The 56456-nt window shown below is 70.2% G+C and carries 49 protein-coding genes, 1 tRNA gene and 1 pseudogene (1 of these 51 running past the window's edge); 28 read left to right on the top strand and 23 right to left on the bottom strand.

Going from position 1 to position 56456, the window contains the following annotated elements; genetic code table 11:
• A protein-coding gene (locus AAHM41_RS09390; protein WP_342236267.1) for a hypothetical protein crosses the window boundary here: on the top strand, positions 1 to 97 show its final stretch. 746 nt of this gene lie to the left of the window's left edge; the window shows 97 of its 843 coding nt (coding positions 747–843); the start codon falls outside the window, past its left edge; its stop codon occupies positions 95 to 97.
• A 317-nt stretch (positions 98 to 414) separates the two neighbouring features.
• On the opposite strand, the gene AAHM41_RS09385 is transcribed toward AAHM41_RS09390, so the two are convergent.
• The 8 genes from AAHM41_RS09385 to AAHM41_RS09350 all read right to left on the bottom strand — a co-directional run bounded on the left by AAHM41_RS09385 (position 415) and on the right by AAHM41_RS09350 (position 7806).
• Entirely contained in the window at positions 415 to 1410 is a 996-nt protein-coding gene (locus AAHM41_RS09385) for a Gfo/Idh/MocA family protein (protein ID WP_342236266.1), read from the bottom strand.
• On the bottom strand, positions 1407 to 2291 hold the full coding sequence (locus tag AAHM41_RS09380) for a sugar phosphate isomerase/epimerase family protein (protein WP_342236265.1): 885 nt from the start codon (positions 2289 to 2291) through the stop codon (positions 1407 to 1409). The genes AAHM41_RS09385 and AAHM41_RS09380 overlap by 4 nt, the downstream gene beginning before the upstream one ends.
• A gap of 29 nt (positions 2292 to 2320) precedes the next feature.
• Positions 2321 to 3157, bottom strand: a complete 837-nt coding sequence (locus tag AAHM41_RS09375) for a carbohydrate ABC transporter permease (RefSeq protein ID WP_342236264.1) — start codon at positions 3155 to 3157, stop codon at positions 2321 to 2323.
• On the bottom strand, positions 3157 to 4074 hold the full coding sequence (locus AAHM41_RS09370) for a carbohydrate ABC transporter permease (protein WP_342236263.1): 918 nt from the start codon (positions 4072 to 4074) through the stop codon (positions 3157 to 3159). The genes AAHM41_RS09375 and AAHM41_RS09370 overlap by 1 nt, the downstream gene beginning before the upstream one ends.
• Before the next feature lie 16 nt (positions 4075 to 4090).
• On the bottom strand, positions 4091 to 5305 hold the full coding sequence (locus AAHM41_RS09365) for an ABC transporter substrate-binding protein (RefSeq protein WP_342236262.1): 1215 nt from the start codon (positions 5303 to 5305) through the stop codon (positions 4091 to 4093).
• 17 nt (positions 5306 to 5322) lie between these two features.
• Entirely contained in the window at positions 5323 to 6276 is a 954-nt protein-coding gene (locus AAHM41_RS09360) for an alpha/beta hydrolase fold domain-containing protein (protein WP_342236261.1), read from the bottom strand.
• On the bottom strand, positions 6273 to 6962 hold the full coding sequence (locus AAHM41_RS09355) for a GntR family transcriptional regulator (protein ID WP_342236260.1): 690 nt from the start codon (positions 6960 to 6962) through the stop codon (positions 6273 to 6275). The genes AAHM41_RS09360 and AAHM41_RS09355 overlap by 4 nt, the downstream gene beginning before the upstream one ends.
• 85 nt (positions 6963 to 7047) lie before the next feature.
• Positions 7048 to 7806 (bottom strand): IclR family transcriptional regulator, encoded by a 759-nt coding sequence (locus AAHM41_RS09350; RefSeq protein ID WP_342236259.1) that lies wholly within the window; start codon positions 7804 to 7806, stop codon positions 7048 to 7050.
• 156 nt (positions 7807 to 7962) lie between these two features.
• Between AAHM41_RS09350 and AAHM41_RS09345 the strand changes: the two genes are divergently transcribed.
• The 9 genes from AAHM41_RS09345 to AAHM41_RS09305 all read left to right on the top strand — a co-directional run bounded on the left by AAHM41_RS09345 (position 7963) and on the right by AAHM41_RS09305 (position 19211).
• Positions 7963 to 9027, top strand: coding sequence for a succinylglutamate desuccinylase/aspartoacylase family protein (locus AAHM41_RS09345; protein ID WP_342236258.1), 1065 nt, complete (start codon positions 7963 to 7965; stop codon positions 9025 to 9027).
• Positions 9024 to 9965 carry a threonine ammonia-lyase gene (locus AAHM41_RS09340; protein WP_342236257.1) on the top strand — a complete coding sequence of 314 codons (942 nt, stop codon included), beginning with the start codon at positions 9024 to 9026 and terminating at the stop codon, positions 9963 to 9965. The genes AAHM41_RS09345 and AAHM41_RS09340 overlap by 4 nt, the downstream gene beginning before the upstream one ends.
• A gap of 86 nt (positions 9966 to 10051) precedes the next feature.
• Complete coding sequence (locus tag AAHM41_RS09335) at positions 10052 to 11068, top strand: sugar ABC transporter substrate-binding protein (RefSeq protein WP_342236256.1); 1017 nt, start codon at positions 10052 to 10054, stop codon at positions 11066 to 11068.
• Positions 11069 to 11097: 29 nt separating this feature from the next.
• Positions 11098 to 13671: an ATP-binding cassette domain-containing protein gene (locus AAHM41_RS09330; RefSeq protein WP_342236255.1), complete on the top strand. Its 2574-nt coding sequence runs from the start codon at positions 11098 to 11100 to the stop codon at positions 13669 to 13671.
• On the top strand, positions 13668 to 14684 hold the full coding sequence (locus AAHM41_RS09325) for a Gfo/Idh/MocA family protein (RefSeq protein ID WP_342236254.1): 1017 nt from the start codon (positions 13668 to 13670) through the stop codon (positions 14682 to 14684). The genes AAHM41_RS09330 and AAHM41_RS09325 overlap by 4 nt, the downstream gene beginning before the upstream one ends.
• Positions 14684 to 15658 (top strand): ABC transporter permease, encoded by a 975-nt coding sequence (locus AAHM41_RS09320; protein ID WP_342236253.1) that lies wholly within the window; start codon positions 14684 to 14686, stop codon positions 15656 to 15658. Before AAHM41_RS09325 ends, AAHM41_RS09320 begins: the two co-directional genes overlap by 1 nt.
• The gene (locus tag AAHM41_RS09315) at positions 15655 to 16455 is read left to right on the top strand and encodes a creatininase family protein (RefSeq protein ID WP_342236252.1); all 801 of its coding nucleotides are present in this window, start codon (positions 15655 to 15657) and stop codon (positions 16453 to 16455) included. The genes AAHM41_RS09320 and AAHM41_RS09315 overlap by 4 nt, the downstream gene beginning before the upstream one ends.
• Positions 16452 to 17942: an aldehyde dehydrogenase family protein gene (locus AAHM41_RS09310; RefSeq protein WP_342236251.1), complete on the top strand. Its 1491-nt coding sequence runs from the start codon at positions 16452 to 16454 to the stop codon at positions 17940 to 17942. The genes AAHM41_RS09315 and AAHM41_RS09310 overlap by 4 nt, the downstream gene beginning before the upstream one ends.
• A 36-nt stretch (positions 17943 to 17978) precedes the next feature.
• Positions 17979 to 19211 carry a mandelate racemase/muconate lactonizing enzyme family protein gene (locus AAHM41_RS09305; protein WP_342236250.1) on the top strand — a complete coding sequence of 411 codons (1233 nt, stop codon included), beginning with the start codon at positions 17979 to 17981 and terminating at the stop codon, positions 19209 to 19211.
• Positions 19212 to 19221: 10 nt separating this feature from the next.
• Here AAHM41_RS09305 and AAHM41_RS09300 read toward each other — a convergent pair whose 3' ends face one another.
• Together AAHM41_RS09300 and AAHM41_RS09295 are read right to left on the bottom strand one after the other, a co-directional pair.
• Positions 19222 to 20052: a phosphoenolpyruvate hydrolase family protein gene (locus AAHM41_RS09300; RefSeq protein ID WP_342236249.1), complete on the bottom strand. Its 831-nt coding sequence runs from the start codon at positions 20050 to 20052 to the stop codon at positions 19222 to 19224.
• Positions 20053 to 20062: 10 nt separating this feature from the next.
• Complete coding sequence (locus AAHM41_RS09295; protein ID WP_342236248.1) at positions 20063 to 21259, bottom strand: Tm-1-like ATP-binding domain-containing protein; 1197 nt, start codon at positions 21257 to 21259, stop codon at positions 20063 to 20065.
• A gap of 80 nt (positions 21260 to 21339) precedes the next feature.
• Between AAHM41_RS09295 and AAHM41_RS09290 the strand changes: the two genes are divergently transcribed.
• Genes AAHM41_RS09290 through AAHM41_RS09265 form a run of 6 tightly spaced genes read left to right on the top strand, consistent with a single transcriptional unit; the run spans position 21340 to position 26566 of the window.
• Positions 21340 to 21999 carry a GntR family transcriptional regulator gene (locus AAHM41_RS09290; protein WP_342236247.1) on the top strand — a complete coding sequence of 220 codons (660 nt, stop codon included), beginning with the start codon at positions 21340 to 21342 and terminating at the stop codon, positions 21997 to 21999.
• A 57-nt stretch (positions 22000 to 22056) separates the two neighbouring features.
• Positions 22057 to 23319: an ABC transporter substrate-binding protein gene (locus AAHM41_RS09285; RefSeq protein WP_342236246.1), complete on the top strand. Its 1263-nt coding sequence runs from the start codon at positions 22057 to 22059 to the stop codon at positions 23317 to 23319.
• The gene (locus AAHM41_RS09280) at positions 23316 to 24257 is read left to right on the top strand and encodes a carbohydrate ABC transporter permease (RefSeq protein WP_342236245.1); all 942 of its coding nucleotides are present in this window, start codon (positions 23316 to 23318) and stop codon (positions 24255 to 24257) included. Before AAHM41_RS09285 ends, AAHM41_RS09280 begins: the two co-directional genes overlap by 4 nt.
• Positions 24254 to 25081, top strand: a complete 828-nt coding sequence (locus AAHM41_RS09275; RefSeq protein ID WP_342236244.1) for a carbohydrate ABC transporter permease — start codon at positions 24254 to 24256, stop codon at positions 25079 to 25081. Before AAHM41_RS09280 ends, AAHM41_RS09275 begins: the two co-directional genes overlap by 4 nt.
• 4 nt (positions 25082 to 25085) lie before the next feature.
• A complete protein-coding gene (locus tag AAHM41_RS09270; RefSeq protein WP_342236243.1) occupies positions 25086 to 26162 on the top strand; it encodes a Gfo/Idh/MocA family protein in 1077 nt (358 codons plus the stop codon).
• 23 nt (positions 26163 to 26185) lie between these two features.
• On the top strand, positions 26186 to 26566 hold the full coding sequence (locus tag AAHM41_RS09265; protein ID WP_342236242.1) for a cupin domain-containing protein: 381 nt from the start codon (positions 26186 to 26188) through the stop codon (positions 26564 to 26566).
• A 177-nt stretch (positions 26567 to 26743) separates the two neighbouring features.
• Here the strand turns inward: AAHM41_RS09265 and AAHM41_RS09260 are convergent, their stop codons facing one another.
• Positions 26744 to 26959, bottom strand: a complete 216-nt coding sequence (locus AAHM41_RS09260; RefSeq protein WP_342236241.1) for a hypothetical protein — start codon at positions 26957 to 26959, stop codon at positions 26744 to 26746.
• Between the two features lie 282 nt (positions 26960 to 27241).
• Between AAHM41_RS09260 and AAHM41_RS09255 the strand changes: the two genes are divergently transcribed.
• Entirely contained in the window at positions 27242 to 28012 is a 771-nt protein-coding gene (locus AAHM41_RS09255; RefSeq protein ID WP_342236240.1) for an SDR family oxidoreductase, read from the top strand.
• Positions 28013 to 28146: 134 nt separating this feature from the next.
• Here the strand turns inward: AAHM41_RS09255 and AAHM41_RS09250 are convergent, their stop codons facing one another.
• The 9 genes and pseudogenes from AAHM41_RS09250 to fdnG form a co-directional block, all read right to left on the bottom strand.
• Entirely contained in the window at positions 28147 to 28989 is an 843-nt protein-coding gene (locus tag AAHM41_RS09250; protein WP_342236239.1) for an endo alpha-1,4 polygalactosaminidase, read from the bottom strand.
• 153 nt (positions 28990 to 29142) lie between these two features.
• Positions 29143 to 29238: transfer RNA gene (locus AAHM41_RS09245), tRNA-Sec, on the bottom strand.
• A 117-nt stretch (positions 29239 to 29355) separates the two neighbouring features.
• Positions 29356 to 31140: pseudogene (gene selB / locus AAHM41_RS09240) on the bottom strand (selenocysteine-specific translation elongation factor); the annotation flags it as partial.
• A gap of 44 nt (positions 31141 to 31184) precedes the next feature.
• Complete coding sequence (locus AAHM41_RS09235) at positions 31185 to 31973, bottom strand: tetratricopeptide repeat protein (RefSeq protein ID WP_342236238.1); 789 nt, start codon at positions 31971 to 31973, stop codon at positions 31185 to 31187.
• The gene (selA, locus tag AAHM41_RS09230; protein WP_342236237.1) at positions 31960 to 33390 is read right to left on the bottom strand and encodes an L-seryl-tRNA(Sec) selenium transferase; all 1431 of its coding nucleotides are present in this window, start codon (positions 33388 to 33390) and stop codon (positions 31960 to 31962) included. Before selA ends, AAHM41_RS09235 begins: the two co-directional genes overlap by 14 nt.
• Before the next feature lies 1 nt (position 33391).
• Positions 33392 to 34309 carry a formate dehydrogenase accessory protein FdhE gene (gene fdhE / locus AAHM41_RS09225; RefSeq protein ID WP_342236236.1) on the bottom strand — a complete coding sequence of 306 codons (918 nt, stop codon included), beginning with the start codon at positions 34307 to 34309 and terminating at the stop codon, positions 33392 to 33394.
• A gap of 49 nt (positions 34310 to 34358) precedes the next feature.
• Positions 34359 to 35069 carry a formate dehydrogenase subunit gamma gene (locus AAHM41_RS09220; RefSeq protein WP_342236235.1) on the bottom strand — a complete coding sequence of 237 codons (711 nt, stop codon included), beginning with the start codon at positions 35067 to 35069 and terminating at the stop codon, positions 34359 to 34361.
• Positions 35066 to 36007 carry a formate dehydrogenase subunit beta gene (gene fdxH / locus AAHM41_RS09215; RefSeq protein WP_342236234.1) on the bottom strand — a complete coding sequence of 314 codons (942 nt, stop codon included), beginning with the start codon at positions 36005 to 36007 and terminating at the stop codon, positions 35066 to 35068. Before fdxH ends, AAHM41_RS09220 begins: the two co-directional genes overlap by 4 nt.
• A 13-nt stretch (positions 36008 to 36020) precedes the next feature.
• Entirely contained in the window at positions 36021 to 39110 is a 3090-nt protein-coding gene (gene fdnG / locus AAHM41_RS09210; protein ID WP_342236233.1) for a formate dehydrogenase-N subunit alpha, read from the bottom strand.
• A 391-nt stretch (positions 39111 to 39501) separates the two neighbouring features.
• On the opposite strand from fdnG, the gene selD reads away from it, so the two are divergent.
• The 11 genes from selD to AAHM41_RS09155 all read left to right on the top strand — a co-directional run bounded on the left by selD (position 39502) and on the right by AAHM41_RS09155 (position 53715).
• Complete coding sequence (gene selD, locus AAHM41_RS09205; RefSeq protein WP_342236232.1) at positions 39502 to 40578, top strand: selenide, water dikinase SelD; 1077 nt, start codon at positions 39502 to 39504, stop codon at positions 40576 to 40578.
• A gap of 165 nt (positions 40579 to 40743) precedes the next feature.
• Entirely contained in the window at positions 40744 to 42561 is a 1818-nt protein-coding gene (locus AAHM41_RS09200) for a S9 family peptidase (protein WP_342236231.1), read from the top strand.
• Between the two features lie 15 nt (positions 42562 to 42576).
• Positions 42577 to 44004, top strand: a complete 1428-nt coding sequence (locus tag AAHM41_RS09195; protein ID WP_342236230.1) for a M20 family metallopeptidase — start codon at positions 42577 to 42579, stop codon at positions 44002 to 44004.
• Between the two features lie 103 nt (positions 44005 to 44107).
• Positions 44108 to 45742: an ABC transporter substrate-binding protein gene (locus AAHM41_RS09190; protein WP_342236229.1), complete on the top strand. Its 1635-nt coding sequence runs from the start codon at positions 44108 to 44110 to the stop codon at positions 45740 to 45742.
• A gap of 247 nt (positions 45743 to 45989) precedes the next feature.
• Positions 45990 to 47564 carry an ABC transporter substrate-binding protein gene (locus AAHM41_RS09185; RefSeq protein WP_342236228.1) on the top strand — a complete coding sequence of 525 codons (1575 nt, stop codon included), beginning with the start codon at positions 45990 to 45992 and terminating at the stop codon, positions 47562 to 47564.
• Between the two features lie 9 nt (positions 47565 to 47573).
• Entirely contained in the window at positions 47574 to 48644 is a 1071-nt protein-coding gene (locus AAHM41_RS09180) for an ABC transporter permease (RefSeq protein ID WP_342236227.1), read from the top strand.
• A gap of 8 nt (positions 48645 to 48652) precedes the next feature.
• Positions 48653 to 49573, top strand: a complete 921-nt coding sequence (nikC, locus tag AAHM41_RS09175; RefSeq protein ID WP_342236226.1) for a nickel transporter permease — start codon at positions 48653 to 48655, stop codon at positions 49571 to 49573.
• Positions 49566 to 50432 carry an ABC transporter ATP-binding protein gene (locus AAHM41_RS09170; protein WP_342236225.1) on the top strand — a complete coding sequence of 289 codons (867 nt, stop codon included), beginning with the start codon at positions 49566 to 49568 and terminating at the stop codon, positions 50430 to 50432. The genes nikC and AAHM41_RS09170 overlap by 8 nt, the downstream gene beginning before the upstream one ends.
• The gene (locus tag AAHM41_RS09165) at positions 50429 to 51214 is read left to right on the top strand and encodes an ABC transporter ATP-binding protein (RefSeq protein WP_342236224.1); all 786 of its coding nucleotides are present in this window, start codon (positions 50429 to 50431) and stop codon (positions 51212 to 51214) included. The genes AAHM41_RS09170 and AAHM41_RS09165 overlap by 4 nt, the downstream gene beginning before the upstream one ends.
• Entirely contained in the window at positions 51211 to 52242 is a 1032-nt protein-coding gene (locus tag AAHM41_RS09160) for a serine hydrolase domain-containing protein (protein WP_342236223.1), read from the top strand. Before AAHM41_RS09165 ends, AAHM41_RS09160 begins: the two co-directional genes overlap by 4 nt.
• A gap of 12 nt (positions 52243 to 52254) precedes the next feature.
• Entirely contained in the window at positions 52255 to 53715 is a 1461-nt protein-coding gene (locus AAHM41_RS09155; protein ID WP_342236222.1) for an MmgE/PrpD family protein, read from the top strand.
• On the opposite strand, the gene AAHM41_RS09150 is transcribed toward AAHM41_RS09155, so the two are convergent.
• The 3 genes from AAHM41_RS09150 to AAHM41_RS09140 all read right to left on the bottom strand — a co-directional run.
• Entirely contained in the window at positions 53613 to 54542 is a 930-nt protein-coding gene (locus AAHM41_RS09150) for a LysR family transcriptional regulator (protein WP_342236221.1), read from the bottom strand. The two genes, AAHM41_RS09155 and AAHM41_RS09150, sit on opposite strands and share 103 nt — an antisense overlap.
• A 277-nt stretch (positions 54543 to 54819) precedes the next feature.
• Positions 54820 to 55746 (bottom strand): malonate decarboxylase subunit epsilon, encoded by a 927-nt coding sequence (gene mdcH, locus AAHM41_RS09145; protein ID WP_342236220.1) that lies wholly within the window; start codon positions 55744 to 55746, stop codon positions 54820 to 54822.
• Positions 55743 to 56456, bottom strand: a 714-nt coding sequence (locus AAHM41_RS09140; RefSeq protein ID WP_342236219.1) for a malonate decarboxylase holo-ACP synthase, incomplete at its 5' end; no start/stop codon positions are given. The genes AAHM41_RS09140 and mdcH, both read right to left, overlap by 4 nt.

Genomic DNA, 56456 nt, shown 5'->3' with positions numbered 1-56456 from the left:
GAAGGCCACGGTCCGCCTCTGCCGCTCCCTCGCCATCGACCTCCACTCCAACATCTGCCTCGAGAACGGCCCCGAGGCCCTGCTCGACAGCAGCTGAGCGCCGCCGCCGCTCAAGCGAGACCTTTTCAAAATAGCTGACGCCCGTTCCTTTTCTTGTCCCGCCTCCCCTTGCGGGAGGGGGGCAGGGGGAGGGGCTGCGCGCGTCCGCGCGCGAACGGGCAGAGAACAGGCCCCTCGGTCAGAGCCGGATCGCCAGAGTCCAGGCCAGTCTTGACGGCGAAAACCCCCTCCCCCTATCCCCCTCCCGCGAGGGGAGGGGGGACTCCATTTCTCTTTCGGCCGATGCCTTTTCTGGCCCCCAAAAATGGCCCAAGAGACATTCTGAAAAGGTCGCTCAAGCCGGATGGAGCAGCCTTACCCCTCGACCTGCCGCCGCAGCGTCTCCAGGTGCCGCATCGCGGTGACGCCGTCGCGGATCGTCGGGGCGTCGTCGGCCGCCTCGCCGCGGAAGGCCTTCAGCGTCACCTCCAGCAAAGCGTGGTAGCCCTTCACGTCCTCGTTGGCGGCGGCGGTGAAGTTGGGCGACCAGGTCAGCGCGTCCTCGCCGCCGGACAGGGTGGCGCCGAGGTCATGGGTCTTGAAGGCCGGGTCGCGGTAATAGGTCACGTCGATGACGTTGCGCACCTCCAGCCGGCGGTGGTCGCCCATGATCTGGACGAACTCCATCGGCGTGCCGCGCGACTGCACCGTGCCCATGACCACGGTGCCGATGGCGCCGCTGTCGAAGCCCAGCGCGATGTGCATCAGCAGCCGCCCCGGGCCGTTCTCGACCTTGCGGGCCGAGATCTCGCGGATCGGCGAGGCCGCCAGGAAGGCCGGCAGGTCCATGTAGTGGACGCAGTGGTGCAGGAAGAATCCCGAATAGTCGACCGCGCCGCGGAAATAGGTCGGCGCCGTCATGTAGGAGCCGTAGAAGCCCAGCACCGGGCCGAACTCGCCGCCGCGGACGATGTTGCCGGCGATGCGGTTGCCGATCGACCAGCGCTTCATGAAGCCGAGCACCAGCGGCTTGCCGGCGCGCTCCGATGCCGCCAGCAGCTCCTCGGCCTGGGCGAGATTGCCGCCGGGCGGCTTCTCCATGAACACCGGCAGCCCCTTGGCCAAAGCGGCGAGGCCGATGGCGTGGTGCGCCGCCGGGCCGACCGCCATGCCGACCGCGTCCAGCCCGGGATGGGCCAAGAGGTCGCGGTGGTCGGCATAGGTCGCGCCAACGCCGAACTGGCGGGCGGCGCGGGCCAGGGCGGCGGCGTCGACATCGCACAGCGCCGCCAGCTCGACGTCGTGCCGCGTCAGCTGCGGCAGCAGCATCTGGCTCGCATGGGTGCCGCAGCCGATCCAGCCGATCTTCATCGCCGATATCCCCCCATCGCCAGCGCGCCGCGCAGCAGGGCCAGGCTCTGCGTCAGCTTCGCGGTCTCGTCCTCATGCGGCGGCCGCCACTGCGCGATCGGCACGCCGAAGCGGTCGTCGTCGCGGCGGAACGGCTCGACCGAGATCGGCCCTTCATAGCCGGCATCGGCCAGCGCCCGCGCCACCGCCACCCAGTCGGTGGCGCCGGTGCCGACGAAGCCGCGATGGTTCTCATTGGCCTGGAAATGGACGAAGCGGTCGCCGGCCAGGCGGATCGCTTCGGCGATGTCCGCCTCCTCCATATGCATGTGGAAGGTGTCGAGCATCAGCCGCACCTCCGGCCGGCCGACCCGGTCGATCAGCTCCAGCCCCTGGCGCGTGGTGCACAGGATGTCGGTCTCGAACCGGTTCAGTGGCTCGACCGCCAGCACCACCCCATGGTCGCGGGCGGCGTCGGCGGCCCGGCGCAGCCCGTCGACGCACCAGTCCTGCCGGCGCAGGCGCAGATCCTCCGGCACCGGCGCCGGCGGCCGGCCGGCGAAGACCAGCGGGTTGCCGTAGAGCGGGCCGCCGACGATGCGGGCGCCGAGCTGTTCGGCGCAGTCGGCGGCATAGCGCAGGTAGTCGACCCCGGCCTCTCGCGCGCTGGCATCGTCGCCGGTCAGGTTGCGCTGCAGGTTGACCCGGGCGGCGAGGACGACGGACAGGCCGGCGCCGGCCAGCGCCCTTCGGGTCTCGGCGAGGTCGAGCTCGCCCGGCTCCGGCACCAGGAGCTCGATGAAGTCGTAGCCCATGGCGCGGATCCGCTCGAACCAGCCGAAATGCTCGGCGGTGAAGGGGCGCGCGACCTGCATGGAGATCAGGCCGATCGGGTTCGGCATGGAGGGGGTCACTTTCGGTCGAGGGTCGGTCATCCCTTCACGGCGCCTTGGGTCAGGCCGCCGATCAGGCGTTTCTGGACGAGCAGGAACAGGATGGTGGCGGGCAGGGCGCCGACCACGCCGCCGGCGGTCAAGAGGCCCCATTCGATCTGGTACTCGCCGATCAGGGTCTGGATCGCGACGGTCATGGTGCGGACGCTGCGGCCGCCCAGCGTCAGGGCGTAGAGATATTCGTTCCAGGCGGTGATGAAGATGTAGATGCCGGTCGCCACCAGGCCGGGGCCGCACAGCGGCAGGATCACCCGCCACAGCGCGCCGAGCCGCGAGCAGCCGTCGGTCATCGCCGCCTCGTCGAGGCTCTTCGGGATGGCGTCGATGTAGCTCGTCATCATCCAGATGGCGAAGGGGATGGCGACGGTGGCGTTGGCGATGATCAGCGCGATGTGGGAGTCGAGCAGCCCCAGCCGCCGCATCAGCACGAACAGCGGCAGGATCAAGAGCACGACCGGGAACATGTTGATGACCAGGAACTGGAGCATCAGCAGCCGGCGCCCGGCGAAGCGGAAGCGCGAGAAGGCATAGGCGGCGGTGACGCTCAGCGTCAGCCCGACCGCGACCGTGCCCAGCGCCACGATCAGGCTGTGGCCCATGTTCAGGAGGAAGCTGGTGCGGCCGAACAGCCGCTCGTAGCTGGCGGTGGTCCAGGCCGACGGGTCGGCGGCGACGCCGCGGCCGACGATGTCGTCCGGCGGCGTCAGCGAGGTCAGCGCCATCCACAGATAGGGGCCCAGCGCGAAGACCGCGATCAGCAGCATCGGCAGGTGGATCAGGGCGGCCCGGCGCCAGGGGGAGCTGCGGGTGACCATCAGTCCATGGCCCTCGTGGTGCGCCGCAGATAGACCAGGACGAAGCCGGCGAGCAGCAGGGTGAAGATCACCGCCAGGGCCGAGCCGTAGCCGAAATCGAGATTGGTCCGGGCCTTGATGAAGGCATAGAGCGGCAGGGTGTGGGTGGCGTAGCCCGGGCCGCCGCCGGTCATGACGAAGATGACGTCGATCGAGTTGGCGACCCAGATCAGCCGCAGCAGCGCCGCGGTCGCGATCACCCCGGCGATCGAGGGCAGGGTGATGCGCCAGAACTGCTGCCAGGGCGTGGCGCCGTCGATCGCCGCGGCCTCGTACAGGTCGCGCGGCACCGCCTGCAGCCCGGCCAGGATCATCACCGCGAAGAACGGGAAGCCCTGCCAGGTCAGGGTCAGGATGATGGCATAGAGCGAGGTGCCGGGATCGGCCAGCCAGGGGAAGGCGCCCTGCAGCATGCCCAGGCGCACCAGCACGTCGTTCAGCACCCCGGCGTTGGGGTCGTAGATCCAGCGCCACATCAGGGCGATGACGACGCTGGGCAAGGCCCAGGGGATGATGACCACCGCCCGGGCCAGCGGCCGCCACCAGAAGCGCTGGTTCAGCAGCAGCGCGGTGACGAGGCCGAGCAGCAGCTGGGCCGGGACCGTGATCCCGACCCAGAGCGCGGTGTGCTGCAGCGAGGTCCAGAACACCGGGTCGGCCAGCGCCTTGGCGAAGTTGCCCAGCCCGGCGAAGGGCATCTGGGTCGGCCGGAACAGCACGAAGTCGTGCAGGCTCAGCACCAGCGCCTGCAGCATCGGCAGGAACACGATCAGCAGCGTGACCAGCACCGCCGGGCTCAGCAGCACATAGGGCAGGATCCGGGTCCGCGCCTTGCCGCGGGCCGTAGCCCTCCGTGCCGTCGCCAGGGTCATCGACATCGATCCCGTCCTCGCCTCAAGGGGCGTAGAGCTGCTCGATCTCCTGCATCATCTGCTCCGGCGTGATCTCGCCGGTCAGGGCCCGCTGCATCGCCGCCGGCCACACGGTGTTGACGAAATCCGCGGTCTGCGAGACAGCCGGCAGGCTGTGGGCGAAGGGCAGGGAGTGCACCGTGGCGTCGACGAAGCGCTTCTCGTGCAGCGTCCAGTTCGCCGCGCCGCTCTTGGTCACCGGCAGCTGGCCGGTCGCCTTGTTGAACTCGACATTGGCGTCGCCGCTGGCCAGGAAGGCGATCCATTTCCAGGCCGCGTCCTTGTCCTCGGCCGAGGACAGCACGGCCAGGGATTCGTCGCCATAGGAGGTCCAGCGGCCGCCGTTGCACTCCGGCACCGGCACGGCCGAGACCTTGTCGCCCAGCGCCTTCACCATGCCGGCGGAGGAACCGATGTGGTGGATCGTCATCGCCGTGCGGCCCTGCTGGAAGGCGGCGATGATCTCCTGGAACCCGTCATTCGGGGCCGAGGGCGGGAACAGCTTCTGGTTGCGGTAGAGATCGACCAGCCAATTGTTGGCGGCGACCACCTGCTGGCTGGTCAGCCCGCCCTTCTCGAACTTGGCGCCGGCCGACAGCACGAAGGGTCCCCAATGGTCATAGCCGCCCTTGCCGCCGCGGAAGCCGAAGCCCCAGATGTCCGGCTGGCCGTCGCCATTGGTGTCGCGGGTCAGCGCCTTCGCCGCCTTGGCGAAGTCCTCGCAGGTCTTCGGCGGCTGCAGCCCGGCCTCGGCGAACAGATCGGCGCGGTAGTAGAGGTAGGAGACGACATACTGGACCGGCAGGTAGTACTGCTTGCCGTCCGGCCCGCTATTGATCTTCAGCAGGTCGTCCTGCAGGTCGGCCTTGCCGTCCCAGCCGGCGACGCGGTCGTCGATCGGCTCCAGCGCCCCCATCTCCACCAGCCGCGGCTGGGCGAACAGCTTCACCATCGCCGCGTCCGGCGCGTTGCCGCCGGCGATGGCGGTGTAGAGGTTGTCGTAATAGCTGTTCCAGGGGATGTTCTCGGCCTCGACCTTGATCCCCGGATTGGCCGCCTCGAACCTGGCGACCAGATCGGCCACCGGATTGTCCGGATTGTCGAAATGGTACCAGAAGCGGACCGTGCTCTCGGCCTGGGCCGTCCCGGCGGCCAGCGCCAGCAGCGCGGCCAGGGCCGCTCCTCGCATCTTCCTCATGACGTCTCCTCCTCCGTTTATGCGTTTTCGTTGAAGCGCCGGGCCCAGGCCCCGGCTTCGGCGAAGGCTGTTCGGGCCTCCGCCAGCGCGCCCGTCATCTGCATGAAGCCGTGGATGACGCCGCGATGCACCCGCGCCGGATCGGCCCGGCCCAGCGCCCGCAGCCGGGCCCCGAGCGCCAGCGTGTCGCCGAGCAGCGGGTCGAGCCCGGCGGCGTTGAGATAGAGCGGCGGCAGCGCCGCCAGCGCGGCGTCCGATGCGGCCAGCGGCGAGACCGTCGGCTCTCCCCAGGTGGCGGGATCGGGCGCATACCAGTCGCGGTACCGGATCATCTTCGCGGTGGTCAGCCCGTAGCCGCCGGGACCGAAGCGCCGATGGGACTCGGTGTCGTGGTCGACGGCATAGACGCCGTAGAACAGCAGCCCGAACTCCGGCGACCGCCGGCCGGCGTCCTGCTCGCGGAGCATCAGCGCCAGCGCCAGGTTGGCGCCGGCGGAATCGCCCGAGACGCCGACCGGGCCGGACAGGCCAAGCACCTCCGGCAGCGCCCGCCAGGCCGCCACGGCATCGTCTAGCCCGGCGGGGTAGGGGTGTTCCGGCGCCAGGCGGTAATCGATGCCGATCACCGCCATGCCCGTCGCCTCGGCCAGGCAGCGCATCGCCCGGTCATGGGTGTCGAGGCTGCAGAAGGCCCAGCCGCCGCCATGGATGTAGAGGATCGCGCCGCGCGCCGATGGCGGCCGGAACAGCCGGGCCGGGCGGGGGGCGATGCCGCCGGGCAGCGTCAGCTCGGCCGTCTCCATCGGTGGCAGGTCCCGGTTCCAGCGGGCATTGCCCGCCTCCGCCTGCGCCCGGCCTTCTGCGGCCGGCAGCGTCATCGGGTCCGGCAGGTGCCCGTCCTCGGCGGCCAGCCGGGCCATGATCGCCGCCATCTCCGGGTTCGGGGCGTCGTCCGGATCGAAGCCGGTCATGCCGTGCGGCCCTCCGCGGCCGTGCCGAAGATCGACGGGCCGACATCGACGATGGTCTCGATGTGATGGCCGATGGCGGCGACGGCCGCGGCCTCGTCGCGCGCCGTCAGCGCCTCGACGATGGTCCAGTGCCGCCGGGCGGTGGCCATCAGGTCGCGCCGCTCGCCGCTGCGAGTGATCTTGAAGCGGTGGTTGTGCAGGATGCAGCGGTGCAGCAGCGGCTCGACCGCCGGCAGGCCGGCGGCCCGGAACAGCCGTCGGTGGAAGGCGCGGTCCAGCTCGGTCTGGCCGTATTCGTCGCCGGCCAGCGCCTTCGCCTCCATGCCCTCGATCAGGGCGGTCAGGTCCGGCAGCAAGGCGGGGTCAGGGCGGCGCAAGGCGCGGACGATGCCGCGGGTCTCGATGCCGTGGCGCAGCCGGAACATCTCGACCGCCTCGTCCTCGGTGCAGTCGGCGACCCGCGTGCCCCGGTGCGGCAGACGATGCACCAGCCCTTCCTCCTGCAGCGCCAGCAGCGCCTCGCGCACCGTGCCCTGGCTGCACTGGAAGCGCTGCGCCAGCTCCAGCTCGAGCAGGGCCACGCCGGGCTCGACCTCGCCCAGCATGATCATGCGCTTGAGGCCGTCGAAGACCTCCGCGCTCTTGCCGGGCCGCATGCCGTCCTGCGCGATGGCGAGCATCTGCATCCCTGACTCGAATTATCGATATTGATAACGATATCGATAATTCAGCGATGCGCAAGCCCGTATCACAACGCCGCGCCGGCCGCCGTCAGGCCGCGGCCTGGCTGATTATGGCGCAAGCGCGCTTCAGAGCATCGAGGGCGTCCATCAGCCGGGCCTCCTGGCCGTGGCGCTTGATGCAGGTGATGATGATGCTGGCGACGGCATGGCCGCCGCGGTCGAGGATCGGGCAGCAGATGTCGGTCAGGCCGACGAAGTCCCGGCTCTCATGCAGCTCGAAGCCGCGGCCGCGGATGCCGTCCAGCGATGCCCGCAGCTCCTCCTCGGTCACCCGGCCCTGGGCCTGCGGCAGGCTCTCGCGGATCAGTCGCTGCTGCACCTCCGGCGGCTGGAAGGCGACGATCACCTGGCCGGAGGTGGCGTCCACCGCCGGCCGGTTGAAGCCGAGATTGAGGGTGAAGCTGATGTCCGGCTCGCCGGAGACCGAGGCCAGCACCACCGTTCGCCCGCGATACAGCACCACCAGATGGGCGGAATGGCCGGTCTCTGCCGCCAGCGCGTTCATCACCGGCACCGCCTCGGTCACCAGGTTGCGCACCCGCGGCGTGCGCAGCCCCAGCGAGAACAGCCGGTTGGTCAGGGTCAGGTCGTCGCTGGCCGGATCGCGGGCGAGGTAGTCCCGCTCCAGCAGCACCATCACCATGCGGAAGATCTCGCTCTTCGACCGGCCCAGCTCGTCGGCGATCCGGGTCAGCGACAGCGGCTCGTCCCGGCTGGCCAGCAGCTCCAGGATGTCCAGGCCCTTCTCCAGCGCCGGCGCCGAATAGGCCGCCTTCTTCTCCGTCACCTTCAACCCCCAAGCGATCCCGAGCGAGTCCGGGGCGGGACTGTATCGCCGCCGCCGGCGTTCCGATGAATGTTTTATATATGATGTTGACACCATCAGCAAAACAACCCTAGCGTTCTCCCAACGGCGGCCGAGACTGCCCGCAGGAGGCGCAGCGTGGAAAGCATCGAGACCGTGGCGGTGGGATCGAGCAGAGCCGGGCCGACGGTGCGGCGCAGCACGGCGTTCACCGACATCGACTTCGACAAGCCAGGCCGGCAGGTCGGCTTCTTCCACATCCCGCAATCGCCGGACGACGACGCCTGGGGCACGGTGCGCATCCCGCTGGCGGTGATCGCCAACGGTACCGGCCCGACCGTGATCCTCGAGGGCGGCAACCACGGCGACGAGTACGAGGGGCCGATCACCCTCGGCGAGATCATCCGCGACCTCGACCCCGGCACGATCCAGGGGCGGCTGATCCTGATCCCGGCGATCAACCTGCCGGCGGTGGTGGCGGGCAAGCGCACCTCGCCGGTCGACGGGCTGAACTTCAACCGCACCTTTCCGGGCGACCCGGCCGGCACCATCACCCGGCAGATCTCGGCCTATGTGCAGGACGTGCTGCTGCCGCGCGGCGACGCCTTCCTCGACCTCCATTCCGGCGGCTCGTCGCTCGACATCCTGCCCAGCGCGATCGTCGAGCCGGCGGCCGACTCGGCGCATCAGCGGCGCAACATCGACGCCGCGCTGGCCTTCGACGCGCCGATCACCGTGGTGGTCGACAATCTGGGCGAGCCGCGCACCGCCACCGCCGCCGCCGTCGCCGCCGGGCTGACCGTGGTCGGCACCGAGATGGCGGGGGCGGGGACGGTGTCGCTCGACGCGCTCGACATCTGCCGCCGCGGCGTGCGCAGCGTGCTGGCCCATCTCGGCGTGCTCGACCCGTCCTTCGCCGCGCCACGCCGCGCCGATCCGAAGGTCTATGAGGTGACGGGTGCCGCCTCCTACGTCCTCGCCGGCGACGACGGGGTGTTCGAGCCCCACCACCGCAACGGCGCGGAGGTGCGGGCCGGGCAGCCGGCAGGACGCATCCATTTCCTACACGATCCTGGCCGTGCGCCGGCCGAGCTGCGCTACGGCGCCGACGGCATCGTCTATGCCCGCCGCCAGCCGGGACGGGTGCGGCCGGGCAATTGCTGCCTGGTCGTCGCCTCGCCCTATCGCGGGAGCCTCGGATGATCGGGCTGCACGACATCGAGGCGGCCGCCGACCGGATCCGCGGCCATGTCCGGCGCACCCCGCTGGTCCGCGCCGACCAACTGCTGCAGGCGCCGGCGGCGGCGCCGCTGTGGCTCAAGCTGGAATGCCTGCAGGTCACCGGCTCGTTCAAGGCGCGCGGCGCGACCAACCGGCTGCTGGCCGCCGATCCGGCGACGCTGGCCCGCGGCATCGTCACCGCCTCCGGCGGCAATCACGGCTTGGCCGTGGCGCGGGCCGGGCATCTCGCCCGGGCGAGGACCACCGTCTTCCTGCCCGGCAACGCGTCGCCAGCCAAGCGCGCCAAGCTGGCCGGCTGGGGCGCCGAGGTCCGGATCGAAGGCTCGGTGTGGGACGAATCCGACCGCGCCGCCCGCGCTTTTGCCGAGGAGGCCGGCGCCGTCTATTTCCACCCCTTCGCCGATCCGGAGGTCGTCGCCGGCCAGGGCACGGTGGCGCTGGAGATTGCCGAGGACCTGCCCGAAGCCAGCCTGTTCCTGATCGCGATCGGCGGCGGCGGCCTGGCCGCCGGCATGGCGACGGCGATCCGTGCGCTCCAGCCGAAGGCGCGGATCGTCGGCATCGAGCCGGTCGGCTCCCCGACCCTGCGCGCCAGCCTTGACGCGGGTCAGGTGGTGACGCTGGACGCCGTCACCACGGCGGTGCCGACCATGGCCTGTGGCCGCACCGATCCGCGCATCTTCGACATCATCCGCGACACCGTCGACGAGGTGGTGCTGATCGAGGACCGGGACATGGAGCGCGCGGCACGCTGGCTGTGGTTCGAGCTCGGCCTCGCCGCCGATCTCAGCGGCGCCGCCTCGGTCGCGGCGCTGCAATCCGGCCGGGTGGTGCCGCGCGACGACGAAATCGTGTGCGGCTTGGTCTGTGGCGCGGGAACGGACGGCCTCGCCGCCTGAACGCGGGGCCCGGGGGCAAAGCCCGGAGGGCTGTGCCCTCCCAACAAGAACAATGCAAACCGAGGCTTCACAGGAGGACAAGAGCAATGATCAAGCATGTGCTGTCGGGCGTGGCCCTCACCCTGGCCCTGTCGGGCCTCGCATCCGCCGCCGAGCCGGTGCTCGGCCTCGCCGCCATCGACCTGCAGAACTCCTTCTTCGTGCGGATGAAGGAGGCGGGCGACACCGCGGCCACGGATTACGGCGTCAAGACGACCTGGCAGAGCGCCGAGGGCAGCCTGGAGAAGCAGGTCGCCATCATCGAGAACTTCATCAACCAGAAGGTCGACGCGATCCTGGTCGACCCGCTGGACAAGAACGCCCTGCTGCCGGTGATCAAAAAGGCCGAGGCCTCCAAGATCCCGGTGATCACCATGGGCAACAAGGTCGAGGGCGGCTGGAACACATCGACCCTGTATCCGGATCAGGAGAACATGTCGATGGTGGCCCGGGCGCTGGGCCAGACCCTGGGCGGCGAAGGCGAGGTCGGCCTCCTGGTCGGCACCCGCGGCAACTTCGTCTCCGACACCCGCGAGAAGGCCTTCACCGAGACCCTGGCCAAGGAGTTCCCGAACATCAAGCTGGTCGGCATCCAGCCCACCGGCTGGGATTCGGCCAAGGCCACCGACGCGGCCCAGACCTGGCTGACCACCTATCCGGACCTGAAAGCGGTGGGCTGCATCTCGGACTCCATGTGCCTGGCCGCCAGCGCCGTGGCCCAGGCGATGGACCGCAAGCTGCTCTATGCCGGCTATGACGGCGACGAGGAGATGCATCCGCTGCTCGAGGACGGGTCGATGGTGATGGATGTCCTGACCGGCGCCTACCGCGTCGGCTACTGGAACATCGCCGTCGCGGCGCGGCTGGCCAAGGGCGAGGCGATGCCCAAGGACCTGTACATGCCGACCTATTTCGTCACCTCCGACGCCACCGCCCAGGCGCTGGCCGGCAAGGGGCTGAAGGTCGAGCACATCACCCCCGAGGCCGCGACCACGGCGGCCAAGGCCTATACCGAGCAGCTGGGGCCGAAGCTGCCGGCCTCCGCCATGACCGTCGGGAAGTGATGGGAGAGGCGAAGGGCAGAGAGCGGGCCATGCCTCCGAAACCGGCGGATGCTGCCGCGGCGCGGCGCCTGTCGCTGGCCGGCGCGGGCTTCGGCAACGACCTGGTGCTGGCCGGGCTGATCCTGCTGGTGCTGGTCGGCTTCGGCCTCGCCGGGCCCGGCTTCCTGTCCTTCGCCAACCTCGTCTCGATCGGCCAGCAGACGGCGGTGATCGCCATCGTCGGCTTCGCCATGACCGCAGTGATCATCGCCCGCGGCATCGACATCTCGGTCGGCAGCACCCTGGCGATCGCCGGCATCGTCGCCGGCCAGGCCTATGCCGCCACCGGGTCGCCGCTGCTCGGCATCCTGGCGGCGCTGGCCGCGGGCGCCGCCATCGGGCTGGTCAACGGCCTCTTGATCAGCGCCGTCGGCATCAGCCCATTCATCGCCACCCTGGCGACGCTGGCGGCGGGGAAGGGCGCGGCGCTCAGCCTGTCCGGCGCCTCCAGCATCCCGGTCGACAGCCCCGCCTTGCTGTGGGCCGGCAGCGCCGACATCCTCGGTGTCCCGGCCTCGCTGCTGCTGGCGGCCCTGCTGCTCGCCTGCTGGTGGGGGCTGCTGCATCGCACGGTGCTCGGCCGCTGGATCTTCGCGGTCGGCGGCAATGCCGGGGCGGCCCGGGCCTCGCTGATCCCGGTCCGCACCGTGCAGACCCTGACCTATGTCCTGGCCGGCATGTCGGCCGGGCTCGGCGCCGTGGTCATCATCGGCCGCCTCGGCTCGGCCCAGCCGCTGGCCGGCACCGGCCTCGAATTCGCGGCGATCACCGCCGCCATCGTCGGCGGCACCAAGCTGTCGGGCGGCGAGGGCAGCGTCACCGGCACGGCGCTGGGCGCGCTGCTGCTCGGCGCCATCAACACCGGCCTGTCCTTCCTGCAGGTGCCGCAGCAGGCGATCTACATCGTCACCGGCGGGCTGGTGCTGTTTGCGGTGCTGCTGAGCCAGCGTGACCGGCTGGCCGCGACCGTGGCGAAGTGGCGCCGCCGCAGCCGCGCCGCCCATACGGCGGAGGAGGCGGCCCAGGCCGTGCCGCGCCGGCTGGACCGGCACGAGCTGCGCATCGTCGGCCTCGGCAAGCTCTTCCCCGGCGTCAAGGCGCTGGAGGGCGTGGCCTTCGACATCCGCGCCGGCGAGGTGGTGGCGCTGGCGGGCGAGAACGGCGCCGGCAAGTCGACCTTGGTCAAGTGCCTGTCCGGCGTGCACCAGCCGGACGAGGGCGGGCTGATCCTGGACGGAAGGCCGGTGCGGCTGCGCACCCCGGCCGAGGCGGCGGCCGCCGGCATCGCCGTGATCCACCAGCATTTCAGCCTGGTGCCCGACCTGACCGTGGCCGAGAATCTGTTCCTGGGGCGCGAGCCCGGCATCATCGCCCTGCGCCGGGCCGAGATGCGGCGCAAGGCGCAGGAGGTGATCGACCAGTTCGGTCTCGGCCTCCGGCCCGACGTCCGGGTCGGCACCCTCACCGTCGGCCAGCGCCAGATGGTCGAGATCGCCAAGTCGATGCTGTCCGAGGCCTGGCTGGTGATCATGGACGAGCCGACCAGCGCCCTGTCGACCCGCGAGCGTGATCGGCTCTACGAGCTGATCGGCCGGATGAAGGGGATCGGCTGCGCCATCCTCTACATCTCGCACAAGATGGAGGAGATCTTCACCCTGGCCGACCGCGCCGTGGTGCTGCGCGACGGCCGATTCGTCGGCGACCGCGCGATCCGCGACCTCGACGAGCCGGCTCTGATCGGGATGATGGTCGGCCGCGACATCGGCAATGTCTTCCCGCACCGGCCGGTGCCGCGTGGCGAGCTGCTGGTGGCGGTCGAGGACATCGCCGATAGCGGGCTGCTGCGCTCGGCCAGCCTGACCGTGCATGCCGGCGAGGTGGTGGCGCTGGCCGGGCTGATGGGCAGCGGCCGGTCCGAGGTGATGCGCTGCATCGCCGGCCTGTCCGCCCATCGCGCCGGCACGATCCGGATCGGCGGCGCCGACCTGCCGGCCGGCGATTCCCGTCGGGCCAATGCGCTGGGCGTCGCCTATGTGCCTGAGGACCGGCATCTCGAAGGCTTCGTCGGGCCGATGTCGGTCCAGGACAATGTCACCCTGGCCTGGATCCGCACCAGATCCGCGCTGGGCCTGGTGCGGCCTTCGGCCCTGGCGGCCGAGGCCGGGCGGCTGATCCGGCAGCTCGGCGTCCGGCCGCCCGATCCGCGCAAGCGCGTCGGGGATCTCTCCGGCGGTAACCAGCAGAAGGTGGTGATCGGCAAATGGCTGGCCACCCGCCCGCGGGTGCTGCTGCTGGACGAGCCGACGCGCGGCGTCGATGTCGGCGCGAAGTCGGAGCTGCACGCTTTGATCGCCGAGCTGAAGGCGCAGGGCGCCGGGATCCTGATGGTGTCGAGCGAGCTGCCCGAGGTGCTGGGCGTCGCCGACCGCATCGTGGTGATGCATGAGGGCCGCACCGCCGGCGAGCTGCCGCGCGGCGCGACCGAGACCGAGGTGATGGCACTGGCCTTCGGCCGCAGCGCCGAGGCGCAACGCCTGACGAGACAGGAGAGGGTAGCGGGATGAGCAGGATGAGATTGGCCATCGTCGGCGCCGGCTTCATGGGGCAGTTCCACGCCCAGGCGATCGCCGGGCTGGAGACGGCGACCCTGTCGGCGATCATCGACTTGTCGGCGGAGCTCGGCCGGAAGACCGCCGACCAGTACGGCGCCCGGCACTTCCCCGACATCGATGCGGCGCTAGCCGCCGATGCCTCCGACGCCTATGTCGTGGCGCTGCCGGACGCGCTGCACCGCGACGTCACCTGCGCCCTGCTGGAGGCCGGCAAGCCGGTGCTGGTCGAGAAGCCGATGGCGCACACGCTGGAGGCGGCGCAGGCCATGGCGGCGGCGGAGAAGAAGGGCGGCCGCCTGCTGGTGGCCCATATCCTGCGCTTCGACCCGCGCTACGTGCAGGCGGCGGAGGCGGTGCGGGCCGGCAAGATCGGCGACCCGATCCACGCCTCGTCCGGCCGGTTCACGGTGCGCGACATCGGCACCCGCATGAACGGGTCCTCCAGCGTCTGCTTCTATCTCGGCGTGCACGATGTCGACGCGCTGCAATGGATCAGCGGCGCCGACGTCACCCGGGTTTATTCACGCGCCGTCTCGAAGCTGATGCCCAGCCTCGGAATCCGGTCCGAGGACGCCATCTTCACCACCTGCGACATGTCGAACGGCATGGTCGGCCAGCTCTATTTCGGCTGGTCGCTGCCGAGCGACATCCCGACCGGCATCTGGGCCCGGACCGAGGTGGTCGGCACCAAGGGCGTGGTCGACCTCGACGTCCGCGACCATGGCCTGCGGGTGCTGTCGAGCGGCGCCTGGAGCCTGCCGGACGGGCTGCACTGGCCGACCGTCAACGGCCGGATCATGGGCGATTTGTACGAGGAGCTGCGCCACTTCGTGCAGGCGGTGCGCGAGGACAAGCCCTTCGTCATCTCGCTGCCCGAGGCGCTGCGCGCCGTCGCGGTCAACGACGCGATCCGGCGCAGCGTCGCCAGCGGCCAGCCCGAGGCGGTCGCCGACTGGCGCGGCTGATGGACACCCGCCACCCCTGGCTCCGCTGTGCCCTCGACCTCGCGCCGCTCTTGCTGCTGATCCTGCTGGTGGCGGCGTTCGGCCTGATCGATGCGCGGGTGGTGACGCCCGACAGCCTGCGCAACGTGCTGGCCCAGGCCACGCCGGTGGCACTGCTCGGGCTCGGCGCCTTCGTGGTGCTGCTGACCGGGGGCATCGACCTCTCGGCCGGGGTGGTGGTCGCCTTCTGCAGCGTGGTGATGGCCGGGCGGCTGGATGCGGGCGACCCGCTGGCCCTGGCGCTCCTGGCCGGCCTCGCCACCATGGCGCTGCTGGGGCTGCTGAACGGCCTGCTGGTCGGCTATCTCCGCGTGCCGCCCTTCGTCGTCACCCTGGCCACCATGGTGGCGGTGCAGGGGGCGACGCTGTGGGCGGCGCAGAAGGGCGTGTTGATCCTGAAAAGCCCGACGCTGAAAGACATCGGCATCGGCCAGACGGCCGGGGTGCCGAACTCGGTGCTGCTGGTCGGGCTGATCGCCATCGGCGCCTGGGGACTGATGCGCTGGACCCGCTTCGGCCTGCGCACCTACGCCATCGGCTCCGACCCCGCCGCGGCGCAGCTGGCCGGCGTGCCGCTGCCGCGGCAGCAGCTGCTGACCTATGTCGTCGCCGCCATCTTCACCTTCCTGACCGCGGTGCTGATGATCAGCCGCGTGCCGGTGGTCACCCCCAATCTCGGCGGCACGCCGCTGCTGCTCGATGCCATCGCCGCGGCGGTGCTGGGCGGCACCAGCATCTTCGGCGGCCGCGGCACGGTGTTCGGCGTGGTGATCGGCGCCGTCATCGTCAGCCTCCTGACCAATGCCCTGCGCGTCTTCGGCGTGGACCCCTCCAGCATCGATCTGTTCAAGGGCGCGATCATCGTCCTGGCGCTGATCGCCGATGCCGGGATCCGGATGCTGCGCCTGCGCCTCGATGAAGGACGTATCGGATGAGTTCACCCCCGTTCACGCCCGGCCCCGGCCGCCTGGCCTGGAGCCCGTCGCCGGAGCTCGGCGACCTCGGCAAGGCCCGCGGCGCCGTGCTGGTGCCGACCGGCGCGGTCGAGCAGCACGGGCCGCACCTCGCCACCGGCGTCGACATCTGGCTGGCCACCGCGGTGGCGCTCGGCGTCGCCGGCCGCGACCCGTCGATCCGGGTGGCGGAGCCGATCTCCTACGGCTCCTCGGCGCATCATCTGGCGTTCCCGGGCACGATCAGCCTGCGGCCGTCGACCTTCATCGCCATCGTCGTCGATGTCTGCCGGTCGCTGGCTCGCGACGGCTTCTTCCCGATCGTGCTGAACGGCCATGGCGGCAACCGCGGCGCGCTGCAGGTGGCGGTGTCGGAGCTCGGCGCCGACGGGGTGCGCAGCGCCGCCTTCTCCTATTTCGACCTGATCCGCGAGGACGCCGCGGCGATCCTGCCCGATGCCGACCAGGGCTGCGGCCATGCCTGCGCGCTGGAGACCTCGCTGATGCTGCACCTGTTCCCCGGTTCGGCGCGGGCGGAGGCGATCCCGGCCGGCGGCACGCCGTCCTGCTGGCCCGACCCGCATCTCTATTCCCCCAGCCCGATCACGGTCTGGCGCGGTTTCGAAGAGATCAACCCGACCGGGGTGATCGGCCGCCCCTCCGACGCCACCGCCGAGGCCGGGGCGAAGCTGTACGAGGCCGCCGTCACCCGGTCGCAGGCGGCGGTGCTGCGCCTCCGCGACGGCTTCGCCGCCCTCCAACCGAGACCATCCCGATGAAGACGATCAAGGGCCTGAAGGTCACCACCGCGCCGTCCGGCGCCCCGGTCAGCCGCATGAGCATCGGCGGGCGCTGGGAGGAGGGATCCGGCGAATTCCTGGAGATCATCAGCCCGGCCACCGGGGCGGTGGTCGGCTTCGTTCCGCTCGGCACCCGCGCCGACGCGCAGCGGGCGATCGCCGCGGCGAATGCGGCCAGGCAGAAGATCGCCGGCCTGTCGGTGTGGGAGCGGGCGAAGCTCTGCTTCGCCGTCGCCGACGCGATCGAGAGCCGCAAGGAGGCGCTGGCCCGCACCCTGAGCCTCGAGCAGGGCAAGCCCTACCATGCCGAGGCGCTGGGCGAGGTCGGCGCCGCGGTCGCCGCCTTCCGCAACGCCGGCGAGCAGATCAAGTGGCTGGAGACGGCGTGCTTCCCGGTCGAGGACCGCAACAAGCGCGCCTTCAGCTTCCTGCAGCCCAAGGGCGTGTTCGGCATCGTCACGCCCTGGAACTTCCCGCTGGCGCTGCCGTCGATCTATTACCTCGCCCCCGGCCTCGCCACCGGCAACGCCATGGTCTGGGTGCCGGCGCCGACCACCTCGATCATCGCCGAGAAGCTGATGGAATGCCTGATCGAGGCCGGCGTGCCCGACGGCGTCGTCAACCTCGTGATCGGCGACGGGCCGGAGGTCGGCGACGAGGTGGTGTCGAACCCCGGCACCGACGCCGTCGCCTTCACCGGCAGCTCGGAGACCGGGCGGATCATCGCCGCCCGCGGCGCCGGCAAGCCGCTGATGATGGAGCTGGGCGGCAACGGCCCGAGCGTGGTGCTGGCCGATGCCGATCTCGACACCGCGGCGGCGCGGGTAGCGGCGGGCTGCTTCGCCAATGCCGGCCAGATCTGCACCTCGACCGAGCGCATCCTGGTGGCCGAGGCGGCGCATGACGCCTTCGTCGAGAAGCTGGTCGCGGCGGCCCGGGCCGTGCGGATGGGCGACCCGTTCGACCCCGCCACCACCATGGGCCCGCTGAACAACGAGCCGAATGCGCAGAAGGTCGATGCCCATCTGGCCGACGCCCGGCAGCGCGGCGCCTCGATCCTGTTCGGCGGCGGCCGGGCCGAGGGGCTGGCGACGCGGCTGCACTACCAGCCGACCGTGATCGCCGGCCTGTCGCCCGACAGCCTCTTGAATGTCGAGGAGACCTTCGGCCCGGTGGTGCCGGTGCTGCGCTTCCGCGACGAGGAGGAGGCGCACCGCATCGTCGCCAAGAGCCGGCTGGGCCTGTCCGCCGCGGTGTTCACCCAGACCATCCGCCACGCCTTCCGCTGGGCCGAGGCGCTGAAGGTCGGCATCGTCAACGTCAACGAGATGAGCCCGTATTGGGAGATGCACATCCCGGCCGGCGGCGCCGCCGGGACCGCCAGCGGCATCGGCCGCACCGGCGGCCGCCACACCCTGCTGGAGATGTCGGACCTGAAGACGGTGACGATCGATATCAGCCGGTGATCGGCGCATTGACACCGGGTCGGAGCCCGGGCCCAGATGCTGCTTGCCGGCGGCAGCAACTGGGCGATGACGATGAAGATCAGCAGGATCGAGACCATCCGGGTCAAGCAGCACCCCCAACTCTGCTGGGTCCAGGTCCATGGCGATGACGGGCTGGTCGGGCTGGGCGAGACCTTCTTCGGCGCGGCCGCGGTCGAGGCCTATCTGCACGAGACCGCGGCACCGCTGCTGCTCGGCCGGGACGCGCTGGCGATCGACCGGATCTCGCAGGCGCTGATCCCCTATGTCGGCTTCGCCTCGACCGGCGTCGAGATGCGCGGCAACTCGGCGGTCGACATCGCCCTGTGGGACCTGTTCGGCAAGGCCACCGGCCAACCGATCGCCCAGCTGCTCGGCGGCTTCACCCGCCAGGAGATCCGCACCTATAACACCTGCGCCGGCACCGCCTACATGAAGGAGGGTGGCCAGGCCGTCGCCAATTACGGGCTGGACAAGGATCCCACCCGCTATGCCGATCTCGACGCCTTCCTGACCCGCGCCGACGACCTCGCCGAGGATCTGCTCGGCGAGGGCATCACGGCGATGAAGATCTGGCCCTTCGACGTGGCGGCGGAGAAGACCGGCGGCCAGTACATCAGCGCCGAGGACCTCAAAGCCGCGCTGCAGCCCTTCGAGAAGATCCGCAGGCGGGTCGGCGACAAGATCGACATCATGGTCGAGTTCCACTCGATGTGGCAGCTGCTGCCGGCCATGCAGATCGCGCGTGCGCTCGCGCCCTACGGCACCTTCTGGCACGAAGACCCGATCCGGATGGACTCGCTGGCCGACCTGAAGCGCTACAGCGAGGCGTCGATCGCGCCGGTCTGCGCCTCGGAGACGCTGGCCACGCGCTGGCGCTTCCGCGACCTGCTGCAGACCGACGCGGCCGGCATCGTGATGCTCGACCTGTCCTGGTGCGGCGGCCTCTCCGAAGCCAGAAAGATCGCCGCCATGGCCGAGGCCTGGCGCCTGCCGGTGGCGCCGCATGATTGCACCGGGCCGGTGGTGCTGGCTGCCTCCACCCATCTGTCGCTGAACGCGACCAACGCGCTGGTGCAGGAGAGCGTCCGGGCCTTCTACCGCACCTGGTACCGCGACCTGGTCACCGCCGTGCCGGAGGTGACGAACGGCATGATCACCGTGCCGCCGGGGCCCGGGCTGGGCCTCGAGCTCAGCCCCGACCTCGACCGCCGCTTCACCGTCACCCGGCGCGTCAGCGCGGCGGAGTAGGCCTGGTCCGTCAGAACGAGACCTGCTTGAAGGCTCGGGTCTGGGCGGTGAGGGCCTGTTCGGTCGGCAGCCGTTCCATCGAGCTGGCGCCGTAGAAGCCGTGGCAGTGGCGGCAGCGCTGCAGGACGTAGGCCGCGTCCTCCGGCATCGCGATCGGGCCGCCATGGCACAGCACGATGATGTCCGGCCGCACCGCCAGCGCCGTCGCCGCCCACTCGTCGACCAGGGCGACGCAGTCGTCCAGGGTCTTGGCGGTCTCGGCGCCGATCGACCCGCCGGTGGTCAGGCCCATATGCGGCACGATGATGTCGGCCCCGGCCTCGGCCATCGCCACCGCCTCCGCGGCCGAGAACACATAGGGCGTGGTCAGCAGGTCCAGCGCATGGGCGCGGGCGATCATCTCGACCTCCAGGCCGTAGCCCATCCCGGTTTCCTCCAGGTTCTGGCGGAAGGTGCCGTCGATCAGGCCGACGGTCGGGAAATTCTGTACCCCGGCGAAGCCCATGGCCTTGAGCTGGCCGAGGAAATGGTCGGTGAGCAGGAACGGGTCGGTGCCGTTGACCCCGGCGATGACCGGAGTCCGCTTCACCACCGGCAGCACCTCGCGGGCCATCTCGACCACGATCTCGTTGGCATTGCCATAAGCCAGGAGGCCGGCCAGCGAGCCGCGGCCGGCCATGCGGTAGCGGCCGGAATTGTAGATCACGATCAGGTCGATGCCGCCGGCCTCCTCGCATTTGGCGGAGAGGCCGGTGCCGGCGCCGCCGCCGACGATCGGCTCGCGCCGTTCGACCATGTCGTGGAACTTGGCGAGAAGGTCGGCGCGGGCGAAACGGGTCATGGCGGCGTCCTCAGTGATGGGCAATCGACCGGAACTCGCGCACCAAGGCGGCCGCGAACTCCGGATCGTTGATGTGCAGCGGCAGCTCGATCAACTGCCGGTCGGCGGTCTGCCGCAAATCGCGGCGCAGCGCCTGGAACAGGGCCTTGTCGGCGGCCGGGTCGTGGAAGGGCTGGCCCGGCGCGTCGATGGCCGAGACGCCGCCGAGCGGCAGCAGGAAGCGCACCGGCCCGTCGCAGAGGTTGAGCCGCGCGGCGATCCAGGCGCCGATCGCCGCATTCTCCTCCGCCGTCGTCCGCATCAGCGTCACCTGGGCGTTGTGGACATGCAGGCGGCGGCCGCGGAATTTCTCCGGCACGGTCTCCATCGCCCCGAAATTCACCATGTCGGCAGCGCCGGTCGAGCCGACATAGGGCAGGCCGGTGCGGGCGATCGCGCCGAACCGGTCCTCGCTGCAGGCGAAGACGCCGCCGACCAGATAGTCCGCGACCTCGGTGGTGGTGGCGTCGATCACGCCGCGCAGGAAGCCGCCATCGGCCAGCTTCTCCATCGACTGGCCGCCGGTGCCGGTCGCGTGGAACACCAGGCAGTCATGGTCCCGCTCCAGCAGGCGGCGGATCTCGGTGACGCAGGGCGTGGTGACGCCGAACATTGTCATGCCGATCGCCGGCCGGTCGCCCACGCCGGACGCAGCCCGCCATGTCGCCATTCCGGCGACGGCATGGGCGGCATTGGCGATCACCCGCCGGCTGATCGCGTTCAGCCCGGCGATGTCGACCACCGAATGCATCATGGTGATGTCCGTCGCTCCGACATAGGGCGCGACATTGCCGGAGGCGACGGTCGACACCATCAGCTTCGGCAGGCCGACCGGCAAGGCGCGCAGCGCCGCCGTGACCAGCGCGGTGTTGCCGGTGCCGCCCAGCCCCAGCACGGCGTCGATGTCGTCGCGCGTCGCCAGGTAGCGCGTCAGCGCGGCCGCCATCGCCGTTACCGCCACGCCGCGGTCGGTGGCGCCGAGCACCGCGGCGGCGCCGTCCGGGTGGTGGCCGGCGACCTCGGCCGCCGATACGTCGGCCTCTTCGCCGCCGGCACGGGTGCCGACATCGACCAGCTGCGCCGCCACGCCGGCCGCCCGGATACAGTCGCGGGCATAGGCCAGCTCCGCCGCCTTCGTGTCGCAGGTCCCGATCACCAGCACCGCCATGTCTTTCCCTCCCAGTCCTTCGCTTGCCAAAAGCATATTGCATATTGTGTATTTTTCACAAGCCGGATAGGGTTGCCCCTATGAGCGCTGAAAAACACCTCACCCTCCGCGAGCGGATCCGAGACGAGCTCGTCCGCATGATCGTCAGCGGCGAGCTGCCGGCCGGGGCCGCGATCGACGAGAAGAAGCTGGTCGAGCGGCTGTCGACCAGCCGCACCCCGTTCCGCGAGGCGATCGGCACGCTGGAGCGGGAGGGGCTGATCGAGATCCGGCCCTATCGCGGCTTCTTCGTGCGCCAGCTGTCGCGCAAGGATGTCGAGGACCTGTACGATCTGCGCGAGACGCTGGAGGCGATGGCCGCCAGGCGGGCGGTCGAGCGCGCATCGGACGCCGACATCGACCGGCTGTCCGCGATGCTCGATCGCGCCGTCCAGGCGCTGCGGTCGGACGACATGGCCGCCTATGCCGCCGAGGACCGGCGCTTCCATGAATTCATCGCCGAGCTGTCGGACAACCACGCTTTGGTCGACACGCTGTCGCGCCTGGCGCTGCAGATCCAGATGTGCCGGGTGATCGCCAACCGCAGCCGGGATTTCGCCGAACGCGCGGCGGACGAGCGTGACCGCATCCTCGGCGCCTTCCGCCAGCGCGATGCCGGCCTCGCCGCCCGGCTGATGGCGGAGCACATCGCCGATGTCCGCCAGTCCGTGATGGCGCAGATGATGGCCGACGCCGGCTGATCGTGTCGGGCCGGCCCGCCAAGAGGTGCGGCCCGATCAACAAGGGAGGATCTGGGAATGCTGAGACGTCTCGGCCTGTGGCTGGCCGTCGCCGCCACCGCCATCGCCGCCGGCCTCGCGCCGGCCAAGGCGGAAATCCTCAAGATCTGGGGGCCGGAGCAGATCACCGACCCGCTGATCGCCGATCTCTGGACCGGCCTGAAGGCCGATTTCGAGAGGGCCAATCCGGGCGTGACGGTGGAGTTCATGGTGCCGACCGGCACCATCTCGAACGGCGCCGTGCAGGCGGCGATCCAGTCCGATGCCGGGCCCGACCTGGTGCTGACCAATTCCGGCGTCGGCCGGGTCGGCATCGTCGCCAAGGCCGGGCTGGTGGTGCCGCTGACCCGCTATTACGACGAGCGCGGCTGGAGGGCGCAGCTGTATCCCTGGCTCAACGACACGCTGAAGGGGCAGTTCGGCGGCGAGATCTACGAGATCCCGGACGGGCTCGACGTCATCGGCGTGTTCTACCACAAGGACATGTTCGCCGAGCATGGCTGGACCATGCCGGACACCTACGAGGGCTTCCTCAAGCTGCTGGGCGAGATCAAGCAGGCGGGCATCCAGCCGCTGACCGTCGGTCCCCGCAACAACGCCAATGGCGGCCATCTGTTCGGCAACCTGCTGCAGGTGTCGGCCGGCCGGCAGGTCGTCGGCGAGGTCCTGTCCGGCAAGCGGCCCTGGACCGACCCGGCCATGGTCAAGGGCGCGCAGCGCCTGGTCGACCTGGTCGCCGCCGACTATGTTCAGCCGCAGATGGTCGGGCTCGACCTCGACGCCGCCGCCCGGCTCTGGTTCACCAAGCGCGCGGCGATGATGGTGGCCGGACCCTGGTTCACCAACAACGCCCGCAAGGCCGGCTTCGACATGGCCAATGCCGGCTACGCGACGATGCCGTCGGACATCGCCGGCGAATCCCTCGCCACCGGCGGCGTGGGCTGGAGCTGGATGCTGCCGAAGACGTCGCGCCACCCCGACCTAGCCCTGAAATGGCTCGACTACATCCTGTCGGACGCGGTGATGACCCGGCGGGCCTCGCATGCCAGCAGCTGGATGGTCTATCCGCGGGCCCTTTCCGGCCTGAAGCCGACCCAGCCGGTGCTGGCCAGCGTCTTCGCCGCGGCCGACAAGGGCGTCGGCTACAACCCCAGCGTCTACATGCCCGGCAATGTCCTGGAGGCCTACATGCAGGTCATCCAGGGCCTGATCGGCGGCCAGATCGGGGCCGAGGCGGGCATGGCGCAGATCGACGGCCAGATGCAGCAGGCGGCGAAGTGACGGTGCTGCCCGACAGCGCGGCGCGGCGGGTGCGTGGCGGGCGGCGGCTGCTGGCCAAGACCGCCCGGCCGGGCGGGGAGGGGCTGCGGGCCGCCATCCCCTTCCTGCTCCCGGCGGTCGGCCTCTACGCCCTGTTCACCCTGCTGCCGATCGCGGAGACGCTGCGGCTCAGCGTCACCGCGTCCGACACCGGCGCCGGGGCCGCCGCGGGCGGGGGCCTGCAGAACTACACCCGGCTGGCCGGCGACCCGATCTTCTGGCAGGCGCTGCGCCAGACCGTGGTCTGGCTGGTTCTGCACCTGGTGTTTGCCGGCGGGCTGGGTTTCGCCCTGGCCCTCGCGATCTCCGGTCTCAGGGTCGGGCGGATCTTCTATCGCTGCGCCTTCTTCCTGCCGCATGTGGTGTCGCTGGCGGTGGTCGGCGTGATCTGGAGCAAGATCTACGACCCCTATTTCGGCCTGATCAACGGCGCCCTCTACACCCTCGGCCTGGACAGCCTGGCCCGGGGCTGGCTGTCGGAGCCGTTCCTGGTGCTGTTTTCGATCAACATCGCCAGCAGCTGGCAGGGCTTCGGCCTGTATATGCTGCTGTTCATCGCCGGTCTGCAGGGCATCGACCGCACCCTGTACGACGCGGCGGAGGTCGACGGCGCCACCGCCTTCCAGAAGCTGCGCCACGTCACCATCCCGGGGCTGCGCGAGGTCATGACCTTCGTTGCCTCGCTGGCCCTGATCAACGGGCTGAAGGGCTTCGCCACGATCTGGGTGATGACCCAGGGCGGGCCGTTCTACCGCAGCGAGCTGCTGACCACCTACATCTACAAGCTGGCCTTCCAGCTGCAGGACCACGGCCGCGCCGCGGCGCTTTGCGTCGTGCTCAGCCTGATGGCGATCGCCATCACCGTCGGCTTCAACCGCTGGCGGGAGCGGGTGCGATGAGCCGTCGCCGCTCCGACCGCTGGCGGGCGCTCGGCCTGCTGCCGCCGCTCGCCTTCCTGCTGGGGCCGTTCCTGTGGCTGCTCGCCTCCAGCCTGAAGACCGAGGCGGAGATCGCCACCGCCGATCCGTTCTCGGCGCCCGACCGGCTGATGTGGGCCAATTACGTCGACGCCTGGCGGATCGGGTCGTTCGGCGAGCTGATCCTGAACAGCTTGGTCAATGTCGCCGCAGTCGTGGTGCTGATGATCCTGGTCTGCGCCCCGGCCGGCTACGCCTTCGCCAAGATGCGGTTCCGCGGCAGCGAGGCTCTGTTCTACCTGCTGATCCTCGGCCTGACCGTGCCGATCCAGGCGATCGTCATCCCGCTCTACCAGCTGCTCTCGGGCCTCGGGCTGCTCGACAGCCTGGCCGGCATCACCCTGGCGCAGGTCGGCAATGGCATCCCGTTCGGCGTCTTCCTGATGCGCAACTTCTTCCGCAACGTCCCGCACGAGCTTTTGGAGGCGGCGCGGGTCGACGGCTGCGGCCACGGCCGCATCCTGCTGCGGATCTTCCTGCCGATCTCGGCCCCCGCGGTGCTGGCCCTGGTGGTGATCAGCGCACTGGGCACCTGGAACGACTTCTTCCTGCCGCTGGTGGTGCTGATCTCGCCCGAGGTGCAGACCCTGCCGCTCGGCCTCGTCCGCTTCGCCGGGACCTATTCGACCGATCACCGCCTGGTCTTCGCCGGCACGGTGATCTCCTTCCTGCCCATCGTTCTCCTCTACATCGCCACCCAGCGCCGCTTCACCGAAGGCCTGACCCAGGGTGCCCTCAAGGGATGACCGCATGACCGACATCACCTACAATTTCGAATACGAGCGGCGCCTCAAGGCCTGCTTCATCGGCGCCGGCGGTCATTCCTACCGCAACATCTACCCGTCGCTGCGCTACGCCCCGGTCGATCTGGCCGCGGTCTGCGACGTCGATGGCCGCCGGGCGGCGGATTACGCCCGGCTGTTCGGGGCCGGCCGCAGCTACACCGACCATCGCGAGATGCTGGCGGCCGAGCGGCCCGACGTGGTGTTCATCGTCACCGCCTACCATCCGGACGGCCGGGTGCAGGCAACCGATCTGGCCCAGGACGTGCTGGCCGCCGGCGCCCATGTCTGGATGGAGAAGCCGACCGCCGCCAGCCTGGCCGAGGTGCGCGACCTCGAGGCGGCGAGCGAGCGGCACGGCCGCTTCGTCATGACCGGGCTGAAGAAGATGTTCTTCCCGACCATCGAGAAGCTGAAGTCGATCATCGACAGCCCGGAATTCGGCCGCGTCTCCTCGATCGCCCTGCGCTATCCGCAGGCGCTGCCGCCGCCGGAGCGCCGGGGCGACCTGGTGGCGATGCAGGGCTTCCTCGACCACATCTACCACCCGGCCGCGATCCTGCTGCACCTGATGGGGCCGGTCGACCGGATGAGCTATGAGTGGGAGCCGGCGAACGGCGCCGCCGTGGTGTCGCTGCGGTTCAGGAGCGGCGCCATCGGCAGCCTGCATTTCGCCGCCGGTCAGTCCGGCACCAGCCCGCTGGAGCGGGTCGAGGTGATCGGCGACCGCGCCAATGCGGTGGTCGAGAACGGCGTCCGGCTGACCTATTACCGCCGGGCGGCGCTGCCCGCCTACGGCCGCGCCCGGTCCTTCATCCAGGGCGACCACGAGGCCCCGATCCTATGGGAGCCGGAATGCTCCCTGGGCCAGCTCTACAACAACAACCTGTTCTACCTCGGCTATGTGCCCGAGATCCTGCATTTCTGCGACAGCGTCCTGGCCGGCACGCCGCCCAGCAAGGGCACGCTGCAGGACGCCGCCCGGATCATGGCCCTGTTCGAGGCCTTCCAGCGCACGCCGGCGGGCGTGACCGTCAGCCTCTGATCCCGATCCCGGAGTACGACCCCATGACCACCCATCCCTGCGTGGCCGACGCCGCCCGCCGCGAGACCGCGATCCTCGACTGGGGCCGGCTCGACTGGCTGGTGACCGGCGCCGCCATGCCCGGCGCCGAGCTGACCTTCGGTCTGGTGACGATCAAGCCCGGTGAGCGCAACCCGCTGCACTCCCACCCGAATTGCGAGGAGGTGCTGTACGTCGTCTCTGGCCGCTGCGAGCACCGGCTGGGCGACGAGATCCTGGCGCTGGAGCCCGGCTCGGCCATCCGCATCCCGCGCGGCGTGCCGCACTGGGCGCGCTGTGTCGGCGCCCAGCCGCTGCAGGCGATCATCGCCTTCTCCTCCGGCGACCGCCGCGCCGACATGCATGAGGAGGACGGCGTGGCTTGAGAGAGACCGCCCGACAAAAAGGAGTCCCACCTCCCGCGAGGGGAGGTGGGACAAAAAAGAAATGGCTTCAGCGATTTTGAGGAGGTCCCGCCAGGCGGAGAGCGACGCGAAGACGCTCGACGTCCTGTCGGCCCCCCGCGAATTCAGTGGCGTGACCCGACCTCAATTCATCCCGCTCTAGCTCAGGGCCAGGATCAGCAGGACCACGACGACGGCGAGCAGCCCGACCAGGATCGGCAGCGTCCGGCGCGAGCCGCGTTCCTGCTCCGGCCCGCGCGCCAGGCTGATGTCCTGCGCCCGCTCGATGACCCGCTCACCTTCGGGCTCCTCGCCGGGCGGCTGTCTGGGGGAATCCGGCGTGCGGCGGCCGGGCACCTCTTGGTCCGAAACCATCTCCGCCTCCTCGGCGGCCATTGCGTCGACAAAGCAATGGTTGCCGGCGCGCCTGGGTTCCAGGCGTCAAGTGGCGCCGGAGCTCGAGCCGGTACGGGCGCGGCGTGCTGTGGCAGTCGACCTGCTGCCGCGCCATCACTGAGCAAACCAGTGGTCTTGAGATCGACTCTTCCTTCTCGTCATGGCGAGGCGCGCAGCGTCGTCACCACGACGGGGCAATATCTCAGGCCGCTGGTATAAGAGCCGTTGCGGGTGAGTTTCGAGACGGGAAGGAAACCGGGAATGCCGGGAAGGTTGGAAGGGCGCGTCGCCATCGTGATCGGGGCGGCGCGGGGCATCGGCGCGGCGATCGCCGAACGCTTCGCGGCGGACGGGGCGCGGGTGGTGATCGGCGACACCGATCCCGAGGCCGGGGCGGCGACGGCGGCGCGGCTGGGCGCCCGCTTCGTCGCCACCGACATCAGCCGGCGGGCGGATGCCGATGCCATCGTGCGGGCGGCGGTCGACGGCTTCGGCCGGCTCGACATCCTGGTGCAGAACGCCGCGATCTACCCGTGGACGCTGATCGAGGATATCGAGCCCGAGGAGTGGGACCGGGTGATGGCGGTCAACCTGCGCGGCACCTATCTCGCCGCCCGGGCGGCGCTGCCGGCGATGCGGGCGGGCGGCGGCGGCCGGATGATCTTCACCTCCTCGATCACCGGCCCGCGCGTCACCAGCCCGGGCCACGGCCACTATGCCGCGACCAAGGCCGGCATCAACGGCTTCCTCAAATCCGCGGCGCTGGAGTTCTCCGGCTACGGCATCACCGTCAACGGGATCGAGCCGGGCAACATCCTGACCGAGGGCATGCAGCAGCACCGCAGCGCCGAATTCATCGCCATGATGGAGCGGGCGGTGCCGCTGGGCCGGCTCGGCACGCCGCAGGACGTCGCGGCTGCGGTGGCCTTCCTGGCCTCGGACGACGCCGCCTATATCACCGGCACCACCATCGTCGTCGATGGCGGCCAGACCTTGCCGGAAGGTCACGATTTCCGGCTGCGGCCGCAATAGGGCAGGGCGGCTGAAGAAGGCGGAGGGCGCCAAGCCGCCCCGGCCGGGGCGCCGTGAAGCGGATCCGCAACCGACCGCGAAATCTGTCAACCATGTGACCGGTCCATAACATGGCCGGGCCTGCCGTCAGCCGCTCAGCACCATTTATATTCGTATTGGGACGACCCCGCCGGGACCACGTCGCGGTCGCGGTAGATGATCGAGATCTTGCTGCCGCGCGCGGCGCAGGCGGCGTTGAAGACGCTGATCGGGTCGACCGGGTTGCCGTCCGCGTCCCGGTCGTTGTCGCTGTACTCGATCTCGTAGACCTGGTTGCCGTAGACGTCGGTGAAGGCCTCGCATTCCGACCAGACCTGGCATTCCTCGACGATCGCGAAGTCGAAGCCGATCTGCGAGATGCCGATCGGCGCCAGCTCGCTGGTGTTCTTCTGCGCGATGGCGAGGTTGGCGGCATGGGCGCGCTGCACCAGCAGCTTGGCGAAGGCGGTGTTGTGGGCCTTGGTCAGGACGTTCTTCGAGCGGGTCCAGGAATCGAGGTTGTCCGGCTCCACCGCCTTGAAGCCGTCGGCCGCGCATGTGTCGATCCACGGCCCGATGATCGCCATCAGCGCGGTGCGCTTCGCCGCCGTCGAGGTGTCGAGCAGGTATTCATCCGGCCACTCCGGATCGATCACGTATTTGCCGTTCTTCTTGACCAGCAGGTCGGGGTGGCTGGTGGTCCACCACACCGCGTCGTCGGGCTGGGTCTGGAAGGCGTTGACGTAGCAGATGCCGTACTTGCCCGGGGCCGGCGCCGCCAGCCGGTCGCGGTCGACGATGGCGACGCCGGACGCGGCGGCATAGGCGCCCCCGATCTGGTAGTCGAACTGCCCGTTGGCGGTCGGCGAGGTAAAGGCCAGGGCGCTCGCGGGCGTGGCCGCAAGGATGCTCGCCGCGGCGACGGCAGCCGCCGTCGTCCGTAACCACAATGCACGCATGGGGGGCGTGACCTCTCGGGCCTGCCGTCCCCGCCTCGAGCCCGCTCGCTCTGGCGTGGTGGGGGCCGGGCTGGGTACCGGCTGGGGGCAGGCTGCGCGTAGGATGTCTGTCCTCCCGCACAGGATCAACAACTATGATCAGGGGCGATGGCATGGCGGAAGAGAGTGGGAGTCGAACCCACCAAGGACCGGCTCGCGGCCCCTCCCGGATTTGAAGTCCGGACGCCCCACCGGGGACGATTCTCCTCCATCACCCTCGGCCGGCGCCTCGCCGGTCGAGGGACGAAACAGGTCCAGCCGATGCCGGTTCAGCCGGCGCAGGTCGCCCCGCCGCAGCGTCACGCCGTGACGGTCGAAGAACTCCAGGATCTGAATCGCGACCTTGCGGCCGCTGTCCACCTGATCACGGAACTGCGCCGCGGTGAAGCCGGTCTCATGGGCCTCGCCCAGCCGTAGCAGGATGCCGACGACCTCGGTGACGGTCGGGCGCAGAAAGAAGTGGTCATGTGCCACCTCGTCGACCCTTCCCATCCGCCCGGCGCGCTTCAGCAGACGCCGGATCTCCGCCTCGTCGAATCCGGTCTCGCCGGCGATGTCGCGCACCCGCGGCGGCCGGAACCGCGTAGTACCGCCGAGACGCGGGCCGATATCGGCCCACATCACCTCGTCGGCCTCGGTCAGATGCGCCTCATGGCCGGTCAGACGGACCCAGGCGCCGTCCAGCGCCACCTGGTCGGCCCGCGCCAGCCCGCGCAGCAGGGCGGCGAAGGCTGGGGCTGGCAGGCGCGGCTGCGACTGCAGGCGCAGCCGTTCGAAGCCGATGCCGGGCAGGTCCGGGTTGTCGCGGTGGAAGGCGTCCAGCGTCTCCAGTAGCCCTTGGGTCAGCCGCGTCCAGTCCTCCGCGGTCAGGGCCGGCAGCTGCTCGCCCGCCGCGATCCGGACCAGGCCGAGCCGGTCGGCCAGCGCCTCCATCCGGGCGGCGCCCAGGGCCCGGTCGCGGCCGAAGCCGGCCAGGTCGACCAGCCGCGGAGGCACCGCCAGCAGTGCCGCCAGCGCGGCCTCCGGATCGTCGAGCGCCAGCGCCGCCAGCTGGGCCAGGCGCTCCGGGCTTCGCCGCTTGCGCGCAGGCGCTCGCAGATCGACCAGGCGCCCGCCGCCGATGGTGCGCTGGGCCGAGGTGTCGCGGACGACGTACCGGTCCCCGGACGCGGCGGCGACCGGCCGGTCCAGCACCAGCTGGACGAAGGCCTCGCCGCCCGGCGGGATCGGGGCGTCGCCCAGCAGCACGATACGCGCCCCGGCCTCGGCCGCGGCGGTGTGGAAGCGCACCGGGAACCACTGGCCGATCGGCCTGCGCTCGCCCGGCAGCACGCGCAGCGTCGCGTCGACGCGCTCGGTCGGGGCATGCAGGGCGGGGTCCAGCACGACATCGCCGCGGGCGAAGGCCTCGCGCGTCACCCGCTCGCCCGCCAGGTTCAGGGCGCAGCGCTCGCCGGCGCGGCCGCGCTCGGCCGGGCGGTTCTGCGCGTGGATCGACCGCACCCGCACCGGCAGGCCGGACGGGCTGGCCATCAGCTGGTCGCCGGCCGCGACCGATCCCGACAGCACCGTGCCGGTGACCACGGTGCCGGCCCCGTGCAGGGTGAAGGACCGGTCGACCGCCAGCCGGAACCGGCCCGACGCCTCGCGGCCGGCGAACGCCGCGGCCTCCAGGGCCAGCCTGTCACCCAGCTCTGCAATGCCTTCGCCGGACACGGCCGAGACCGGCAGGATGTCGGCCCCGGCCAGCACGGTGCCGACCAAGGCCGCGTGGATTTCCGCCGCCACCGCCGCGCGCCGGTCGGGGGCGGCCAGGTCGGCCTTGGTGAGGGCGACGACGCCGCGGGAGATGCCGAGCAGGTCGATGATCGCCAGATGCTCGCGGGTCTGCGGCATCACGCCGTCATCGGCCGCGACCACCAGCAGCGCGAAATCGATGCCGGAGGCGCCGGCCAGCATGGTGTGCACCAGCCGCTCATGGCCGGGCACGTCGATGAAGCCCAGCATCTCGCCCCCCGGAATCGGCTGGTAGGCGAAGCCGAGGTCGATGGTGATGCCGCGGGCCTTCTCCTCCTTCAGCCGGTCGGTGTCGACGCCGGTCAGCGCCCGCACCAGCGCGGTCTTGCCGTGGTCGATATGGCCGGCGGTGCCGATGATCACGGCGTCGCCTCCGGCAGCCGCCGTCGGGCCAGGGCCTCGGCCTCGGCGATCCCGGCGGGGTCGAGCGCGGCCCGGGCGGGCCCGAGGAACCGGCCGGCCAGCGCGCTGCCGCCGGCGGTGCCCCGCAGCAGCCAGGCCAGCGCCTGGACCGGATCCTTCGGCACGCCGGTTCCCAGGTGACAGGCCGCGCCGAGCATGGCCTGCGCATCGGGTTCGCCGCGATCGGCGGCCAGGCGCCACCAGCGCACGGCCTCGGCCGGGTCACGGGCCACGCCGAGCGCGTTGTGGTGCAGCATGCCCAGCCGCGTCATGGCCGCGGCGACACCCTGCTCGGCGGCACGCTGCGCCCACAGCCGGGCCTCGGCCGGATCGAACAGGGCGCCGTCCTCCGCCAGCATCCAGCTCAGCATGTCCTGCGCCGCGGCGTCGCCCTGTTCGGCCGCGGCGCGGTACAGGGCGGCGGCCCGGCCGTCGTCCCGCGCCACGCCGTCGCCGCGGAAATGCAGCGTCGCCAGGTTGCGCTGGCCGATGGGATCCCCGGCCTCCGCCGCCAAGCTCAGCCAACGCATGGCGAGGGCGAGGTCGCGCTCGACGCCCAGCCCTTCGGCGAAGCAGGCGCCGACATTGCTCTGGGCCCGGGCCACGCCGTCCCGCGCCAGCGGCCCCCAGATGGCGAGCGCCGCCGCATGGTCGCCGCTGCGCGCCGCGGCCGAGGCGGCGGCCAGCTGCTCGGCGACGGTGGGCTCGGGCGTCCGGCCGGCGCGAAGGCGGTCAAGCCAGCTCATCGCTCCCTCCGGGCGCGAGTGCGGCGAGGGAGGCCAGGAATCCGGCCTCATCCTCCAGGCAGCGCAGGTCGAGCAGCAGCGCCCCGTCGGCGGTGCGCCCGACCACCGGCACCGGCAGCCCGCGCAGCGCGGCGGCGAGGGCGTTCAGCGCCCGGCCGCTGTCGCCCGGCGGGGTCAGGGCCAAGGCGGCGCTCGGCAGGGTCTCCAGCGGCAGGGCGCCGGAGCCGATCTGGCTGGCGCAGGCCCGGACCTCGACCGCGGCACGGCCGGTCAGCGCCTGCGCCACCGCGGGCAGGATGCGGCGGGCCTGCGCCTCGATCTGGTCGGCCTTGCGGCCCAGCAGGCGCAGGGTCGGCAGGCGCTGGGCCAGCCGGGCGGGGTCGCGGTACAGCCGCAGCGTCGCCTCCAGCGCCGCCAGCCGGATCTTGTCGACCCGCAGCGCCCGCTTCATCGGGTTGCGGTTGATCGCGGCGACCAGATCCGCTCGGCCGACGATGAAGCCCGCCTGCGGCCCGCCCAGCAGCTTGTCGCCGGAGAAGGTGACGAGGTCGGCGCCCTCGGCCACCGCCTCACGCACCGTCGGCTCATGCCCCAGCCCGATCGCGCTGAGGTCGGCGAGGGTGCCGGAGCCGAGATCGTGCACCAGCGGGATGCCGTGCGCCCGGGCGAGTGGTGCCAATTCCCCCGCGGCAACCTCGGCGGTGAAGCCGGCGATGCGGTAGTTCGAAGTGTGGACCTTGAGGATCAGCCCGGCCTCCGGCCCCAGCGCCGCGGCATAATCCTTCGGATGGGTCCGGTTGGTGGTGCCGATCTCGCGCAGCGCCGTGCCGGCCCGCGCCATGATGTCGGGCATGCGGAAGGCGCCGCCGATCTCGATCAGCTCGCCGCGCGAGATGATCGACTGGCGCCCGTGGCCGAGCGTGTTCAGCACCAGCAGCACCGCCGCCGCGTTGTTGTTGACGACGGTGGCGTCCTCGGCCCCGGTCAGCTCGCGCAGCAGGTCTCGCAGATGGTCGTCGCGCTCGCCGCGCTGGCCGGTGGCGAGGTCGAACTCCAGCGACACCGGGCTGCGCATGGCCTCGACCGCCGCCTCGACCGCCGCCTCGGCCAGCAGGGCGCGGCCGAGATTGGTGTGCAGCACCGTGCCGGTCAGGTTGAACACCGGCCGCTGGGTCGACCGGGCGCCGGCCGCCAGCGTCGCCGCGGCGGTCGCCGCCACGCCCTCGGCGTCGGGCACCGGTGCGCCGGCGCGCACCGCTTCGCGCGCCACCGCCAGGGCGCCGCGCACCGCGGCGGCAGTCTGGGCATGGCCGAAGGCTGCCAGGGCCGTCGCGGCGGCCGGAGACTTCAGCACCTGGTCGACCGAGGGCAGGTCGCGCAGCCGCGAGGGCTGGGGGCGGGCAGCGCCGCCGGCCATGTCAATAGCCCAGGAGGAACGGGTTGAAGCCGCCGCGCTCGTACTCGCCCTGCTGCTGCATCAGCAGGTCGAGGCCGAGGCTGGCGGCGTCGTCCGCCACCGGCTCCAGATCCGCCTGCTTCACCTGGTACAGCACCTTCACATAGCGGTGGCAGCTATTGCAGGTCTCGGCCTTCACCGTGCCGCCGCCGCCCTCGACCTCCTGGTAGCCGATGCCCTTGCTGCCGCCGCACAGCACGCATTGGATTCGGACCTGGTGCCAATAGGTGCCGCACAGGCTGCAGGCGCAGAACCGGATGCCGTGCATGCCGCGCCAGCCGACCACCATGGTGCTGACCGGCGGCCCGCCGCAGCTGGGGCAGGCCCCTTCGCCGATCGGAACCAGCGCCGCGGCGTCGAGCCGTGCCGCCATCCGGACGAACTGGATCTGCAGCACCGCCGCGACATAGACGTGCTCGGCCAGGGCATCGGCCGGGATGGCGCCGGCCAGAACGGCCCGTACCATGGCCTCGCCCTGCGCCCGGCTGGCCGTGCGCACCCGTTGCAGCGCCTCGGCCGCCGCCGGGGGCATAGGGATGTCGGCCGCAGCGCCGGTGAAGCGGTCGAAGGTCACTGCGAAGGCCGCGTCGGGGGCGAAGCCGGTCCGGTCGAGCGGCGGCATGCCATGGGTGCGGGCGCGCGCCAGCACCGCCTCGTCCGGCATCGCCGGCTCGGGCAGGTCGTCCTGGATCCGGTACTGCAGCTCGGCCAGGTCGGACAGGAAGCGCAGATAGGGGCCGATCTCGCTGCGCGCGGCCAGGGCCCGCAGGCGCAGGGCGCGGTCGATGAAGATCTGGTGCGGGTCGGGCAGGCGGGCGAAGGGCGGGGCCGCGACCTCACCGATCACGGTCGGGTCCGGCCGGGCCGTATCATCACTCATTCTCGATCCTCACGAACCCGACGGGCCACGTGACTCGTCTCTGCCTGGTCTAGGGGGCCGCCTTCTTGCCGGTGCCGGGCCGCCGCGCCACCAGCTCGCGCAGCCATTTGCGGTGGTGGCGCCAGGCCCAGCCGCCGGTCACCCGGCCCCTGGTCATGGCGCCGATGGTGCCACGGACCCAGATCGCCGCATAGACGTGGATGATCCAGACGCAGATGATCACCACCGCCGCCAGGGCGTGCACCAGGATGGCGATGCGCTTCTGCCCGATCGTGCTGAACGGATAGAAATACTGGTCCCAGACCACGAAGCCGCTGCCGATCAGCACGATGATCAGGATCGACATGCCCCAGAACACGAATTTCTGGCCGGCATTGTACTTGCCGAGCTCGGGCAGGTTCTCCTCGCGCCCGGCCAGCACATCGCGGGCTCGGCGCAGCCAGGTGTTGTCCTCGCTCTTCCACAGATTGGCCTTCCAGAAGCGGATGAACAGGCCGCAGAAGGAGAAGAACAGCACCACGCCGATCCAGGGATGCAGCGTCCGCGTCATCTGCCCGCCGCCGAACAGCGCGGTCAGGAAGAACAGCTTCGGATGGAACATCGCCAGGCCGGACAGGGCCAGCAGGACGAGGCTGGTCGCCGTGATCCAGTGGTTGATCCGGGCGGCGACCGTGTAGCGGTCGACCACGACCGGCTTGCCGGGGTGGACGCCGTCGCCCGGCCCGACGTCGTCCGGCCTGCGATCGGCGGCGGCGGTCATGACCGCTTCTCCTCGGTCAACTCCTCGGCGTGCCTTTCATCCTCGGGCGACACCCGGTTGGCGCCGGCGAAGAGATGGTGCAGCACGCCGGCGACCGCGGCGAAGCCGATGGCGCCGAGGCCGACATATTTGGTCACGCCCTTCCAGGCCTCGACGATCGGGCTGATGCTCGGATTCTTCGGCAGCCCGGCATAGATCTCCGGCTTGTCGGCGTGGTGCAGCACATACATCACATGGGTGCCGCCGACGCCGGGCGGGTCGTACAGCCCGGCATTGTCGAAGCCGCGGGACTTCAGGTCCTTGATCCGGAAGTCGGCCCATTCCTTCATCTCGTCCTTGGTGCCGAACACGATGGCCTGGGTCGGGCAGGCCTTCTGGCAGGCCGGGCCCTGGCCGACCGCGATCCGGTCGGAGCACAGCGTGCATTTGTAGGCCGTGTGGTCGGTCTTCGAGATGCGCGGGATGTTGAACGGGCAGCCTTTGACGCAGTAGCCGCAGCCGATGCAGTTCTCGTGCACGAAATCGACGATGCCGTTCGAGTACTGCACGATGGCCCCAGGCGCCGGGCAGGCCTTCAGGCAGCCAGGGTCCTCGCAATGCATGCAGCCGTCCTTGCGGATCAGCCATTCCAGGTTCTGGGTCTCCGGATTCTCCCATTCGGTGAAGCGCATCAGCGTGAACATGTCCGGCGTCAGGTCGTGCGGATTGTCGTAGACGCCGAAATTCTCACCGACCGGCTCATGCGTGTCGTTCCACTCGATGCAGGCCGACTGGCATGCCTTGCAGCCGATGCATTTCGACACGTCGATCAGCTTGGCCACCTCGGTCTGCCGCTGGGCCGGCGGCGTGATCGTGGAAGCCGAGCGGCGGATCAGGTCCTGATCGCCGAATTTCGCGGCGGTCGGGGCGACGGTGGGGTTGGGGATCGGGGCGAACATGGTCTCTCCTCCCTCACGCCACCGGCGGCCCGGACGAGGCCTCGATGTTGACGCAGAAGGCCTTGAACTCCGGCGTCTCGATATTGGCGTCGCCGACGAACGGCGTCAGGACGTTCGCCCCGAAGCCCTTCTTGGCGGCGCCGATGAAGCCCCAATGGATCGGGATGCCGACGATGTGGACGGTCTTGCCGTCACAGGTCAGCGGCCGGATCCGCTTGGTCACCACCGCCTTGGCGAAGACCGAGCCGCGCTTCGACCACACCCGGACCCAGCCGCCCTTGGCGATGGCCTTCTCCTTCGCCAGCTCCTCCGAGATCTCGACGAAGAATTCCGGCTGCAGGACCGCGTTCACATGGTTGTTCTTGGTCCAGTAGTGGAAGTGCTCGGTCAGCCGGTAGGAGGTCGCGGCATAGGGGAAGTCCGGCGAGGCGATGTCGGCGAACTGCGCGAAGTCGTCCTTGAACACCCGCGCCACCGGGTTGCCCCGCACCTTCGGCGCGACGACATTGGCGACCGGGCTCTCGAACGGCTCGTAATGCACCGGGAACGGGCCGTCGCGCATCATGCCCCGGGTGAACAGGCGGGAGACGCCTTCCGGGTTCATGATGAACGGCCCGACATCCCCCGGCTTCGCCGTCGGGGCGATGTCGGGGACATCGTAGCCGGCCCATTTGCTGCCGTCCCATTCGATGATCTTGCGCGCCGGATCCCAAGGCTTTCCGGCAAGGTCGCAGGAGGCGCGGTTGTACAGGATCCGCCGGTTCGCCGGCCAGGAGAACGCCCATTTCGGGAAGGTGCCGGTGTCGTCCGGGTCGGAATTGTCCTGCCGCGCCATCATGTTGCCGGCCTCGGTGAAGCAGCCGGCGTAGATCCAGCAGCCGCAGGCGGTCGACCCGTCGTCGCGCAGCACGCCGAAGCCCGGCACCTGCTTGCCGGCGTCGAGGATCTTCTTGCTCGGGTCGGTCGGATCGAACAGATCGGTGAGCGCGGATCCGTTCATCTCCTTGGCCAGCTCCTCGGCCGTCGGCTCGCCCGGGTCGGCATAGGCCCAGTTCAGGTTCAGGATCGGGTCGGGGAAGGCCCCGCCCTCCGTCTTGTACAGCTCCTTCAGGCGCAGATGGATCTGCGACATGATCCAGACATCGGTCTTCGACTCGCCGGGGGGCGCGCCGCCGGGCCAGTGCCATTGCAGCCAGCGCCCGGAATTGACCAGCGATCCCTCATCCTCGGCGAAGGAGGTGGTGGGCAGCTGCAGCACCTCGGTCTGGATCGCGGCCGGGTCGGCGTCGTTGAAGATGCCGTGGTTCTCCCAGAACCGCGCCGTCTCGGTCTCGATCGGGTCCATCACCACCAGCAGCTTCAGCTTGGCCAGCGCCTCGGCCAGCTTGGCCTTGTCCGGGAAGGCCTGCAGCGGGTTGAACCCCTGGCAGAAATAGAGGTTCACCTTGCCCTGGTGCATCATCTCGAACACCCGCAGCACGTCGTAGCCGGGCAGGTCGAGCTTCGGCAGCCAGTCGAAGGCGAAGTCGTTCTCCGGCGTCGCCGCCGCGCCCCACATCGACTTCTGGAAGCTGACGAAGAACTTCTTGTAGTTCTGCCAGTAGCTCATCTGGTTCGGCCGCAGCGGCTTGAAGCCGCGGGTCGACATGTAGGTGGCGAAGTCGCGCTCCCGCTCCAGCGGGATGTTCAAGTATCCCGGCAGCAGGTTCGACATCAGCCCCAGATCGGTCAGCCCCTGGATGTTGGAATGGCCGCGCAGCGCGTTCATGCCGCCGCCGCGGATGCCGATATTGCCCAGGATCAGCTGCAGCATCGCCATGGCCCGGATGTTCTGCGAGCCCTTGGAATGCTGCGTCCAGCCCAGCGCGTACATCGAGGTCATCGCCTTGGTCGGCGACGCGCTCTCGCCAACCATCTCGGCCACCTTCAGGAACTTGTCCTTGGGCGTGCCGCTGATGCGCTCGACCATCTCCGGCGTGTAGACGGCGACATGCTGCTTCAGCAGGTTCCAGACGCAGCGCGGGTTCTGCAGCGTGTCGTCGACCACGGCATAGCCGTCGGCACCGATCTCGTAGTCCCAGCTCGACCGGTCGTAGTCGCGCTTCTGCTCGTCATAGCCGGTGAACAGGCCGTCGCTGTAGCCGAAGCCTTCCTTCACCACGTAGCTGGCGTTGGTGAAGGCCTTCACATAGTCCCACTGCACCTTGTCGTTCTCGATGCAGTAGCGGATCAGGCCCAGCAGGAAGGCGATGTCCGTGCCCTGCCGGATCGGCGCGTAGAAATCCGCAACCGACGCCGATCGGGTGAAGCGCGGGTCGACCACGATCAGCTTGGCGCCGCGGTTGGCCTTGGCCTCCGTGACCCATTTGAAGCCGCAGGGATGGGCCTCGGCGGCGTTGCCGCCCATGATGATGACGAGATCGGTGTTCTTGATGTCGGTCCAGGAGTTCGTCATGGCTCCACGGCCGAATGTCGGGGCGAGACTCGCCACCGTCGGGCCGTGTCAGACGCGCGCCTGGTTGTCGAACGCCAGAATGCCGGTGCTGCGCACCACCTTGTAAGTGCAGAAGGCGGTCTCGTTGGTCGTCGCCGAGGCCGCGAGGTACGCCGTCGTCAGCCAGCGGTTGACCGTGACGCCGTCCTTGTTCTTGGCGACGAAGTTCGCGTCGCGGTCGTCCTTCATGGCGCGGGCGATCTTGCCCAGCGCCTCGTCCCAGGAGATCCGCTCGAACTTGTCCGATCCCGGGCGCCGCAGCATCGGGAACTGCAGCCGCTGGGCGGATTTGACCGTGTCCAGCAGCGCCGCGCCCTTCGGGCACAGCGTGCCGCGGTTGGTCGGGTGGTCCGAATCGCCCTCGATATGGGTGATCTCGGCCTTCTCGCCCTTCCGCAGGTCGCCCTTGGAGTAGAGGATGATGCCGCAGGCCACCGAGCAGTAGGTGCAGGTGTTGCGGGTCTCGGTGGTGTTGGCGAGCTTGAACGGCCTGATCGCCGCAGCGTAGGCCGCTTCGATGTCGCCGAAGCCGAAGGCCCCGAGCGTCGTGCCCGCCACACCCGCGCCGGCCCCTTTCAGGAAGCCGCGGCGCGAGAGCTTCATGTCCATCTTGGCGCCTCCCGGAAGCCTGTCCGCAAAAGACATACCAAATTAGGAAAAATGCTACGCTTGGAAGGGTTCCAATGTCAAACGGCCGATGGTTCGTCGAGCCGATAAATAGGACAATTTTTCAAAGGCTTAATAATGATTCGCAAGGACAGCTGTGCCCGGTGTCCGGCATGCCGTGGGGCAATCCCGGATTGACCCTGCGTCGGCCTTCGCCGTTTAATCCGTCCGTGGCATTCACCAGCGCTCCCGCGTGCCGGGGCCGCACGATGTCGACAGGCAAGGCCGGTCCGGCCGCCCGCAGGGCGGCGCGATGCCGTATCGCCGTTCCCGCCGCCTCCGCCACCTTCGAGCCCATCAGACCGCAGCCGGCGCCGAGCCAGGGAGCCCGACCATGACCAGCCGTCCTCATCTCACCGAGGCGGGGGCGCCGCCCGTCCGGCTGACCAGCCTGGCGCATGGCGGCGGCTGCGGCTGCAAGCTGGCGCCCGCCGTGCTGCAGGAGCTGCTGGCCGGCCAGCCGGAAGCGGCGCCGTTCCGCCAGCTGCTGGTCGGCACCGAGACCGGCGACGACGCCGCGGTCTGGCAGCTCGACGACGATCGCTGCGTCATCGCCACCACCGACTTCTTCATGCCGGTGGTCGACGACCCGCGGGATTTCGGGCGGATCGCCGCCACCAACGCGATCTCCGACGTCTACGCCATGGGCGGCCAGCCGATCTTCGCGCTGGCCATCCTCGGCATGCCGCTCGGCAAGCTGCCGGCGGAGACGGTGCGCGAGATCCTGGCCGGCGGCGCCTCGACCTGCGCCGAGGCCGGGATTCCGGTCGCCGGCGGCCATTCGATCGACGCGCCGGAGCCGATCTACGGCCTGGCGGTGATCGGCACCTGCCGGCCGTCGGAGCTGCGCCGCAACTCGGGCGCCCGGCCCGGCGACGCGCTGATCCTGACCAAGGCGCTGGGCGTCGGCATCTATTCCGCCGCCTTCAAGAAGGAGGCGCTGTCGGCCGAGGGCTATGCAGAGCTGATCGCCAGCGCGACCCAGCTCAACCGCATCGGTGCCACGCTGGGGCGGGAGGAGGCGGTGCACGCAGTCACCGACGTCACCGGCTTCGGCCTGCTCGGCCATGCGCTGGAGATGGCGCGCGGCGCCGGCGTGACGCTGGCGATCCGGGACGGCACGCCGGTGCTGTTCGCCCAGGCCGAGGCGCTGGCGCAAGACGGCTTCGTCACCGGCGCCTCGCACCGCAACTGGGCGAGCTACGGGGCGGAGGTGACGCTGCCGCCCGGCTTTCCGGAGTGGCGCCGCCACCTGCTGACCGATCCGCAGACCTCCGGCGGGCTGCTGGTCGCCTGCGCCGCCGACCGGGCCGACGACCTGCTGGCCCGCATTACCGCCGCCGGCCACCCGGCCGCCCGCCGCATCGGCACGGTCGAGGCCGGGCCGGCCAGGGTCCGTATCGAGGCGTGAGGCCTGACGCAGTGAGAATTTATGCCGAAGCGGAATAGTCCAAGGAAAATTATGAATTGGCCGGTCCCCTCTGCCGGACGACATCATGACCATAATTTGAGCGTGCCCATTTGATGGGCGCAGGGCCGGCCGCCAAGGCTGGCGGCTCGGGCAGGGGGCAGTCACGTGTCTGACGACGGCGCCATTCAGGCGGATCCGGCGGCGATCCGCTCTTATCTCGACATCCCCGGTGCCAAGAACCCGGCGCTGTCGCCGGACGGCAGACTGCTGGCCTTCCTCAGCGACCGGACCGGCTTTCCCCAGATCTGGCTGCAGCCGGCGGAGGGCGGCGCCGCGTGGCGGGCGGCGGAGACGCCGGAGCCAGTCGGCGCGCTGGCCTTCAGCCCGAAGAGTCTGGACCTTGTCTTCACCATGGATTGCGGTGGCGACGAGCGGCATCAGCTGTGGCTGATCCCCGGCGCCGACGGCGCGCCGGTGGCGCTGACCGAAGACCCGACCGTGGTCCATGTCTGGGGCGCCTGGTCGCCGGACGGGACGCGGATCGCCTATGCCTGCAACGCCCGCGACCGCTTCGACATGGACATCCATGTGATGGAGGTCGCGACCCGGCAGGCGCGCTGCGTCTATCGGGGCGAGCTGTTCCGCGAGGTCATAGCCTTCTTCCCGGACGGCAAGGCGCTGCTGGTGCGGGACTCCACCCGGGCAACGATGGACCAGGACCTGTTCCGGCTGGACCTCGAGACCGGCGCCTACGAGCCGTTCCTGCCGCATGACGGCCGGGCGCGCTATGTCGTCGCCAAGACCCGGAAGGACGGCAGCGGCCTGTATCTGCTGACCGACCAGGGCCGGGACTTCCAGGGCATCGCCTTCCTGTCCTTCGCCGCCCACAGCCTGAGCTGGGTGGTGGCGCCGGATGGCCAGGATATCGAGGCGATGGCGCTGTCGCCCGACCAGGGCCGCATCGCCTATGTCATCAACGAGGAGGGCTGGAGCCGCATCCTGGTCCACGACCTCGACACCGGCGCGGAGACGGTGGTGGCGGGGCTGCCGCCCGGCGTGATCGGCTCGGTCTCCTGGCGGCCGGACGGCAGCGGTCTGGTCTTCCCGCTGGAAGGCGCCGCGACCCCGCCGGGCATCTGGCAGTACGACATCGCCGCCGGTGCTGCGAGCCGGTTGACCGACGCTCCCGCAAGTGACCTGATCGATGGCTTCGTCGAGCCGGTGGTGCAGCGCATTGCGAGCTTCGACGGGCTGCAGGTCCCGTTCCTGCTGTACCGGCCGCAGGGCGAGGCGCCGGCCGGCGGTTTCCCGGCGATGATCATCGTCCATGGCGGGCCGGAGGCGCAGTGGACCCCGACCTTCCGCGCCGACATCCAGTACATGCTGGCGCGCGGCATCATGGTCGTGGCGCCGAATGTCCGCGGCAGCACCGGCTACGGCCGGCCCTACCACCAGCTCGATGATGTCGGGCTGCGCATGGACAGCGTGGCCGATCTCAAGGCCGTAAGGCTGGCGCTGGGCGCGCGGGACGATGTCGACGAGGCCCGGATCGGCGTTTTCGGCCGGTCCTATGGCGGCTTCATGGTGCTGGCGGCGCTGACCGAGTATCCGGAGCTCTGGCGCCTCGGCATCGAATTCTACGGCATCGCCAATTTCCACACCCTGCTGCAGACCACCGGCCCCTGGCGCCGGCGCCTGCGGGCGGCGGAATATGGCGACCCGGTCGCCGACAAGGACCTGCTCGAGCGCATCTCGCCGATCCACAAGCTGGATCGCATCCGCGTGCCGCTGCTGATGGCCCAGGGCCTCGACGACCCGCGCGTGCCGCCGGGCGAGAGCGAGATGATCCATTCCGGCCTGCGCGGCCTCGGCCGCCCGGTCGACTACATCCGCGTGCCGCATGAAGGGCACGGCTTCGCGCGGCGGGAGAACCGGCACGACGTCTTCGGCGCCGTCGCCGCCTTCCTCGACCGTCATCTCTGAACGAAAGCGAGAACCATGCAGAATTCCGACAAGATCTGGCAGCTGGTCGACGCCAAGCGGACGGAGTTCGTGGGGCTGAGCGACCGGATCTGGGGCATGCCCGAGATCGCCTACACCGAGTACCGCTCGGTCGCCGAGCACACGGCGATGCTGAAAGCCCAGGGCTTCCGAGTGACCGAGAATCTCGCCGGCATCCCGACCGCGGTGATGGGCGAGGCGGGCGAGGGCGGGCCGGTGATTGCCATCCTCGGCGAATACGACGCCCTGCCGGGGCTGAGCCAAGAGGCCAACATCGCCGAGCCGAAGCCGATCCCCGGCAATGGCTATGGCCATGGCTGCGGCCACAACCTGCTGGGCTCCGCCGCCCTGCTGGCCGCCACCGCGGTCAAGGACTTCCTGGAGGCGACCGGGCGGCCGGGCCGTGTGCGCTACTATGGCTGCCCGGCGGAGGAGGGCGGGGCGGCCAAGGCCTTCATGGTCCGTGCCGGCGCCTTCGCGGATGTCGACATCGCCATCACCTGGCATCCGGCGTCGCTGACCCGGGTCGACGAGGCGCTGTCGCTGGCCAACACCCGCATGGACTTCCACTTCACCGGCCGCGCCTCGCACGCCGCCGCGGCGCCGCATCTCGGCCGCAGCGCGCTCGACGCTGTCGAGCTGATGAATGTCGGCGTCAACTACATGCGCGAGCACATGCCGTCCGACGCCCGCATCCACTACGCCATGCTCGATTCCGGCGGCATCGCGCCGAATGTCGTGCAGGCCTCGGCCAAGGTGCGCTACGCCATCCGCGCCCGCGACCTGGCCGGCATGCTGGCGCTGAACGAGCGGGTCAAGAAGATCGCCCACGGCGCCGCGCTGATGACCGAGACCTCGGTCGCGATCTCGATCATGAGCGCCGTCTCCAACATGCTCGGCAACACGCCGCTGGAGGAGGCGATGCACCAGCACCTGCTGCGCCTCGGCCCGGTGCCGTTCGACGCGGCGGACCGGGACTATGCCGCCCAGATCCAGGCGACGCTGAGCGAGGAGGACATCCTCACCGACTATCGCCGCGTCGGCGTGCCGCCGCGCAAGGACCTGCCGCTCTGCGACTTCATCGTGCCGCGCGACTCCACGGGCGAGCCGATGATCGGGTCGACCGACGTCGCCGATGTCAGCTGGGTGGTGCCGACGGTGCAGGCGCGGGTCGCCACCCACGCCATCGGCACGCCCGGCCATTCCTGGCAGATCACCGCCCAGGGCATGGCGCCGGCCGCGCATAAGGGCATGGTGCATGCCGCCAAGGTCATGGCCGGCACGGCGCTCGACGTGATGAACGACGAGTTGCTGATGGCCCGGGCCAAGCAGGACCACCAGGAGCGGACGGTGGCGACGCCCTATGTCTGCCCGATTCCGGCGGAGGTGCAGCCGCCGCTGCAGCCGCGACCGAAAGCCGCCTGACCCTGCGGGACAAGCCGGCCCGGGGGGAACGAGGCCGGCATCCCGGACGAAGGTCGCGGAGGACGCCGGACAACAATTTCAGAACAACACGGAGGCTCGATCCATGTTCGCCCGTCCGATCCCGGCGTCGCCCGGATCCCGCCCGCTCCGCCGCACCCTCGGTGCGGCCTGCGGCGCCGCCATCCTCGCGGCGCCCTTCGCCGCCGGGGCGGCCACGCCGTCGAACGCGCTGGTGATGGCCTGGAACATCGACGCGATCAGCACCTTCGACCCGGCCCAGATCGGTGAGGTGGTGACCAACGAGATCGTGCAGAACACCTGTGATGCCCTGGTCGATTTCGACCCGGCGGATGAGACCAAGGTGATCCCGCTCTTCGCCGAGAGCTGGGACGTCTCGGACGACCGGCTGCAGATCACCTTCCATCTGCGCAAGGGCGCCGTGTTCCCGTCCGGCAACCCAGCGACCGCGGCAGAGACCGCCTGGTCGATGCAGCGCGTGGTCAAGCTCGGCTTCGGCAATGCGGCGACGCTGACCGAATACGGCTTCACCAAGGACAAGGTCGAGACGCAGATCACCGCGCCCGACGACGCCACGCTGGTCATGAAGCTGGACAAGCCCTATCCGACCAATCTGGTGCTGCAGGCGATCGCCGCGAACCGCGTCTCCGCCACCATGGACAGGCAGACCATCCTGGCCAACGAGGTGAACGGCGACCTCGGCAACAAGTATCTGGCGACCCACACCGAATGCGTCGGACCCTACCGGCTGGCGCAATGGAATGCCGGCGAGGCCGTGGTGCTGCAGGCGAACGACAAGTATTGGGGCGAGCCGCCGGCGCTGAAGCGCGTGCTGATCCGTCATGTCGCGGAGGCGGGGACGCAGCGCCTGCTGCTGACCCAGGGCGATGTCGACGTCGCCCGCGACCTGACGCCGGAGGACATGAAGGACCTGGAGAGCTCGCCGGACGTCTCGATCGTCCGGGTGCTGAAGCCGCAGCTGTTCTTCTGGACCTTCAACAACGCCGACCCGATCTTCTCGAACGAGAAGGTCCGCCTGGCGATGCGCTACCTGATCGACTATGACGGCCTCGGCAAGACGGTGATGACCTACACCGGCGTGCCGCGGGCCAGCTTCGTCCAGCTCGGCGCGGTTGGCGCGCTGGACGAGAAGGAGGGGCAGCCCTTCTCCCTCGACCTCGACAAGGCCAAGGCGCTGCTGGCCGAGGCCGGCTACCCGAACGGCTTCAAGGCCACCGTCTTCATCGGCACCCTGCCGCATTCCGCCCCGATCGCGCAGAGCGTGCAGCAGAACGCGGCCAAGATCGGCGTCGAGCTGACCCTGGAGCGGATGGCCAACGCCCAGCTGTTCAGCCGGGTGCGCGGGCGGGAGTTCCAGACCGCGATGCAGGCCTGGCAGACCGGCGTGCCCGACGCCCATGGCAACGCCTCGCGGCTGGTCTACAACCCGGACAACCGGGCCGAGGCCAAGCTGACCCAGTATCCGGCCTGGCGCGCCGCCTTCTATTCCGAGGATGCGAACAGGAAGGTCGACGCGGCGCTGCTGGAGAGCGACCCGGAGAAGCGGAACGCGATCTACCGCGACCTGCAGCTGCAGATCATGCAGCAGGGGCCGATGGCCATCATGTTCCAGATGTACAATCCCGCCGCGATCCGCAAGTCGCTGAAGAACTGGACCTGGAACGGCTTCAGGACCTACTACGATCCGGTCAGCAAATAGCGGCGTCGCATACTGTCAGAACAGCACGGAGGCTCCACCGATGTTCGCTGGTCCGACCCCGGCACCATACAGATCTCTTCGGTCTCAGAATATCTCTGCGAATTCTTCAACATCGTCATTGCGAGCGCAGCGAAGCAATCCAGGGCCGTTTGGCGTGGCCCCTGGATTGCTTCGTCGGCTTCGCCTCCTCGCAATGACGGTGAGGGCCGGGCGTTCTGAAAAGGCTTCGCTTCGCCGCGTTCTCGGCGTGGTCTGCGGCGCCGCCATCATCGCAGCGCCGCTCGCCGCCGGGGCGGCCACGCCGTCGAACGCGCTGGTCATGGCCTGGAACATCGACGCCATCAGCACCTTCGATCCGGCCCAGATCGGCGAGGTGGTGACCAACGAGATCGTGCAGGGCACCTGCGACCCGCTGGTCGATCTCGATCCGGCGGACGAGACCAAGGCGGTGCCGCTCTTCGCCGAGAGCTGGGACGTCTCCGATGACCGGCAGCAGATCACCTTCCATCTGCGCAAGGGCGCGACCTTCCCCTCCGGCAACCCGGCGACCGCGGCCGACACGGCCTGGTCGATGCAGCGCGTGGTCAAGCTCGGCTTCGGCAACGCGGCGACGCTGAACGAGTACGGCTTCACCAAGGACAAGGTCGAGACCCAGATCACCGCCCCCGACGATGGCACCCTCGTCCTCAAGCTCGACAAGCCCTATCCGACCAACCTGGTCCTCCAGGGGATCGCCGCGAACCGCGTCTCCTTCACCCATGACCGCAAGACCATCCTGGCCAACGAGGTGAACGGCGATCTCGGCAACAAGTATCTGGCGACCCGCACCGAATGCGTCGGGCCGTACAGGCTGGTGCAGTGGAACGCCGGCGAGGCCGTGGTCCTGCAGGCCAACGACACCTACTGGGGTCAGGCGCCGGCCCTGAAGCGCATTCTGATCCGTCATGTGGCGGAGGCGGGGACGCAGCGCCTGCTGCTGACCCAGGGCGATGTCGACGTCGCCCGCGACCTGACGCCGGAGGACCTGCGCGACCTGGAGAGTTCGCCGGATGTGTCGATCGTCCGGGTCCTCAGACCGCAACTCTTCTATTGGGCGTTCAACAACGCCGACCCGATCTTCTCGAACGAGAAGGTGCGTCTGGCAATGCGCTACCTGATCGACTATGACGGCCTCGCCAGGACCGTGATGTCCTCTATCGGCGTGCCGCGGGCCAGCTTCGCCCAGATCGGCGCGGTCGGCGCGCTGGATGAGGAGGAGGGGCAGCCCTTCGCCCTCGATCTCGACAAGGCCAAGGCGCTGCTGGCCGAGGCGGGATACCCCAACGGCTTCAAGGCCAGCATCCTGATCGGCACCCTGCCGCATGCCGCGCCGGTCGCGCAGAGCGTGCAGCAGAACGCCGCCAGGATCGGCGTCGAGCTGACGATCGAGCGGATGGCCAATGCCCAGCTGTTCAGCCGGGTGCGCGGCCGGGATTACCAGACCTCGATGTCGTCGTGGCAGACCAGCGTGCCCGACGCGCACGGCAACGCGTCGCGGCTGATCTACAATCCTGACAATCGGGCCGAGGCGAAGCTGACCCAGAACCCGAGCTGGAACGCCTCCTTCTATTCCGAGGACGCGAACAGGAAGGTCGAGGCGGCGCTCCTGGAAAGCGACCCGGAGAAGCGGAACGCGATCTATCGCGACCTGCAGCTGCAGATGATGCAGCAGGGCCCCAGCGCCGTCATGTTCCAGACCTACAACGTCGCCGGCATCCGGAAGACGCTGAAGAGCTGGAGCTGGAACGGCTTCCGGACCTATTACGAAACCGTCGCCAAGTAGCGCCCCGCCATGGTCGACGCCCCCATCGCCACTCCCCGTCCGATTGCGACCCCGGGACGGAGCGCGCTGTCGTCCTGGGCGCTGGCGGCCGGCCGGACCGTGCTGTCCGTCGCCGTCACTCTGTTCGGCCTCGCGGCGCTGACCTTCTTCATCGGGCGGCTGCTGCCGCTCGACCCGGTCACCGCCATCCTCGGCGACAACGCCACCCAGGCGGCCTATGACGCGATGTACCGCCAGCTCGGGCTGGACCAGCCGATCTGGGTCCAGTTCCTGCGCTACCTGCACGACATCGTCAGCCTCGACCTCGGCACGGCGCTGACCACGGGCAAGCCGGTGGTCGAGGACATCGCCCGGGTGTTCCCGGCGACGCTGGAGCTGGCCACCGTCGCCATCGTCATCGGCACCGGCCTCGGCATCCCGCTCGGCGTGCTGGCGGCGATGTACCGCGACAGCGCGGTCGACCACGTCGTCCGCGTGGTCGGCCTGCTGGGCTATTCAGCGCCGACCTTCTGGCTCGGGTTGATGGGGCTGGTGCTGTTCTACGCCACGCTCGGCTGGGTCGGCGGGCCCGGGCGCATCGATTTCATGTACGAATACGACGTCGAGCCGATGACCGGCTTCCTGCTGCTCGACACCGCCCTGCAGGGGCAGTGGGAGGTGTTCGCCGACGTCTTCAGCCACGTCATCCTGCCGGCCTCGATCCTCGGCTTCAGCGCGCTGGCCTATATCAGCCGGATGACCCGCAGCTTCATGATCGAGCAGCTGGGCCAGGAATATGTGGTGGCGGCGCGGGTCAAGGGCCTGTCCTGGGCCCGCACCGTCTGGATCCACGCCTTCCGCAACATCGCGGTGCAGGTGGTGACGGTGGTGGCCCTGTCCTACGCCTTCCTGTTGGAGGGCGCGGTGCTGACCGAGACGGTCTTCGCCTGGCCCGGCTTCGGCCGCTACCTGACCAACACGCTGCTGGCCGGCGACATGAACGCGGTGGTGGGCTGCACGCTCCTGATCGGCGTCATCTTCGTGACGCTGAATCTGGTGTGCGACCTGCTGTACCGCATCTTCGACCCTCGCACCCGATGAGCGCGGACATGCCCAGTGACACCGCCCTCCGCACCGGTTCGATCAGGGCCTGGCTGCACGCCCCGGTCCCGGCCTCGCCGCTGCAGGCCCGCGCCCAGCAGCTCTGGCTCAAGCTGCTGCGGCTGGTGGGCAACCCCCCGGCGCTGCTCGGGTTGGTCATCCTCCTGGTCGTCGTGGTGATGGCGGTGTTCGCGCCGCTGATCGCGACCCACGACATCTACGCCCAGGACCTCTCCACCCGGCTGCGGCCGCCCTCGGCCGCGCATCTGCTCGGCACCGACGAGCTCGGCCGCGACGTGTTCAGCCGCATCGTCTTCGGCGCCCGGATCACGCTCTACATCGCCGTGCTGACGGCGTTGATCGTGGCGCCGATCGGACTCCTGATCGGCACCACCTCGGGCTATCTCGGCGGCTGGGTCGACATCGTGCTGATGCGCGTCGTCGACATCTTCCTGGCCTTCCCCAGCCTGGTCCTGGCGCTGGCCTTCGTCGCCGCGCTCGGGCCCGGCATCCAGAACGCGATCATCGCCATCTCGCTGGCCGCCTGGCCGCCGATCGCGCGGCTGGCCCGGGCCGAGACGCTGTCGATCCGGTCCTCCGACTACATCGCCGCGGTGCGGCTGCAGGGGGCGTCGTCGCTGCGGATCATCCTGTCCCATGTGGTGCCGATGTGCCTGCCCTCGGTGGTGGTGCGGATCACGCTCAACATGGCGGCGATCATCCTGACCGCGGCCGGGCTCGGCTTCCTCGGCCTCGGGGCGCAGCCGCCCAGCCCGGAGTGGGGCGCCATGCTGTCCAGCGGCCGCGAATTCGTGCTGACCAGCTGGTGGATCGCGGCGATCCCCGGCTGCGCCATCCTGCTCACCAGCCTGGCCTTCAACCTGTTCGGCGACGGGCTGCGCGACATCCTGGATCCCCGCCATGGCTGAGCCGCTCCTGCAGGTCGAGGACCTGCGCATCGATTTTGCCGGCGGCCGCGGCACGATCCAGGCGGTGCGCGGCATCTCCTTCGCCGTCGGGCGCGAGAAGGTCGGCATCGTCGGCGAATCCGGCTCCGGCAAGTCGCTGACCGGCCGGGCAGTGCTGAAGCTGACGCCCAAGGCGGCGCGGGTGACGGCGAAGCGGCTGGCCTTCGACGGCATCGACCTGCTCGCCGCCTCGGAGCGGCGGATGCGCCAGATCCGCGGCAACCGCATCTCGATGATCCTGCAGGACCCGAAATTCTCACTGAACCCGCTGATGCGGGTGGGCAAGCAGATCACCGAGGCCTACCGGCTGCACCACCGGGTCGGTGCGCGCGAGGCGCAGGCGCGGGCGCTGGAGATGCTGGACGCCGTCCATATCCGCGACCCGGAGCGCGTCTTCCGCCTGTTCCCGCACGAGGTCTCGGGCGGCATGGGCCAGCGCATCATGATCGCGATGATGCTGATTCCCGAGCCGGACCTGATCATCGCCGACGAGCCGACCTCGGCGCTGGACATGACCGTACGGCGGCAGGTGCTGACCATCCTCGACGAGCTGGTGACCCGGCGCGGCACCGGGCTGATGTTCATCAGCCATGACCTCAACCTGGTGGCCGATTTCTGCGACCGGGTGCTGGTGATGTATGCCGGGCGGATCCTGGAGGACCTGCCGGCGCGGGAGCTGCACCGGGCGCAGCATCCCTACACCCGGGCACTGCTGGACAGCCTGCCGCGGCTCGACCGGCCGGTCGACACGTTGCAGGTGCCCAGCCGCGACCCGGCCTGGCTCGACGGCCCGACCTTCCAGGCGGGGGCCGCGGCATGACCGACGCGATCCTCGAGGCGATCGGCCTGCGCGTCACCTTCGGCTCCGGCGCCGCCGCGATGACCGCGGTCGACGACGTGTCCTTCGTCCTGCGCCAGGGCGAATCCTTCGGCCTGATCGGCGAATCCGGCTGCGGCAAGTCCACCGTCCTGCGCGCCCTGGCCGGGCTGAACACCGCCTATCAGGGGTCGATCCTGTTCCGCGGCCGAGAGGTGCCGCGCAAGCGCGACAAGGCGTTCTTCCGCCGGGTCCAGATGGTGTTCCAGGACCCCTATGCCTCGCTGCATCCGCGCAAGATGGTGCGGGCCGTGCTGTCCGAGCCGCTGCGGATCCACGGCTTCGACCGGCAGGAGCAGCGGATCGACGCGGCGCTCGACGCGGTCGGCCTGGGGACCGGTTTCCGCTACCGCTATCCGCATGAGCTGTCGGGCGGGCAGCGGCAGCGCGTCGCCATCGCCCGCAGCCTGATCATCGAGCCGGAGATCCTGCTGCTGGACGAGCCGACCTCGGCGCTCGACGTCTCGGTCCAGGCCGAGATCCTGAACCTGCTGAAGGCGCTGCGGCGCGAGCGCGGGCTGACCTATCTGATGGTGACCCACGACCTGCCCGTGATCGCCCATCTCTGCGATCGCATCGCGATGATGAACGGCGGCCGCATCGTCGAGGAAATGACGGCGCAAGGGGTCCGCGCCCGCCAGGCGCAGGACGCCTATACGCGCAGCTTCCTGGAGGCGAGCACCGGCTACCGGCCTGCGCCCGAGACGGGAGAGGCGGTGGCATGATGTGGGACGCGACAGTGGCCGGGGAGGCCGATCCCTGGCCCGGCGCGATCTGGGAGATGGTCGAGGACATCCGTTCGGCCGGCTGGTCGCTCGAGCATCTCGACCGGGTCTGGGCCCATGCCGACCGGATCGGCACCGCCGCCCTGATGATCGTCCAGGGCGGCCGGGTGATCGCCAGCCGCGGCGACGTCACCCGGCGCTACCTGTGCCATTCGATCCGCAAGAGCTTCCTCAGCGCCCTGATCGGCACGCATCGGGGCGACGACGCCATCGACCTGTCGCTGACCCTGGACACGCTCGGCATCGACGACCGCGAGGGGCTCAGCGAGCGCGAGAAGCAGGCGACGGTCTACGACCTGCTGACCGCCCGGTCCGGCATCTTCCATCCCGCGGGCTACGAGACGCCCTGGATGAAGTCGCTGAAGCCGCCGCGCCATGCCCACGCGCCCGGCACGGTCTGGTGCTACAGCAACTGGGACTTCAACGCGCTCGGCACGATCTACACGCAGCTGACCGGCCTCGGCATCCACGCCGCCTTCCGCGACCGGATCGCGGCGCCGCTGGGCCTGCAGGATTTCCGCTTCGACGCCGAGCGGGAGGATGGCTGGCTGCAGGCCGATCCGTGCTCGGTCCACCCGGCCTATCCGTTCCGCATGTCGACCCGCGACCTGGCGCGCTTCGGCCTGCTGTTCCTGCGCGACGGCCGCTGGGGCGACCGCGAGGTGGTGCCCCAGAGCTGGGCGGCGGCCAGCGTGCTGCCCTATTCCGACGCCGGCCCGCGCGGCGCCTATGGCTACATGTGGTGGGTGGCGCGGCACGGCATCGCCTTCCCGGGCGTGATCGTGCCCGAGGGCAGCTACAGCGCCCAGGGCGCCGGCGGCCATGTCTGCATCGTCATCCCGCCGCTCGACCTCGTCATCGTCCACCGCGCCGACACGGAGGTTAAGGGAAGGGAGATCGACCGGTTCCAGTTCGGCCGGCTGCTCGCCCTGATCCTCGACGCCCGCAGGGCCGGCATGGCCGCCTGAGCCGGAGGAACCATGGTCAGCATCATCGAGGCGATCGCGCGCTGGAGCCGCTCGGGAGTGGAGTTCAGCGATCTCGCCCGTCTCCGCGCCCGCCACGCCATCGCCGACACCATCGGCTGCATGCTGGCCGGGACCGGCGACCAATCGGTGCAGGCGGTGCGCGCCGCCTTCGCCGGCTCGATCGCCGCCGGCCCGCGCTGCGCCCTGGTCGGCGGCGGGCAGGCGGCAGAGAGCCTGTCCGCCCTGGTCAACGGCACCGCGGCGCATGCGCTGGACTACGACGACAACTTCCGGCCGGGGGCCAGCCACGCCTCGGCGGTGCTGGTGCCGGCGCTGCTCGGCCCGGCGCTGGCCCGGGGCGCGACGGGGCGGGCGCTGGTCGACGCCTATCTGGTCGGGTTGGAGGCGCAGGCCGTGGTCGGGCGCGGGGTCAACCCGTCGCACTACACCGCCGGCTGGCATTCGACCTCAACCGTCGGCTGCATCGGCACGACGGCGGGCGTGGCCTGGCTGCGCGGCCTGGACGAGGCCGGCATCGCCCGGGCCATGAGCCTCGCCGTCAGCATGGCCGCCGGGGTCAAGGGCCAGTTCGGCACGCCGGCCAAGCCGCTGCATGCCGGCCTGGCGGCGCGCAACGCGGTCGAGGCGGCAGCGCTGGCGGAATGCGGCATGACCGGCCGGCTCGACATCCTGGAGGCGCCACAGGGCTTCCGCGAGCTGTTCGGCGGACCGGACGCCGCGGGGTGGGACGGGGTCGCGATCGGCGCGCCGCATGTGATCGAGAGCGAGGGGCTGATGCCGAAGCGCCACCCCTGCTGCGGCTCGACTCACAACGCGGTAGACATTGTCCTCGACCTGAAGGCGCGGCACGGTTTCGCGGCGGCGGAGGTGGTGGCGGTGGAGACGCTGGTGGGCCTCGTCAACCGGCGGAACCTGGCCTATCCCCGGCCGGAGGACGAGATGCAAGCGCGCTTCTCGATGCAGTACTGCATCGCCCTGGCCCTGCTGAAGGACCGGCTGGAGCTGTCGGACTTCACCCCCGAGGCGGTCGGGGCCGGGCCGGTGCGCGTCCTGCTGCCGCGCATCGCCATGACCTCCCATTCGGCGGAGGAGGAGCGGGCAGCCGGGCGGCCGCTGCCGCACCGGGTCACCATCTGCCTCGCCGACGGCCGGGTGTTGTCGGGCGAGCGCGGCGAGGCCAAGGGCACCATTGCCGACCCGTTCGACGACGCCGATCGCCGGGCCAAATTCGCCGATTGCTGCCGCGGCACGCTCGACTCAAGCGAGGCCGATCGCCTCTACGACCGCCTCGACCGGCTGGACGAGCAGGACGGCCTCGCCTTCCTTGAACAGGCGCTTGCGCTCGCTGGTCAAACCGCCGAGATCCGGCGGGGCAGGGGCATCTCGTCCCGCCAGTCGGGCACGGCCGACCAGAACCGCTCGGCGCAGGCACGGTTGGCGGAGGCGCGGTAGAGCCGGATCTCGACATCCAGCGTCCAGGTCGGGTTGCCGGTCCGGACCAGGGCGCCGGAGCGGAGCTCTTCCGCGATCAGGCTCTCCGGGATCCAGGCCAGGCCGCGCCCGGCCAGCGCCATGGCCTTGAGGCCGGCCGACATGGCGTTCTCATAGACCACGGCGAGCGGCAGCGGGCGCCCGGCGAACAGCTTGACCAGGCCGTGGCCGAAGAAGGAGCCGGTGCCGTAGCTGAGATACTGGATCGGCCCGCCGCCGCTGTCGATCGCGTGCAGCGCCCGGCCTCGGGCGTCGGGCGCGGAGACCGGGATGACCCGCTCCTCGCCCAGGCAGCGGTGCTCGCAATAGGCAATGTCGCTCATCAGCGGCACCGATTCATGGGCATAGGTCAGCAGGAAGTCGCAATGGCCGTCGAGCAGCGTGGCGATGATGCCGGCGAAGGTCGGCCGCGTCTCGAAGCGGGTGCGCAGCGGGCCGAGCTGGCTCTCCAGCCGCCGGATCCAGGTCGGGAAGAAGGTCAGGGACAGGGTGTTCAGCGTGGCGAAGGACAGGGTCTCCGCCGCGACGTCGTGCCGGTGCCGCAGGTCGATCCGGGTCTGGTGCACGAGATCCAGGATTTTTCGCGCCCGCGGCAGGAAGTCCTGGCCTTCCAGGGTCAGGCGCACCGGATAGCTGGTGCGGTCGAACAGCGGCACACCGATCCAGGTCTCGAGTTGCCGGATACGGCGGCTGAGGGCGGATTGCGTGACGTGGCGCTCATCCGCGGAGCGGGAGAAGCTCGATGTCGCGGACAGGCTGAGAAAATCTTCCAGCCATTTGACTTCCATCAGGGCCTCCGGGTTCGGGGCAGCTCCGACACGCGATCTCGACGGGTGGGACCGGACGTCCGGACGAACGAGACGCCGCACGGTCCCGGCTGCGCGATACTGCGTCATCCGCAGCGACTGTGGAACCGCAGCGCATGCAGGCAGCGTACCAGCCGCAGATCCGCTGGCCGCCGCCAGGGTGCGGCAGGCCGACCTGATGAGGGGACAGGCATGATCCGGCGGTGTGATCAAGGCGTGGGCAGTGGGTCCCGAGGATAAGCGTCCTCTGCGGCTGCTCTCATCGCTCTTTGGCGTGGGCGGCGAAGACCAGGGCGCCCGGCAGCGACAGGCTCTCCATGTCCCGGCCGGGCAGGTCGGGGAATTCCGCCGCGGCCAGCCGGGTCAGGACCGTGCCGGGCGGCATCTCCAGGAAGGCCGTGGCGCCGTGCTCGGCCATCAGGGTGACGCTGTCGGACCAGCGCACCGGATGGGCCAGGTTGGTCCCCAGCTCCTCTCGTATCGCAGCGGCGTCGCGCAGCATCCGGGCCCGCCGGTTGCCGACGATTTGGATGCGCGGCGCTCTTACCGGTGCTGACTCGACCGCCGCCATCAGGGCCGCCGCGGCCCCCTCCATCAGCGGGCAGTGCGACGGCACGGCCACGGCCAGCCGCTCCGCCCGCCGCGCGCCGGCCTGCTGCGCCATCTCGACCGCGCGGTCCAGCGCGGCGTCGGCGCCGCTCAGCACGAACTCCGCCGGCCCGTTGAGATTGGCGAGGTAGAGGGGGGCGATCTTGCCGGCCTCGGCGACGATCGCCTCGACCCGGCGCTGTGGCAGCCCGGTCACCGCCACCATGCCGAATCCGGCCGGGCAGGCCTGCTCCATCAGCCGTGCCCGGCGGTCGACCAAGCGCAGCGCGTCGGGGAAGGCGAGAGCGCCGGCCGTCACCGCCGCGGCGAAGGACCCGACCGACAGGCCCGCGACCATCGCGGGGACGACGCCCTCCGCCGCCAGCGCCCGCGCCGCGGCAACGCCGGCGACGAGCAGGCCGAGCTGCACCGCCGCGGTTGATTGCAAGGCGGTGCCCGCGTCCAGTTCCAGGATCTCCCGGCCGAGCACCGTGGTCGCCTCCGCCAGCGTCGCCGCGACGGCGGGATGGTCCGGCAGCCGATGCAGGAAGCCGGGGCTCTGCGCCCCCTGGCCGGGGAACAGGAAGGCGAGGCTCATGCCGCCGCCCGTTCGGCCCAGGGATTGCGGACCAGCCGCGGCCCGGTGGGGGACTTGACTACAGCGGAGCCGCCAGCGGCGATCTCGGCCAGGCTGCAGGCGCCGAGCGGCGTCTCCACCGCGACGTCGACCCGGACCGGCAGCGCCCCCAGAGCCGCCAGCAGGCGGCTGGCTTCGTTGCTGATAATCCGCCCTGGCGCACGCAGGACGATGTCGAGGTCGCTGTCCGGATGCGCTGTGGGGCGCCCGGTGGCGAGCTCGAAGCCGACGCTGCCGGCCGGCCCCCAACCCAGTCCGGCGAGCAGGGTGGCGACGGCGTCGAGTACGGCGAGCGCCGGGATTTCGGCTAGGTGAAGATGCGTGTGCCAAGCTCGGGCCGCGGCCAGGTCCTCCGGCGTCCGGCACTCGACGACTGCCGCTGGTGGCAGCCAGGCAGCGCAGCGTTCAGAGCGTCGATTTCCGCGAATCCCGACCGGCAGCAGACCGCCGTAAGCCACCGCCCGGCGCATCACCACCCAGGGGATCGCCGCCAGCGACGCCGCGGCCCAGGGGGGTAGGTCCCGGGCCAACACTGCGACGGCCTTGGCATCGATCCGCAGCAGGTCGTGCGGTTGAAACAGCCCTGCAAGCGAGACCCTTTCGGAAGGAACCGATCCTGTCTCTTCCTTGTCCCCCCTCCCCTTGCGGGAGGGGGGTAGGGGGAGGGGTCT

It is taken from the genome of Inquilinus sp. OTU3971 (assembly GCF_038440215.1).
The sequence above is the reverse complement of the archived record's forward strand: the minus strand, read 5'-3'. Positions and strand labels throughout refer to the sequence as shown.

Coding starts and splice junctions, on each gene's coding strand:
- AAHM41_RS09385 (WP_342236266.1), bottom strand. CDS start 1,410: ATGAAGATCGGCTGGATCGGCTGCGGCACCCATGCGAGCCAGATGCTG.
- AAHM41_RS09380 (WP_342236265.1), bottom strand. CDS start 2,291: ATGCCGAACCCGATCGGCCTGATCTCCATGCAGGTCGCGCGCCCCTTC.
- AAHM41_RS09375 (WP_342236264.1), bottom strand. CDS start 3,157: ATGGTCACCCGCAGCTCCCCCTGGCGCCGGGCCGCCCTGATCCACCTG.
- AAHM41_RS09370 (WP_342236263.1), bottom strand. CDS start 4,074: ATGTCGATGACCCTGGCGACGGCACGGAGGGCTACGGCCCGCGGCAAG.
- AAHM41_RS09365 (WP_342236262.1), bottom strand. CDS start 5,305: ATGAGGAAGATGCGAGGAGCGGCCCTGGCCGCGCTGCTGGCGCTGGCC.
- AAHM41_RS09360 (WP_342236261.1), bottom strand. CDS start 6,276: ATGACCGGCTTCGATCCGGACGACGCCCCGAACCCGGAGATGGCGGCG.
- AAHM41_RS09355 (WP_342236260.1), bottom strand. CDS start 6,962: ATGCAGATGCTCGCCATCGCGCAGGACGGCATGCGGCCCGGCAAGAGC.
- AAHM41_RS09340 (WP_342236257.1), top strand. CDS start 9,024: ATGATCGGGCTGCACGACATCGAGGCGGCCGCCGACCGGATCCGCGGC.
- AAHM41_RS09335 (WP_342236256.1), top strand. CDS start 10,052: ATGATCAAGCATGTGCTGTCGGGCGTGGCCCTCACCCTGGCCCTGTCG.
- AAHM41_RS09330 (WP_342236255.1), top strand. CDS start 11,098: ATGCCTCCGAAACCGGCGGATGCTGCCGCGGCGCGGCGCCTGTCGCTG.
- AAHM41_RS09325 (WP_342236254.1), top strand. CDS start 13,668: ATGAGCAGGATGAGATTGGCCATCGTCGGCGCCGGCTTCATGGGGCAG.
- AAHM41_RS09320 (WP_342236253.1), top strand. CDS start 14,684: ATGGACACCCGCCACCCCTGGCTCCGCTGTGCCCTCGACCTCGCGCCG.
- AAHM41_RS09315 (WP_342236252.1), top strand. CDS start 15,655: ATGAGTTCACCCCCGTTCACGCCCGGCCCCGGCCGCCTGGCCTGGAGC.
- AAHM41_RS09310 (WP_342236251.1), top strand. CDS start 16,452: ATGAAGACGATCAAGGGCCTGAAGGTCACCACCGCGCCGTCCGGCGCC.
- AAHM41_RS09305 (WP_342236250.1), top strand. CDS start 17,979: ATGCTGCTTGCCGGCGGCAGCAACTGGGCGATGACGATGAAGATCAGC.
- AAHM41_RS09300 (WP_342236249.1), bottom strand. CDS start 20,052: ATGACCCGTTTCGCCCGCGCCGACCTTCTCGCCAAGTTCCACGACATG.
- AAHM41_RS09295 (WP_342236248.1), bottom strand. CDS start 21,259: ATGGCGGTGCTGGTGATCGGGACCTGCGACACGAAGGCGGCGGAGCTG.
- AAHM41_RS09290 (WP_342236247.1), top strand. CDS start 21,340: ATGAGCGCTGAAAAACACCTCACCCTCCGCGAGCGGATCCGAGACGAG.
- AAHM41_RS09285 (WP_342236246.1), top strand. CDS start 22,057: ATGCTGAGACGTCTCGGCCTGTGGCTGGCCGTCGCCGCCACCGCCATC.
- AAHM41_RS09275 (WP_342236244.1), top strand. CDS start 24,254: ATGAGCCGTCGCCGCTCCGACCGCTGGCGGGCGCTCGGCCTGCTGCCG.
- AAHM41_RS09270 (WP_342236243.1), top strand. CDS start 25,086: ATGACCGACATCACCTACAATTTCGAATACGAGCGGCGCCTCAAGGCC.
- AAHM41_RS09265 (WP_342236242.1), top strand. CDS start 26,186: ATGACCACCCATCCCTGCGTGGCCGACGCCGCCCGCCGCGAGACCGCG.
- AAHM41_RS09260 (WP_342236241.1), bottom strand. CDS start 26,959: ATGGTTTCGGACCAAGAGGTGCCCGGCCGCCGCACGCCGGATTCCCCC.
- AAHM41_RS09255 (WP_342236240.1), top strand. CDS start 27,242: ATGCCGGGAAGGTTGGAAGGGCGCGTCGCCATCGTGATCGGGGCGGCG.
- AAHM41_RS09250 (WP_342236239.1), bottom strand. CDS start 28,989: ATGCGTGCATTGTGGTTACGGACGACGGCGGCTGCCGTCGCCGCGGCG.
- AAHM41_RS09235 (WP_342236238.1), bottom strand. CDS start 31,973: ATGAGCTGGCTTGACCGCCTTCGCGCCGGCCGGACGCCCGAGCCCACC.
- selA (WP_342236237.1), bottom strand. CDS start 33,390: ATGGCCGGCGGCGCTGCCCGCCCCCAGCCCTCGCGGCTGCGCGACCTG.
- fdhE (WP_342236236.1), bottom strand. CDS start 34,309: ATGAGTGATGATACGGCCCGGCCGGACCCGACCGTGATCGGTGAGGTC.
- AAHM41_RS09220 (WP_342236235.1), bottom strand. CDS start 35,069: ATGACCGCCGCCGCCGATCGCAGGCCGGACGACGTCGGGCCGGGCGAC.
- fdxH (WP_342236234.1), bottom strand. CDS start 36,007: ATGTTCGCCCCGATCCCCAACCCCACCGTCGCCCCGACCGCCGCGAAA.
- selD (WP_342236232.1), top strand. CDS start 39,502: ATGACCAGCCGTCCTCATCTCACCGAGGCGGGGGCGCCGCCCGTCCGG.
- AAHM41_RS09195 (WP_342236230.1), top strand. CDS start 42,577: ATGCAGAATTCCGACAAGATCTGGCAGCTGGTCGACGCCAAGCGGACG.
- AAHM41_RS09190 (WP_342236229.1), top strand. CDS start 44,108: ATGTTCGCCCGTCCGATCCCGGCGTCGCCCGGATCCCGCCCGCTCCGC.
- AAHM41_RS09180 (WP_342236227.1), top strand. CDS start 47,574: ATGGTCGACGCCCCCATCGCCACTCCCCGTCCGATTGCGACCCCGGGA.
- nikC (WP_342236226.1), top strand. CDS start 48,653: ATGCCCAGTGACACCGCCCTCCGCACCGGTTCGATCAGGGCCTGGCTG.
- AAHM41_RS09170 (WP_342236225.1), top strand. CDS start 49,566: ATGGCTGAGCCGCTCCTGCAGGTCGAGGACCTGCGCATCGATTTTGCC.
- AAHM41_RS09165 (WP_342236224.1), top strand. CDS start 50,429: ATGACCGACGCGATCCTCGAGGCGATCGGCCTGCGCGTCACCTTCGGC.
- AAHM41_RS09160 (WP_342236223.1), top strand. CDS start 51,211: ATGATGTGGGACGCGACAGTGGCCGGGGAGGCCGATCCCTGGCCCGGC.
- AAHM41_RS09155 (WP_342236222.1), top strand. CDS start 52,255: ATGGTCAGCATCATCGAGGCGATCGCGCGCTGGAGCCGCTCGGGAGTG.
- AAHM41_RS09150 (WP_342236221.1), bottom strand. CDS start 54,542: ATGGAAGTCAAATGGCTGGAAGATTTTCTCAGCCTGTCCGCGACATCG.
- mdcH (WP_342236220.1), bottom strand. CDS start 55,746: ATGAGCCTCGCCTTCCTGTTCCCCGGCCAGGGGGCGCAGAGCCCCGGC.